This window comes from Enterococcus sp. ARL09-542 (assembly GCF_005234805.1).
GTDB classification, from domain to species: Bacteria; Bacillota; Bacilli; order Lactobacillales; family Enterococcaceae; genus Enterococcus_D; species Enterococcus_D gallinarum.
This window is the reverse complement of sequence record NZ_QPQX01000008.1, coordinates 1-57,671: the sequence shown is the minus strand read 5'-3', so window position 1 is coordinate 57,671 and position 57,671 is coordinate 1. Positions and strand designations below refer to the sequence as shown.

Annotated in this window: 56 protein-coding genes and 2 pseudogenes (1 of these 58 running past the window's edge); 47 read left to right on the top strand and 11 right to left on the bottom strand. The window is 40.2% G+C overall.

Annotation, left to right across the window (positions count from 1 at the left end; translation table 11 throughout):
* A pseudogene (locus DVW06_RS17770) lies at positions 1 to 665 on the top strand (arabinan endo-1,5-alpha-L-arabinosidase); it begins 552 nt to the left of the window's first position.
* Positions 666 to 683: 18 nt separating this feature from the next.
* Positions 684 to 851 (top strand): hypothetical protein, encoded by a 168-nt coding sequence (locus tag DVW06_RS17075; RefSeq protein WP_021150526.1) that lies wholly within the window; start codon positions 684 to 686, stop codon positions 849 to 851.
* Positions 852 to 992: 141 nt separating this feature from the next.
* Here the strand turns inward: DVW06_RS17075 and DVW06_RS10135 are convergent, their stop codons facing one another.
* The 4 genes from DVW06_RS10135 to DVW06_RS10120 are packed head-to-tail and all read right to left on the bottom strand — an operon-like array spanning position 993 to position 4,385.
* Positions 993 to 1,655 carry an ABC transporter permease gene (locus DVW06_RS10135; protein ID WP_003128239.1) on the bottom strand — a complete coding sequence of 221 codons (663 nt, stop codon included), beginning with the start codon at positions 1,653 to 1,655 and terminating at the stop codon, positions 993 to 995.
* Positions 1,656 to 1,659: 4 nt separating this feature from the next.
* Positions 1,660 to 2,580, bottom strand: coding sequence for an osmoprotectant ABC transporter substrate-binding protein (locus DVW06_RS10130; RefSeq protein ID WP_003128240.1), 921 nt, complete (start codon positions 2,578 to 2,580; stop codon positions 1,660 to 1,662).
* Positions 2,581 to 3,216, bottom strand: coding sequence for an ABC transporter permease (locus DVW06_RS10125; protein ID WP_003128241.1), 636 nt, complete (start codon positions 3,214 to 3,216; stop codon positions 2,581 to 2,583). It abuts the gene before it with no gap.
* Between the two features lie 2 nt (positions 3,217 to 3,218).
* Complete coding sequence (locus DVW06_RS10120) at positions 3,219 to 4,385, bottom strand: betaine/proline/choline family ABC transporter ATP-binding protein (RefSeq protein ID WP_005470181.1); 1,167 nt, start codon at positions 4,383 to 4,385, stop codon at positions 3,219 to 3,221.
* 375 nt (positions 4,386 to 4,760) lie between these two features.
* On the opposite strand from DVW06_RS10120, the gene DVW06_RS10115 reads away from it, so the two are divergent.
* The 11 genes from DVW06_RS10115 to queA all read left to right on the top strand — a co-directional run bounded on the left by DVW06_RS10115 (position 4,761) and on the right by queA (position 13,131).
* Positions 4,761 to 5,663 carry an LCP family protein gene (locus DVW06_RS10115; RefSeq protein WP_137264609.1) on the top strand — a complete coding sequence of 301 codons (903 nt, stop codon included), beginning with the start codon at positions 4,761 to 4,763 and terminating at the stop codon, positions 5,661 to 5,663.
* Complete coding sequence (locus tag DVW06_RS17505) at positions 5,660 to 5,917, top strand: hypothetical protein (RefSeq protein WP_225585882.1); 258 nt, start codon at positions 5,660 to 5,662, stop codon at positions 5,915 to 5,917. Before DVW06_RS10115 ends, DVW06_RS17505 begins: the two co-directional genes overlap by 4 nt.
* Positions 5,914 to 6,231 carry a polysaccharide deacetylase family protein gene (locus DVW06_RS17500; protein ID WP_227173574.1) on the top strand — a complete coding sequence of 106 codons (318 nt, stop codon included), beginning with the start codon at positions 5,914 to 5,916 and terminating at the stop codon, positions 6,229 to 6,231. The genes DVW06_RS17505 and DVW06_RS17500 overlap by 4 nt, the downstream gene beginning before the upstream one ends.
* Before the next feature lie 62 nt (positions 6,232 to 6,293).
* A complete protein-coding gene (locus tag DVW06_RS10105; protein ID WP_231455868.1) occupies positions 6,294 to 6,506 on the top strand; it encodes a hypothetical protein in 213 nt (70 codons plus the stop codon).
* A 2-nt stretch (positions 6,507 to 6,508) separates the two neighbouring features.
* Complete coding sequence (locus DVW06_RS10100) at positions 6,509 to 8,113, top strand: acyltransferase family protein (RefSeq protein WP_137264608.1); 1,605 nt, start codon at positions 6,509 to 6,511, stop codon at positions 8,111 to 8,113.
* Between the two features lie 41 nt (positions 8,114 to 8,154).
* The gene (locus DVW06_RS10095; RefSeq protein WP_117474742.1) at positions 8,155 to 8,880 is read left to right on the top strand and encodes a DUF1361 domain-containing protein; all 726 of its coding nucleotides are present in this window, start codon (positions 8,155 to 8,157) and stop codon (positions 8,878 to 8,880) included.
* A complete protein-coding gene (locus DVW06_RS10090) occupies positions 8,840 to 9,493 on the top strand; it encodes a response regulator transcription factor (protein WP_003128251.1) in 654 nt (217 codons plus the stop codon). Before DVW06_RS10095 ends, DVW06_RS10090 begins: the two co-directional genes overlap by 41 nt.
* Before the next feature lies 1 nt (position 9,494).
* Positions 9,495 to 10,877, top strand: a complete 1,383-nt coding sequence (locus tag DVW06_RS10085) for a HAMP domain-containing sensor histidine kinase (RefSeq protein WP_003128252.1) — start codon at positions 9,495 to 9,497, stop codon at positions 10,875 to 10,877.
* Positions 10,878 to 10,879: 2 nt separating this feature from the next.
* Positions 10,880 to 11,485, top strand: coding sequence for a hypothetical protein (locus DVW06_RS10080; protein WP_003128253.1), 606 nt, complete (start codon positions 10,880 to 10,882; stop codon positions 11,483 to 11,485).
* Between the two features lie 176 nt (positions 11,486 to 11,661).
* A complete protein-coding gene (locus DVW06_RS10075; protein ID WP_086268973.1) occupies positions 11,662 to 11,952 on the top strand; it encodes a hypothetical protein in 291 nt (96 codons plus the stop codon).
* Between the two features lie 147 nt (positions 11,953 to 12,099).
* On the top strand, positions 12,100 to 13,131 hold the full coding sequence (gene queA / locus DVW06_RS10070) for a tRNA preQ1(34) S-adenosylmethionine ribosyltransferase-isomerase QueA (RefSeq protein ID WP_005470202.1): 1,032 nt from the start codon (positions 12,100 to 12,102) through the stop codon (positions 13,129 to 13,131).
* Positions 13,132 to 13,660: 529 nt separating this feature from the next.
* Here queA and DVW06_RS10065 read toward each other — a convergent pair.
* Together DVW06_RS10065 and DVW06_RS10060 are read right to left on the bottom strand one after the other, a co-directional pair.
* Entirely contained in the window at positions 13,661 to 14,338 is a 678-nt protein-coding gene (locus DVW06_RS10065; protein WP_137264607.1) for a response regulator, read from the bottom strand.
* Positions 14,335 to 15,873 (bottom strand): Spo0B domain-containing protein, encoded by a 1,539-nt coding sequence (locus DVW06_RS10060; RefSeq protein WP_003128260.1) that lies wholly within the window; start codon positions 15,871 to 15,873, stop codon positions 14,335 to 14,337. The genes DVW06_RS10065 and DVW06_RS10060 overlap by 4 nt, the downstream gene beginning before the upstream one ends.
* Positions 15,874 to 16,129: 256 nt before the next feature.
* On the opposite strand from DVW06_RS10060, the gene DVW06_RS10055 reads away from it, so the two are divergent.
* Positions 16,130 to 17,398 (top strand): 2-hydroxycarboxylate transporter family protein, encoded by a 1,269-nt coding sequence (locus DVW06_RS10055; RefSeq protein ID WP_225585976.1) that lies wholly within the window; start codon positions 16,130 to 16,132, stop codon positions 17,396 to 17,398.
* A gap of 38 nt (positions 17,399 to 17,436) precedes the next feature.
* Positions 17,437 to 18,612: an NAD(P)-dependent malic enzyme gene (locus tag DVW06_RS10050; protein ID WP_029486340.1), complete on the top strand. Its 1,176-nt coding sequence runs from the start codon at positions 17,437 to 17,439 to the stop codon at positions 18,610 to 18,612.
* An 82-nt stretch (positions 18,613 to 18,694) separates the two neighbouring features.
* Here the strand turns inward: DVW06_RS10050 and DVW06_RS10045 are convergent, their stop codons facing one another.
* Complete coding sequence (locus DVW06_RS10045; protein ID WP_003128265.1) at positions 18,695 to 19,402, bottom strand: DUF975 family protein; 708 nt, start codon at positions 19,400 to 19,402, stop codon at positions 18,695 to 18,697.
* A gap of 194 nt (positions 19,403 to 19,596) precedes the next feature.
* Here DVW06_RS10045 and tgt point away from each other — a divergent pair, with 194 nt between their 5' ends.
* Together tgt and yajC are read left to right on the top strand one after the other, a co-directional pair.
* Positions 19,597 to 20,742 carry a tRNA guanosine(34) transglycosylase Tgt gene (tgt, locus tag DVW06_RS10040; protein WP_005470211.1) on the top strand — a complete coding sequence of 382 codons (1,146 nt, stop codon included), beginning with the start codon at positions 19,597 to 19,599 and terminating at the stop codon, positions 20,740 to 20,742.
* An 82-nt stretch (positions 20,743 to 20,824) separates the two neighbouring features.
* Positions 20,825 to 21,163, top strand: a complete 339-nt coding sequence (gene yajC, locus DVW06_RS10035; protein WP_005470213.1) for a preprotein translocase subunit YajC — start codon at positions 20,825 to 20,827, stop codon at positions 21,161 to 21,163.
* A gap of 368 nt (positions 21,164 to 21,531) precedes the next feature.
* On the opposite strand, the gene DVW06_RS10030 is transcribed toward yajC, so the two are convergent.
* Complete coding sequence (locus DVW06_RS10030; protein WP_003128269.1) at positions 21,532 to 21,963, bottom strand: Hsp20/alpha crystallin family protein; 432 nt, start codon at positions 21,961 to 21,963, stop codon at positions 21,532 to 21,534.
* 231 nt (positions 21,964 to 22,194) lie between these two features.
* Between DVW06_RS10030 and DVW06_RS10025 the strand changes: the two genes are divergently transcribed.
* From DVW06_RS10025 to DVW06_RS09960, 15 genes are all read left to right on the top strand, one after another.
* Entirely contained in the window at positions 22,195 to 23,037 is an 843-nt protein-coding gene (locus tag DVW06_RS10025; protein WP_005470216.1) for a YitT family protein, read from the top strand.
* Positions 23,038 to 23,057: 20 nt separating this feature from the next.
* Entirely contained in the window at positions 23,058 to 23,786 is a 729-nt protein-coding gene (locus DVW06_RS10020) for a GntR family transcriptional regulator, LSA1692 subfamily (protein WP_003128274.1), read from the top strand.
* Positions 23,787 to 23,798: 12 nt separating this feature from the next.
* A complete protein-coding gene (locus DVW06_RS10015) occupies positions 23,799 to 25,100 on the top strand; it encodes a Sapep family Mn(2+)-dependent dipeptidase (RefSeq protein ID WP_005470217.1) in 1,302 nt (433 codons plus the stop codon).
* A gap of 156 nt (positions 25,101 to 25,256) precedes the next feature.
* On the top strand, positions 25,257 to 26,204 hold the full coding sequence (locus DVW06_RS10010; RefSeq protein WP_003128278.1) for a N(4)-(beta-N-acetylglucosaminyl)-L-asparaginase: 948 nt from the start codon (positions 25,257 to 25,259) through the stop codon (positions 26,202 to 26,204).
* Between the two features lie 50 nt (positions 26,205 to 26,254).
* On the top strand, positions 26,255 to 27,601 hold the full coding sequence (locus DVW06_RS10005; protein WP_005470219.1) for a PTS sugar transporter subunit IIC: 1,347 nt from the start codon (positions 26,255 to 26,257) through the stop codon (positions 27,599 to 27,601).
* Positions 27,602 to 27,614: 13 nt separating this feature from the next.
* Positions 27,615 to 28,136, top strand: coding sequence for a GrdB-related putative oxidoreductase (locus DVW06_RS10000; protein ID WP_137264606.1), 522 nt, complete (start codon positions 27,615 to 27,617; stop codon positions 28,134 to 28,136).
* Positions 28,137 to 28,151: 15 nt separating this feature from the next.
* Entirely contained in the window at positions 28,152 to 29,216 is a 1,065-nt protein-coding gene (locus tag DVW06_RS09995) for a M42 family metallopeptidase (protein ID WP_005470220.1), read from the top strand.
* A gap of 12 nt (positions 29,217 to 29,228) precedes the next feature.
* On the top strand, positions 29,229 to 30,308 hold the full coding sequence (locus DVW06_RS09990; RefSeq protein ID WP_003128283.1) for a M42 family metallopeptidase: 1,080 nt from the start codon (positions 29,229 to 29,231) through the stop codon (positions 30,306 to 30,308).
* A 330-nt stretch (positions 30,309 to 30,638) separates the two neighbouring features.
* Positions 30,639 to 33,230 carry a bifunctional acetaldehyde-CoA/alcohol dehydrogenase gene (gene adhE, locus DVW06_RS09985; RefSeq protein WP_005470221.1) on the top strand — a complete coding sequence of 864 codons (2,592 nt, stop codon included), beginning with the start codon at positions 30,639 to 30,641 and terminating at the stop codon, positions 33,228 to 33,230.
* A gap of 258 nt (positions 33,231 to 33,488) precedes the next feature.
* Positions 33,489 to 33,977 carry a hypothetical protein gene (locus DVW06_RS09980; protein WP_005470222.1) on the top strand — a complete coding sequence of 163 codons (489 nt, stop codon included), beginning with the start codon at positions 33,489 to 33,491 and terminating at the stop codon, positions 33,975 to 33,977.
* A 45-nt stretch (positions 33,978 to 34,022) separates the two neighbouring features.
* The gene (locus DVW06_RS09975; protein ID WP_003128287.1) at positions 34,023 to 34,571 is read left to right on the top strand and encodes a GNAT family N-acetyltransferase; all 549 of its coding nucleotides are present in this window, start codon (positions 34,023 to 34,025) and stop codon (positions 34,569 to 34,571) included.
* A gap of 614 nt (positions 34,572 to 35,185) precedes the next feature.
* A complete protein-coding gene (locus DVW06_RS09970) occupies positions 35,186 to 37,123 on the top strand; it encodes a MucBP domain-containing protein (protein ID WP_446717780.1) in 1,938 nt (645 codons plus the stop codon).
* Between the two features lie 15 nt (positions 37,124 to 37,138).
* The gene (locus DVW06_RS17835) at positions 37,139 to 37,549 is read left to right on the top strand and encodes a MucBP domain-containing protein (RefSeq protein ID WP_432763344.1); all 411 of its coding nucleotides are present in this window, start codon (positions 37,139 to 37,141) and stop codon (positions 37,547 to 37,549) included.
* A gap of 365 nt (positions 37,550 to 37,914) precedes the next feature.
* Positions 37,915 to 38,781: an AraC family transcriptional regulator gene (locus DVW06_RS09965; RefSeq protein WP_005470224.1), complete on the top strand. Its 867-nt coding sequence runs from the start codon at positions 37,915 to 37,917 to the stop codon at positions 38,779 to 38,781.
* A gap of 357 nt (positions 38,782 to 39,138) precedes the next feature.
* Positions 39,139 to 39,696 (top strand): hypothetical protein, encoded by a 558-nt coding sequence (locus tag DVW06_RS09960; protein ID WP_003128291.1) that lies wholly within the window; start codon positions 39,139 to 39,141, stop codon positions 39,694 to 39,696.
* 85 nt (positions 39,697 to 39,781) lie between these two features.
* Here the strand turns inward: DVW06_RS09960 and DVW06_RS09955 are convergent, their stop codons facing one another.
* Positions 39,782 to 40,255: a GNAT family N-acetyltransferase gene (locus DVW06_RS09955; RefSeq protein ID WP_029486348.1), complete on the bottom strand. Its 474-nt coding sequence runs from the start codon at positions 40,253 to 40,255 to the stop codon at positions 39,782 to 39,784.
* Positions 40,256 to 40,735: 480 nt separating this feature from the next.
* Here DVW06_RS09955 and DVW06_RS09950 point away from each other — a divergent pair, with 480 nt between their 5' ends.
* The 13 genes from DVW06_RS09950 (at position 40,736) to sufB (ending at position 54,385) form a co-directional block, all read left to right on the top strand.
* A complete protein-coding gene (locus DVW06_RS09950; protein WP_137264605.1) occupies positions 40,736 to 42,196 on the top strand; it encodes a HAMP domain-containing sensor histidine kinase in 1,461 nt (486 codons plus the stop codon).
* 6 nt (positions 42,197 to 42,202) lie between these two features.
* Positions 42,203 to 42,901, top strand: a complete 699-nt coding sequence (locus DVW06_RS09945) for a response regulator transcription factor (RefSeq protein WP_003128294.1) — start codon at positions 42,203 to 42,205, stop codon at positions 42,899 to 42,901.
* Between the two features lie 288 nt (positions 42,902 to 43,189).
* The gene (locus DVW06_RS09940) at positions 43,190 to 43,327 is read left to right on the top strand and encodes a teichoic acid D-Ala incorporation-associated protein DltX (RefSeq protein ID WP_029486349.1); all 138 of its coding nucleotides are present in this window, start codon (positions 43,190 to 43,192) and stop codon (positions 43,325 to 43,327) included.
* A gap of 11 nt (positions 43,328 to 43,338) precedes the next feature.
* Positions 43,339 to 44,856 carry a D-alanine--poly(phosphoribitol) ligase subunit DltA gene (gene dltA, locus DVW06_RS09935; RefSeq protein ID WP_003128296.1) on the top strand — a complete coding sequence of 506 codons (1,518 nt, stop codon included), beginning with the start codon at positions 43,339 to 43,341 and terminating at the stop codon, positions 44,854 to 44,856.
* Positions 44,853 to 46,052 carry a D-alanyl-lipoteichoic acid biosynthesis protein DltB gene (gene dltB, locus DVW06_RS09930; RefSeq protein ID WP_003128298.1) on the top strand — a complete coding sequence of 400 codons (1,200 nt, stop codon included), beginning with the start codon at positions 44,853 to 44,855 and terminating at the stop codon, positions 46,050 to 46,052. The genes dltA and dltB overlap by 4 nt, the downstream gene beginning before the upstream one ends.
* Positions 46,053 to 46,066: 14 nt before the next feature.
* Positions 46,067 to 46,309: a D-alanine--poly(phosphoribitol) ligase subunit DltC gene (gene dltC / locus DVW06_RS09925; RefSeq protein WP_003128300.1), complete on the top strand. Its 243-nt coding sequence runs from the start codon at positions 46,067 to 46,069 to the stop codon at positions 46,307 to 46,309.
* Positions 46,306 to 47,580 (top strand): D-alanyl-lipoteichoic acid biosynthesis protein DltD, encoded by a 1,275-nt coding sequence (gene dltD, locus DVW06_RS09920; RefSeq protein ID WP_137264604.1) that lies wholly within the window; start codon positions 46,306 to 46,308, stop codon positions 47,578 to 47,580. The genes dltC and dltD overlap by 4 nt, the downstream gene beginning before the upstream one ends.
* Positions 47,581 to 47,625: 45 nt before the next feature.
* Positions 47,626 to 48,888, top strand: coding sequence for a serine hydrolase domain-containing protein (locus DVW06_RS09915; protein ID WP_029486352.1), 1,263 nt, complete (start codon positions 47,626 to 47,628; stop codon positions 48,886 to 48,888).
* Between the two features lie 263 nt (positions 48,889 to 49,151).
* Positions 49,152 to 49,925, top strand: a complete 774-nt coding sequence (gene sufC / locus DVW06_RS09910; protein WP_003128303.1) for a Fe-S cluster assembly ATPase SufC — start codon at positions 49,152 to 49,154, stop codon at positions 49,923 to 49,925.
* 13 nt (positions 49,926 to 49,938) lie between these two features.
* Positions 49,939 to 51,258, top strand: coding sequence for a Fe-S cluster assembly protein SufD (sufD, locus tag DVW06_RS09905; RefSeq protein WP_003128304.1), 1,320 nt, complete (start codon positions 49,939 to 49,941; stop codon positions 51,256 to 51,258).
* Positions 51,255 to 52,499 carry a cysteine desulfurase gene (locus DVW06_RS09900; RefSeq protein ID WP_137264603.1) on the top strand — a complete coding sequence of 415 codons (1,245 nt, stop codon included), beginning with the start codon at positions 51,255 to 51,257 and terminating at the stop codon, positions 52,497 to 52,499. Before sufD ends, DVW06_RS09900 begins: the two co-directional genes overlap by 4 nt.
* Positions 52,477 to 52,965 (top strand): Fe-S cluster assembly sulfur transfer protein SufU, encoded by a 489-nt coding sequence (gene sufU / locus DVW06_RS09895; RefSeq protein WP_003128306.1) that lies wholly within the window; start codon positions 52,477 to 52,479, stop codon positions 52,963 to 52,965. The genes DVW06_RS09900 and sufU overlap by 23 nt, the downstream gene beginning before the upstream one ends.
* 28 nt (positions 52,966 to 52,993) lie before the next feature.
* Complete coding sequence (sufB, locus tag DVW06_RS09890) at positions 52,994 to 54,385, top strand: Fe-S cluster assembly protein SufB (protein WP_005470231.1); 1,392 nt, start codon at positions 52,994 to 52,996, stop codon at positions 54,383 to 54,385.
* 97 nt (positions 54,386 to 54,482) lie between these two features.
* On the opposite strand, the gene DVW06_RS09885 is transcribed toward sufB, so the two are convergent.
* Both DVW06_RS09885 and DVW06_RS09880 read right to left on the bottom strand, forming a co-directional pair.
* Entirely contained in the window at positions 54,483 to 55,625 is a 1,143-nt protein-coding gene (locus DVW06_RS09885) for a tyrosine-type recombinase/integrase (RefSeq protein WP_002295169.1), read from the bottom strand.
* Between the two features lie 50 nt (positions 55,626 to 55,675).
* Positions 55,676 to 56,473: a helix-turn-helix domain-containing protein gene (locus DVW06_RS09880; RefSeq protein WP_002295173.1), complete on the bottom strand. Its 798-nt coding sequence runs from the start codon at positions 56,471 to 56,473 to the stop codon at positions 55,676 to 55,678.
* Positions 56,474 to 56,669: 196 nt separating this feature from the next.
* On the opposite strand from DVW06_RS09880, the gene DVW06_RS09875 reads away from it, so the two are divergent.
* Together DVW06_RS09875 and DVW06_RS09870 are read left to right on the top strand one after the other, a co-directional pair.
* A complete protein-coding gene (locus tag DVW06_RS09875; protein ID WP_002299877.1) occupies positions 56,670 to 56,972 on the top strand; it encodes a helix-turn-helix domain-containing protein in 303 nt (100 codons plus the stop codon).
* 157 nt (positions 56,973 to 57,129) lie between these two features.
* A pseudogene (locus tag DVW06_RS09870) lies at positions 57,130 to 57,558 on the top strand (DNA replication protein DnaD); the annotation flags it as partial.
* Positions 57,559 to 57,671 lie beyond the last annotated feature (113 nt).

The following is a 57,671-nucleotide window of genomic DNA, read 5'->3' as shown; positions in this document are numbered from 1 at the left end:
CTTTTGTTTATTATCATCCAGAAACGGATATGTATTACTTATTTGTCTCTTTTGATTCTTTGAATGAAACCTATAATATCCGGGTTGCAAGAGCGAAAGAGATTACCGGTCCCTATACGGATTGGAACGGCCTGTCTCTGTCGGAACAAGAGGCGGTACCGGAGAAAATTGGTGTTAAATTACTAGGGAGTTATCAATTCGAAGAACAGTCTGCAGTCTATGCACCTGGCCACAATTCTATATTCAAACGTTCAGATAATGAATTATTTATTATTCATCATGCACGGAGACAACCTTTTAGTGATGATTTCTTTTTAGATGTCAGAAAAATTTATTGGTTAGATAGTGGTTGGCCGGTCATATCAGCAATTAGTTATGCGAAATCAATTCCTGAAATCCCTATGAAAGAGGACCTCATAGGAACGTGGGAGATTATTCAGTTTACAGCAGAGTCCAGTCTCATTTCTTCAGAATTTGTCATGCTTACAGACATTCAGCAAATGGAGAAGAGCTATTTTTGGCAGGGGCATGAATTTACAGCTTATTATGAGACAGATTCTGAAGAACGTGTCTTGTGTTTATCAGGAATGGACCCGAACGGCATGGGGTTCATCGGAAAAAAAGTCCCAAAAGAAAGTAGGGGGAAGACGAAGCGTACAACTTAAAAGCGACCAAACTTCAGAATGATCTTTGGAGTAGCGATCAGAGCAGTGTTCGAGAAAAAACGACCCCATATCAGTATCAAGTATGGAATGATGGCATACCAGTCGCCCCTCAAGCAAAACGATGGGCGCCAATCCATTTGTATGGATCGAGCCTTGAAACAACCACCTCTAGGATATGATGCGTGATTCCCGATCATCTCAGGGAAAATCGAGAAGCGCATTCACCTGCTTTGAGTGAATTAGTTAATAAATATAGAAAAACAAGCATCCTTCTTGTATGTAAGGATGCTTGTTTTCTATATTTATAAAAGCGCTAAGAAATGGCCTTTATTTCGACGAGCGGCTTGCTGGATCTAACCGACGTTCAATAAAGCCTAATCCTAGGTCGGTGATGATTGCCATCAATGCAGTGGGTAAAGCTCCGGCAAGAATGATTGAAGCGCCATTGGTTGCATTTGTCCCACGGATGATGATATCACCTAGGCCACCAGCACCTACGAAGGCGCCAATGGCAGTGATTCCAATTGCAACGACTAATGCATTACGAATACCTGCCATGATCACGGAGACGGATAAAGGCAATTCGATCATATACAGTCGTTGCCAACTTGTCATGCCCATTCCTTTACCAACATCTAGTGTATTACGGTCTACCTGGCGCATGCCGGTATAGGTGTTTTTGATGATCGGTAAGAGCGAGTAGAGAAAAATCGTCAGAATAACGACATTGACACCTAATCCCATTCCAATCATCAAAATCGAGATCATTGCTAGCGAAGGGATCGTTTGGATGATATTGGCGATGCGGATCACCCAATCGGCCATACGCATCTTTTTAGAAATCCAGATTCCTAGTGGAATACCAACGATTGCAGCGAATAAAACGCCATAGATAGAGATCAGGAAGTGACGAACAAACTGTGCAAAGACATAACCGCCATTTTCCTGAAAATAGGCAATAAATTGTTGAAATAGATTCATGTCATTCATTTCGTCACTCTCCTTCAAAATAATTATTTTCTTGTAAGAAACGTTCTGCGACCACTGTCGGTTCCAACAGGTCATTATCAACTTGATAATTTAGTTGCTGCATTTTTTCAGTGGAGATTGTATCAGCAAGTTTGTTCAAGGCGTCCGCTACTTCTGGTGTGTCTTTGATTAATTTGTCATCGACTACTGGAGCTGCATCATAAGGTGGGAAGAAATTCAAATCATCTTCCAACATTACGAGGTCATAACTAGCGATCCGTCCATCCGTTGAATACCCGAGTACGATATCCATTTTTCCGTTGTCAACAGCATCGTAAACGAGACCGATCTGCATAGGCAAAATGTTTTTGAAAGAAAAGCCATATGCTTCTTGAAAGCCATCATACCCGTCACCTTCACGGGTGATCCAAGCTGTATCGACACCAGCAACCAACTGATCGGCAACGCCTTTTAAATCACTGACTTTTTTCAGATTATATTTTTCTGCAGTGTCTTTTCTGACTAGAAAAACATATGTGTTATCAAAGCCGTAGGAAGGAAACCAGGTCTGATGGTAACGTTTCTCAAATTCTTTTTTTACGGTATTAAAGGCAGCAGTTGGATCAGATTCTGGCTCTAAGCCAAGTGTTGTTGTCAAATCTGTTCCGGTATAACGAGCGGCAGAGATAGACGCATCGCCATTCATCATTGCTTGATGATTGATTGTCGTTGTTGCTAAGTTATTAATGACAGTGGTATTTTTGTCCGTATAATGTTCTACCATTCCTGCTACAATAGCGCCAAGAATCTGAGCTTCAGAAGTGATTCCTCCTGTGATAGCTACGGTGTCTTCATTAGATGTAGAAGCAAGTCCTGGAAAGGAGCAGCCTGAGAGTAAAATAATGATCATGGATAACAAAAGACCAAATTTCGCTTTGATTTTCATTTAGGCATCCCCCTTTAATGCAGCTGGTGTTAGTTTATTCTCAAGTAATCCGAGTAACCAGTCTGCTAAAAGTGCAAAAATTGTCACTGGGATTGTGCCGGCAAAAATCAATGCCGGTTGATAGTTATTCAATCCACTAAAGATCAAGTCTCCAAGCCCCCCTGCACCAATGTACGAAGCCAAGGTTGCCCAAGCTAAGACATAGACTGCTGACAAGCGGATACCTGCCATGATCGTTGGGATCGCTAACGGCAGTTCCACACTAATGATCGATTGAAAGTTAGTCATTCCCATTCCTTTAGCGACATCTCGATAATTCCAATCGACTTTCTTCATGCCAATATAGGTGTTTCGCAAAATAGGCAGCAAAGAATAGATAAAGAGTGCAACAATAGCTGGGACCTTACCGACCCCTAAAATCGGGATCATCAATGCCAACAGTGCCAATGAGGGAACAGTTTGCAAGGCACTAGTCACACCGATCACGATAGAAGCGGCTTTGGGAAAGCGTGTCAATAGAACGCCCAAAGGGACTGCAACGACAATGCCTAGAAATAGTGCGGCAAAGGAGATGTATAAATGCTCAATGCTTTTCGTGACCAATTGGCCGCCATATTCATTAAAGAAGCTTTGCATGGCTAGACCTCCTCTGGTTTTGCGGATTCGATCGCTTCAAGAAGGGAGGATTCCTCGCCCCAAATAACGTCATAAACAATGTCGACTAATGAAGCACGCGTCAAAATTCCTACCAAATGATTCTCAGCATCCACGACTGGCACATATTTCAAACCGCGTTTAAGGATTCGTTGCAACGTATCTCGCAGTAAGGCGGTTTCTTTTACATAGAAAACATCTTTATTAAGAATATCCCCGACACTAGTTACTTTGCCTCGATTGCGGTCGATCGATTCTACATCGATATACCCTTTTAAGACATTGCTATTATCCGTCACTAATAATGTATCTACCCGTTTTTCTCTCATCAGGCGAATCGCTTCTTGTAAAGATTTTTCAGGAGTGATGGCGATTGGTGTTTTGAGCATGACTTCTTTAACTGGTGTGGTGTCTGGTTTTGCTTGCAGAAGGCGGTCTTCACCGATCAATTCTTCAACAAAGGTAGTAGCAGGATTTCGCAGAATATTTTGTGGTGTATCGAATTGGATAACGCGTCCTTCGCTCATGATCACGATGCGGCTAGCTAACTTTAATGCTTCATCCATATCATGGGTAACGAAGACGACGGTTTTACCTAAACGTTCCTGCAAATCTTTGATCAAATCTTGCAGTGAATCGCGAGTGATGGGGTCCAAAGCACCGAAAGGTTCATCCATCAAAATGATATCTTGGTCGGCTGCCAGGGCCCGAACAACACCGATCCGCTGTTGCTGTCCACCAGATAATTCGTGAGGGTAACGATCCAGCATTTCACGAGGAAGTTCCACCAGATCGATCATTTTCTCTGCTGTCTTATTTCGTTCTTCTTGACTGACCTTCAAAAGTTTTTGTACTAATGTAATATTTTCTCGAATCGTCATATGAGGCATCAAGCCGATGCTTTGGATCACGTAACCGATTTGGCGTCGTAATTCTACTGGATTGATATCGGTCACACTTTTGCCATCAATCAGAATTTTTCCTTTGGAGGGGTCTGTCATACGGTTGATCATTCGCATACAAGTAGTTTTACCACTACCACTGGTACCAATGAAACAAATAAATTCTCCCTTTTCAAAGGATAGATTGACATCTTCGACAGCCACTTTGCCGCCTTTATAGATTTTGGATACATGCTGAAATTCAATCATGATTTCACCTCTAGTTTTATTTAGGCGCAGCTTATTTACGCCTAGGGTCTGTAATTAGTATGCCCAAAAGTTTGCTGTTATTCAAATATTCTGCCTTTTTTATTCATATTTGCATATTATAAGCAAAATGTTTGAAACAAATCCAATCGAAATGAAAATCCAATAGGGAATATATGCATTATTCTTCATTTTGATTGTTATTTTTAAATGGGGATGAGTAGACTTTCTTCTTCACTAAAAGTGATATACAACATTTTAATATTAAATTAAAAGCGAACATTGCTGCTACAAGCGAGCATGTATCGAGTCACCAAATACTAAATCGATACATTTCAGATACATTTTTCCTTTAATTTAGCAGCAGGAGGTGTTCCGATGCGGAAAATAATTCTTATTTTGCTTTTTGTTTCAGTAGTCCTTGTTGGTGGTATTACTGGCTGGGCAGTCTATTCTGCAAATAAAATAAATACAAAAGTGTACGAAAAATTGAATCCTTCAGATGAGCAGTATGACTTAGATTACGACCAATTGAAACAAGAACCTTTTAATGTTTTGCTACTTGGCGTTGATACTGGAGAGTTTGGGCGAACGGATTCTGGTCGAAGTGACAGTATGATAGTCGCTCATATCAATTTAAAAAAGAAAGAATACACATTAATGGGAGTTGAACGCGATCTTTTAGTTGATATCGCAGACCAAGGAATGCAGGATAAATTAAATGCGGCGTATGCTTATGGAGGTGCAAGCTGTTCCGTTAAAACAGTAGAAAAAATGTTGGATATTCAAATTCCTTATTTTGTTTCTATTGATATGGGAGATTTTCAAAAGATTCTCAAAGAAGTAGGAGCTGTTCAAGTAGAAAATGAATTTGAGTTTAGTTCTGATGGATTCGATTTTCCTAAAGGTAAACTAACGTTATCTCCAGAAGAAGCACTTTCTTGGGCGAGAATGAGGTATGAGGATCCACGAGGGGACTATAGCAGACAAATGCGGCAACAGTTGTTACTGAAAGGTGTTTTGGAAAATATGGCGCAATTGAACCAAGTCACAAAATGGAATGCATTTATCGATATCTTGACAGATAACATCAAAACCAATCTACCCATTACCAATCTTGTTCTTCATGCGAAGAAACTGATGAAAGAGCCAACAATTATTCATGACCAAGTGATCGGAGAGGAATTGATTCAGAATGGAATCTCTTATCAAACAGTTTCGACAGAAGAGATAGCAAGAGTTCATGATGTATTGACAACAAATAAGGAGGAAAAGCAATGAAAAAGATCCGTTTACTCATAACTGGCTTTATCTTTTTGTTAGTACTTTGCGGCTGTGCACGAATCAGTGAGGAATTTGCTAGAGGAAAAACAGAGAACAATCTGTCCCAGTCCTCCGAGTTAACAAGCAACAGTAGTTCTTCAAGAACAGTGACAAGTAACAATAAGGCTACTACAGAGACTAGTTTGGAAAATATACTAGAAAGCACTACAGAGACAGAGGAGATTCCTTCAAATAAAAAAAGGTCGCTTTGACATTTGACGATGGGCCAGATCCCAGCAATACACCTAAATTATTGGAACTATTGAAAAAAGAAAAAGTGCCAGCTACTTTCTTTTTAGTAGGACAGAACGTAGAGATGTATCCCGAGGTGGTGAAAGCCATCGCAAAGGATGGCCAAACTATCGGTAGCCATACCTATGATCATCAAGACCTCAGCACATTGAACGAATCTGGAATGACTAATGAGATCACGAAGACCGATCAATCTATCAAGAAACTCACAGGCAAAAAACCAGCCTATTTTCGCCGCCATATGGTTCTGTCAATGCAAAAGCTGCAGAATTGATCAATCGTCCCATCATCCAATGGTCTGTTGATTCAGAAGATTGGAAATCTAAAGATGCCCAAATGATCATTGATAAAGTAACGAGTTCTGTCTATGATGGTTCGATTATTTTGTTGCATGACATTCATCCGGAAACCATTGCTGCAGTCCCTGAGATTATTCGTGATTTAAAAAAAGAAGATTATCAATTTGTGTCTTTAGCTACTCTTTTGAATAATCCTTCCAGCAATGAGACTTATTACGGAGAAAATGATCATCGGCCAGCCGGAGGTTAAACATGGATAAACACTATTCAGCAGGCATCGATTTTCTTAGGGCATTTGCGGTTATTGCTGTTATTCTCTACCATTTGCCTCAATATTCTTTTCAAGGAGGAAATCAAGGCGTAACGATTTTCTTTGTTATTTCGGGTTACTTGATGGCAAAGAATGCTTCCTATGCGTATCAAAAAAAACAGTTCTCCTGGATTGGCTTTTATAAGAAACGGATCAAACGGATTTATCCGTTTCTTTTATTCTCCTTACTTATCTTTATTCTGATAGCTGGGAGTATTCAAATCCGAATGCTAGGAAACATCAAAAGTGAACTTCCAAGTTTACTCTTTGGATATAACAACTGGTGGCAGATCCACGAAAAAGTCTCTTATTTTGATCGCTTCGCAAATTCGTCCCTATTTAAACATTACTGGTCTTTGGCGGTGGAATTACAATTTTATCTAGTTTTTCCACTCTTCTTTCTAACAGTCATGCGTTTGTCTAGAAAAAGAGGCTATCAGCTTATGTATCTTCTTACCATTATTTCGATTCTCACCAGTCTGTTATCGCCGTTTTCTATCGCTTATTACAATACCTTTGCTCGACTTTATCCGTTTATAGTTGGCATGTTTGGTTTTTTCAATAGAAAGAACATTAATGATGTCATTTCTTCAAAAAAAGTAACGAAGTTTTGGCTCATCATGAGTTGTTTGACTCTGGCTGTCTTTATTCCGCTGCCTTCGTTTACAGGTAGCTCATTGCTTGTCAGTGTATTAACAATGCTATTACTCGTTTTGATAAATGACAAAGAAGTGGAAAAAAGAACCAAAATCGCCAAATTCCGTCTTCAATATATAGGCAAAATTAGTTATGAATTATATTTGGTTCACTATTCGGTGTTTATTCTCCTAGTGAATATAGCACCTAAGATGAATCCTCTAATTGAATTGGTAGTGGTTCTGATCATGACGGTTCTGATGATTGCTGGCTTTCATTCTTTCATGCATTTAAAAAGAAAAGCAGGACGTTACCTTGGAGCAGGTCTTGTTGCTGTTGCAATCGGAATGATCATTTTTGCACCGACTAACCGTCTGACTGCGGATCAAAACGAATTGAAACAAGAGTTAAGCAGTAATCTGAAAAAGATAGAGAATCAACCCAATCAAAAAGGAAATATCTTATTTATAGGGGATTCTGTGATGCTTGGAGCATATCAAGAATTGGAAGATACGTTTAGTGGGCAAGCAACCGTTGATGCGAAAGAATCACGGCAAATATCTAGTTTGGCAACGATTCTTCAAGGGTATCCCAATTTAGCTGATTATTCGACGGTAGTAATCGGACTGGGTACAAATGGTATTATTTCGGATGAGTCAATCGATGAAATCCTTACTCAATTAAAGGATAAACAGATATACTGGATAACTATCAAATGTCCGGAAGGCTGTCAAGAATCTGTGAATCAAAAATTAGCAGAGCTTCCTAGTCGCTACAAGAATGTCAATATCATCGACTGGTTTAGCCACAGCAAAGACCACCCAGAATACTTTTATGATGATGAAACTCATTTGAATGGGGAAGGACGCAGTGTTTATGCCCAATTAATGAAGTCTGTTCTTTCTAAATAGTGGGACAATGGCTAGGAGAGCGCGTTAAGACAGGAGGAACCATGTATTTACTAAATAAAACAATGAATGGGATTCGGTTATATTATTTGATTTTACTGGGAATCTTATATCTTTCATTTTATCAATCAAGTGTCTATTTTCTTTTCTTTACTAATACTATTTTGGCATATATTCCAATAGAATTAACCTTTCTTGCAATGTATTGTAAAAAAAAGTACATTATAGTGGTAGTTGTGTGTCTCTGGCTTGTTTTTTTACCAAATAATTTTTATCTCATGACAGATCTATTTCATCTTTCTTTATTGACACCTTATGATGAAGTAACATTGTTGATAAGTAAGGATTTAATGAATTGGATCAAACTTTTTCTGATTTTGTTGGCAGTGATGCCTTCAACAATTTTGGGCTGCTGGAGCATTGACAAGATTGCAAGAATATTAGTAGAGAAATTAACCATTGGTGTCTACCCAGCGCTTTTGATTGCGTGTCTTTTATTTATGGATTCTATTGGGATTTATATTGGGCGATTTACCCGTCTTAATAGTACAGATATTTTTGTGCGTCACAATCAAGCGCTTCAAAAAATTTTCGCTGATTTTGAAGATATTGACAATCGATCGATCGTACTTTTACTTTTGCTCTATCTTTTTTTGTGCGGTATCATGATCGGCTATCAGCTTATAAAACAGCTTCTTTACAAAAATTGGGAAGAAAGTGTGAAATCAAATGGATGTACTCATAGTAGAAGACAATCAAGCCATAAATAACCTGCTAGTAAAAAGCCTCGCAAAAAAAGGCTATCGAACGATCCCGATTTTTGATGGCAAAAGTGCCGCAGATTACATTGAAAATCATGAGGTGGATCTGATTCTTTTAGATATCATGTTACCAGAAATAAGTGGGGATGAATTAATAGACTATTTTGTCGAATTTGATATCCCAGTTATCTTTTTAACTGCCAAGAATACCTTGCATGATAAAGTGCGAGGATTAAAGTTAGGTGCAGAAGATTACATTACGAAACCTTTTGAACTAGAAGAATTATTTGCTCGAGTTGAAACAGTACTTCGCAGAAGGAAAAAGAGTTCTGTTTCTGAGATAAATTGGCACAACATCCGTATTGAAGACGAGAAGAGAAGTGTATTTTTTAACAATGAGTTGATTGCATTGACGCCTAAAGAATATCAATTGTTCATTTATCTCGTTCAAAATCGCGGAATTATTTTAGAGCGAGAAACGATTTATCAACGAATTTGGGAATCGCCAAGTGAGCCAGATAGCAGAACTCTTGATTTACACATTCAGCGGATCAGAAAGAAACTGCATTTGGAAAACGAGCTGCGAACGATTTATGGTGTAGGGTACTTATTGGAGGAATAAGATGAAATATGCGACAAAAGCATTCTATTGGCTGCTATTCTTTTTTTTACTTTTGTATTTAGGGATCAGCACCATCAGTTTGCGGATCATCGCTCAACATGCAATCAATCAGGAATATGATCAAGCACTAGCTACCCAAAAAAGTGCTGCGATACTATTTGCAGCCAAAATTGAAGATCAAGAACCTACGAAAGAGCAGTTACGGAATCTAAGTGATATAGTCAAGAGCACGGTAAAGAATGATTTTGAAATTTTGGATAAAGAAGGAAAGAGTGTGTATGCCAGTACAACTGACTTTCCAAGCATAACAGAGGTTGTTGATTACGATTCAATTAAGAAGAACACAATCAACATTAGCCCAATCATCACAATCAAACAAGAGAAGTTTTTATTTACAAGCTCGACAATTGGAACGACAGACTATTATTTGGTGTCTAAGCAGAATCTAATCACTTATCAAAGTATTCTGAAGAAAGCAAGTCATTATTTTCGAATGATTTTATTTCTTTTGCAGATCGTTTTGATTCCAATGTCGTGGTTTTTATCAACCCTCATCACTAAACCGATTCAAAAATTGATTGATCGCGCAACAGAGATTGCAAAAGGGCAAACAACAAAGCCTTTCGTTGTTGAAAAACGTGGAGATGAAGTTGAAAAGCTTGCCAACAGCCTAAACGACATGGCCAATAAATTAAATCAAGACATAGAACAAATCAGTCAGGAAAAAGAAAAGCAAGAATTATTTGTCTCAAGTTTATCCCATGAAATTTCTACCCCGCTAACGTCGATCATCGGCTATGCGCAAATGTTGCAGTGGGAGGATCTAAAGGAACCTTCTTCGGAATTTGTCGATTATATTTTAGAAGAAAGTTTCCGCTTGAAAAGCCTATCAGAAGATGTTTTGCGTTTATTGTACTCGAAGAAAAATGAAATGAATCTCGAAGCAATATCGACAGACCAGATTGACTCTTATATTACTCAATTTGTCTCTGGATTAGATGAGCGGATCCTTTTGCAGATGACTCTTCAAAAGGCCACCATACGAATGGACTTTAACCTATTTAAATTAGTCATTGCAAATATATTTTCTAACGCATTAGATGCGATGAAGGATAGGAAAGAGATGTGCATCACTGGCTACAGTAATGAAGGACGATATTATTTTATACTGAAAGATACTGGTCAGGGAATTCCCGAAGAGATTATTGATCAAGTCACTGATGAATTTTTTACGGGGGATGTCACTAGAAATTCTGGGCATTTAGGCTTAGGGCTTTCATTAGTGAAGAATATTATCTCACTTCATGAAGGGCAAGTGACGATCACTAGTGAGAAAGGTGAAGGAACGTTTATTACGATCGACTTTCCTTTAGATGAGGACTGAAGATGAGGAAAAGAATAAAGATAAGTCTGATCCTCCTATGGGTCGGTTTCAACGTATTTCTACTATTTTTACCAAATATGCTGTTTACAGATTCATTGTCAAAGCCAGTCGTATTTGAAGAATCCTTGGAGCTGCCTTCAAATAAAAGTACATTAGAAGAAGTGCTCACGAACGCCGGGAAAGTAACGCAATATAATAATACGGGAGAAGGAAGCCAGTATGTCAATACATATGCGGTGGAAATAGAGAAGCTGCTAAAAGAAATGGGAATCTCTTCAGAATACTTGGTTACGTTATCCCAGAATCTAAAGATTGATTCGGAAACTGTTTATTGGCAAATCAATTATTCTTCGATCGAAGGTTATGGGGAAGCCCTGATTGAGGAATCGACTAATAAAATCGTCCAATTTAAATATTACCCAGAGCAATCATTTCAAGAGATAGATCCTGAGAAAATTTTAGGGGCATATTTTAAGTATCTAAACATTGAAATTTCCTCAATAAAAAAAGATAGTCCACTATTTGAAGTATCTTTTGCTGACGGCCAAAACATCAAAGCGGTTATTGATAATTATCGTATTATTCTTAATTATCCCAGTGTTGAATAGGACAAGTAATGGAACAAGTAGCATTTTTTGAATATAGTTCTCCTTGGAGCGATTAAGAAAGGAATGAAAGGATGGCTTTATGAATTTTCGATAGAAGTGAATCGATAGAGACGAAGTGATTCGTAAAGCATAGGTTAGCAGTTCAACCTAAATGTCTTTCGTGGTTAGTTTGAATAATGGAAAAAGAATACTGGAAACGAATTTGCTTGCTTACTGCAATTCCCGATTGGAATAAAGATTCAGAGATTGTTACAGAAGTTGAACGATTAAGAAAGAAATATGAAGGCTATCGCAAAGAAATTGACTCGAAAAAAGTCATGGTTTTTTATAAAAACAACAGCAGTTATGTTTATGACACATTGAAAAAATGTGCTCAGCAAGAAAAAATCCCACGTGAAAAAATTTTGTTTTATTCACAAAACGATAAAGCAGATAAAAAAGGCAGAAGATTCCGTGTTATCGGTTAAAATTCTCTAATAGATTAGGAGCACCGTGAAAAGGTTCTAGTCTCTCTAGCGCTCTTTTTATTTAAAGCTATGCCTAGTTTCCTAATTGGCGAGTAATCTCTAAACATGATAGAATAGACGGGCATATGAAAGAAAGAGAGTGACGACATGCTTACAACAGAAGATTTTGACTTTGAGTTACCGGAAGAATTGATCGCTCAAACGCCGCTTAGCGATCGCTCCAGTTCCCGCCTATTGGTCGTGGACCGAGAAAGCGGTGCAATGGAAGACAAACATTTTTATGACATTATTGATGAATTAGCTCCTGGCGATGCCCTTGTGATGAATGATACTCGCGTTTTGCCCGCTCGTATCTATGGCGAGAAAATCGAGACCGGCGCTCATCTAGAGATTTTATTGTTAAACAATATCGAAGGGGACAGTTGGGAAACATTAATCAAACCTGCCAAGCGAGCAAAAGTCGGTACGAAGATCACCTTTGGCGACGGTCGCTTAGAAGCGGTCGTTGAAAAAGAACTCGAACATGGTGGCCGAATTATTCGATTCAGCTATGATGGGATTTTCTTAGAGATTTTAGAATCTTTGGGTGAAATGCCATTGCCGCCATACATCAAGGAACGATTGGAAGATCCAGATCGTTACCAAACCGTTTATGCTAAAGAGAATGGATCTGCAGCGGCACCAACGGCCGGTTTGCACTTTACGCCAGAATTATTGAAGAAAATCGCTGATAAAGGGGTCAAATTAGTTTATTTGACCTTACACGTGGGTCTAGGAACTTTCCGCCCAGTTAGCGTCGATAATATTGCGGATCACGAAATGCACAGTGAATTTTATCGATTGACGGAAGAAGCGGCGGCTCAATTAAACGATGTGCGGGCAAATGGTGGGAAAATCGTTGCGGTCGGAACGACTTCGATCCGTACATTAGAGACGATTGGTACCAAATTTGATGGCGATATCAAAGCCGACAGCGGCTGGACGAGTATTTTCATTACCCCCGGCTATCAGTTCAAAGTTGTCCAAGCCTTCTCAACGAATTTCCATTTACCGAAATCGACATTGGTAATGTTGGTCAGTGCCTTTGCCGGACGCGATCTAACATTAGAAGCTTATCAGCATGCCATCGATGAACGTTATCGCTTCTTTAGTTTTGGCGATGCCATGTTCTTAAAATAAAAAACTGAACGACAAGAGCGGCTCGTTAAGTTGGGATACTTCTCAACTTTTTGAACTGCTTTTTTGTCGTCCAGCTTATAACTAAGGGAAGGTATAAGTGGTGGTCGCTGATGGTTGGTTCATGCAAAGCAATTGTTTCTCAAAATTTGTTTTCTTTTACAAACTTACACATGTTTCGTGTGTACTGATACAACGTAATAGACGTATCCTTTTTTCGAAAAGATTCTCGATTTTGTGTTACGCTTTTCTGTTACTTTACACGCTTGATACTAGGTGAAACTTGTACGTTCAACAACTTTTAGTAGATTGAGTTTGCGATATTTACAAGACCACCAACAGAGTTGCTACCTTCCTTACACCTATACTATAGCATATTTAGGAAGCGTTTGCAAATAGGTAGGGTATACAAAGTACAACGATCAATTCACAATTTAAAATCTAAAAAGCTGACTTACTAAAACATCGTTTATTCAATAATCAGCAAATCAGCAATCACTCGTTGACGTTCCTAGAGAGAGTCCACTAATTGTTAGGATCGTTGGTAAACTTTATAAGGGCGTCCGATTTTGGTATAGATAATCTGACTGGTAACATAGTTATTTTTTTCTAAGTAAAGCATGTATTTACGGACTGAGACATGAGAAAATCCGCTGATCTCTACCAAGTCTGGGATCGTGAAAGTGTCTGGAAATGTTTGGATAGCCGCTTTGATGCGATCCATGGTATCAGGAGAGAGTTCTTTATCCAGTTCTGTAAGGGATGACTCGGGACTCTTCTTTGCAACCATTATTTGATCAATGGTTTCTTGGGCAAGACTGTCTTGTTCCAAAGCTTCTTGCCGTTTTAGAAATAGTTCGATGCTTTGCCGGAAACGTTCATAGGTAAAGGGCTTGACGAGATAGTCCAGAACACCTAAATGTAGTCCATGCTGAATAGTTTGTGTCTCATTGGCTGCTGTGATCAAGATCACTTCGATGGCTTGCTGAGAGTTCCGGATCTCTTTGAGCAAGTCTAAGCCGTTGCCATTTTTCAAATGGACATCTAGCAGCACTAAATCAACTTGTTTGTTTTGTAGTAAGTATTCAGCATCTGTCACAGCATCTGCCGAATAGATTTCTTGAAATCTGCCGATTTTTTCTAAATAATTCCGATGGATAAATTCCACCATTGGGTCATCTTCGACAATTAATCCATGTAATGGTTTCATTTTATCACCCCATGATAATGCGTTTGTAATTGGAGAACGACAAAGTTAGGTTGTTCTTCTATCAAAAACTCTGCCTGGTAATCTTTTAACATTTGTTGGAAATAGTTGCTGTGAAAACTATCCTGCAATTGCTGCTGATCCGTTGTGGTCAGCTGAATGGTATAGGTCGTTGTCAGCAGGCCTGTTTCATGATGGATCTCGATCCGCAAATCTTCTATGGTGTTTAGTTGCAACAAAACATGATGAATATACCGGTAAAGATCGATCAACGATTTTGTTTCAACTTCTTGCGAATTGGCGGGAATTTCTGGTGAAATCTCGATCATCAAGTGGATTTTACGCTCAAAGAACTTTTGACGTTCGCCAATCAAAAATCCAGCAACTTGCGGATTCTGAACTAAAAAAGACAAGCGATGAGAGAACTCTTTTTCTGGAGTCAAAATATCATCCAGATAAATTTTCAATTCATCATAGGCTTTTAAATCAGCGAGCCCATAGATCACATGCAGTTTATTCATAAACTCATGGGACTGAGACTGCAGCGCACTGGCGTAAGCAGTAGTATTGGCTAACTGATCCATGACGAATAACGATTCTGTCGCATTGCGCAAAAACACGATCCAACCGATCCGTTTCTGATCCACATTGATCGGTGCAGAGGAAAAAAGAAAATCCTGTCCATTTTGCCGATAGAGCTGTTCAACATTTCGCTCCAAGTCTACAGCATCGGTCTGCAAGATCAAATCCTGCAAATGTTTGCCGACCAAGGAGTCATTGTGTCCACTGTTCTTTTGGTAAAGCTCGTTGGCGGCGATATTTGCCAAATTGATTTGTTGGTTCAAATCCAATACAATGACCGCATCTTTAGTTTCTTCCAACATGGCATTGCGTTCTTCAAAGAGACGTGAGATTTCTTTTGGTTCTAAATTATGAAGTTGCCGTTTCAAATAATAGGCAAGTCCAGTTGCTGCAAAGGCGGCGATTGTGATACTTAATGCTAAGGCAAGTAGATACCCTTCCCGAGAACTCTTTACTAAAGCACTCAAGGACTGCATACGGATCCCTAAAGCTACTACACCGATTTGTTTTTGCGATTCAGTGAGGGAATAGACGGGAACGAATCCCCGCAACGAGCGACCCAATGTTCCTTCACTGACAGAAACATGTTCTTTTCCTTCCAATGCAGTGACTTCATCACCGCCTTCGAAGTGTTTGCCGATTTGGGTCTCATCTGGATGAGTCAAACGAATGGCTTGCATATCCATAACTACCACGAAATCCAACCCGTGTATGTGTGTCACTTCATTTGTGTAAGCTTCCAATTGATCGTTGGAACGTCCTTCTTCCAAAGCGGTAGTCACTTGTGGATCGATCGCCAGCTGTTTACCGACGGACAAGAGCAGGTGTTCTTCGTTGGAGCGAATAAATGTGGAATTTTGAATAAGGACTAAACCATAAAGAATGGAAGTGACAATGAGTAAGACGATTGTAAAGACTAAAGTCAATACCCCCCATAACCGTAACCCTTTTTTCACTACATTTCCCCCTTTATTCGTAAATTATAACATAGCGGCGGAATCCCTAAAGACGCTTTAATTAATTTAAATACTTAAAATAATTAAATAAACTACGAAAAAGAAAACGCTTGCTTTAATCTGTGTGTAACGAGGTACTCGTAGAACTAGTAGATCAATTTAGGAGGAAAGCAAAATGGAAAAGCATATCGAACCCCATGTGGCGAGAGAACAGGTTGAATCTAAAGCAAAAGAAGAGAAGCTAATTGATCGGTGGATGAAAATCAAAATTGGATCAGTTCCGCTGCCAGTATACATTGTTTTATCAACAGTCATCGTAGTCACGGGTCTGTTACAACAATTACCCGTAAATATGCTAGGTGGTTTTGCGGTCATTTTGACTTTAGGGTGGTTATTAGGAACGATTGGTGCCACTATTCCTTTTATCAAGAATTTCGGTGGTCCGGCAATTTTATCTTTATTGGTTCCATCTATTTTGGTTTTCTTCAACTTAGTCAATCCGAATATTCTTGAGTCTGCCGATATTTTGATGAAGCAAGCCAACTTCTTATATTTTTATATTGCTTGTTTAGTTTGCGGCAGTATTTTAGGGATGAATCGCAAAATCTTAGTCCAAGGTTTGATGCGGATGATTATTCCCATGATGATTGGGATGATCTGCGCCATGGGTGTTGGTACGCTAGTTGGTGTATTATTAGGTTTAGAATGGCAACATACGTTGTTTTTCATCGTTACTCCAGTGTTAGCTGGCGGGATCGGTGAAGGAATCTTGCCTTTATCACTAGGCTACAGTGCCATTACTGGTATGGGGAGTGAACAGCTGGTCGCACAACTGATTCCAGCAACGATCATTGGTAATTTCTTCGCGATCATGTGTACCGCATTGCTCTCTCGCTGGGGAGAAAAACGACCAGATCTTTCTGGGGGTGGACAATTGGTCAAAATGAAAAATGATGATGACATGGCAGATGCGTTAAAAGATGATTCCGGCGCTTTTGATATCAAGAAAATGGGCGCTGGTGTGCTGACCGCTTGTACACTGTTCATTGCTGGTAGTTTACTGCAGCATTTGACTGGGTTTCCTGGTCCTGTATTGATGATTGTCTTAGCCGCTTTTTTGAAATACTTGAATGTGGTGCCGGCAGAAACACAACATGGCTCCAAACAATTGTATAAATTTATTTCCGGCAACTTTACTTTCCCATTGATGGCTGGTTTAGGATTGTTGTATATTCCATTGAAAGACGTTGTGGGAACACTGAGTGTCTCTTATTTCTTAGTCGTCATCAGTGTAGTGTTCACGGTAATTGCCACCGGGTTCGTCGTATCACGTTTCATGAACATGTATCCCATCGAAGCCGCAATTATTTCTGCTTGTCAAAGCGGTATGGGAGGCACAGGAGACGTAGCGATCTTAAGTACCGCTGACCGTATGAACTTGATGCCTTTTGCCCAAGTAGCTACCCGTTTAGGCGGCGCCATCACAGTGATTGCCATGACCGCAATCTTGCGAATGATTTTTTAATAAAAAATAGAAAAAACGATCAACTATTGGAGGAACGAATCATGTCAGAAGATGTAAAAGAAATCGCTTTGCGACAAGCCAAAGAACATGGCGGTAAATTGGAAGTAGTATCAAAAGCGGCGATTGAAAATCGAAGAGACTTAAGCATTGCCTACACTCCGGGTGTCGCTGCCGTATCTTCCGCGATTGCAGAAGATAAACAGCTGGCCTATTCATTGACAACAAAGAAAAACACAGTCGCTGTTGTAAGCGATGGTTCTGCTGTGTTAGGTCTTGGTAATATTGGAGCAGAAGCAGCAATGCCGGTCATGGAAGGGAAAGCCGCTTTGTTCAAGCGATTTGCAGATGTAGATGCTATTCCTATCGTTTTAGATACTCAAGAGACAGAAGAGATTATTGCGATCGTCAAAGCAATTGCACCGACCTTTGGTGGAATCAACTTAGAAGATATCAGTGCGCCGCGTTGCTTCGAAATCGAACAGCGGCTGATCGAAGAGTGTGCGATCCCGATTTTCCACGATGACCAGCATGGGACGGCAATAGTTGTCTTAGCGGCTGCTTTCAACAGCCTGAAATTGATTGGCAAATCACTAGCAGAAGCCAAAATCGTTGTCAATGGCGGTGGTTCTGCTGGACTTTCTATTACTCGTAAGTTTTTGGCAGCTGGTGCAAAAAATGTCATTGTCGTAGACAAGGTGGGGATCTTGAATGAAGAAAATGATCAGTTACCACCTCATCACGCAGAGATTGCTAAAGTGACAAACCGTGACCATCTTTCTGGTGATTTGCAGACAGCGTTGAAAGGTGCTGATATCTTCATTGGTGTTTCTGCTCCAGGAGCACTGAAGAAGGAATGGATCGCTGAGATGGGAGATAAGCCTGTGATTTTTGCTATGGCTAATCCAGTACCGGAAATCTTCCCAGACGAAGCCTTAGCAGGAGGTGCCTATATCATTGGTACTGGACGCAGTGATTTTCCTAATCAAATCAACAATGTGTTGGCTTTTCCTGGTATTTTCCGTGGAGCTTTAGATGCTCAAGCCCGCAAAATCACGGTTGAGATGCAGATTGCCGCAGCAAAAGGAATTGCTAGCTTGATTCCAGACGAGGAGCTGTCACCAACAAACATTATTCCGGATGCTTTCCAAGAAGGAGTAGCCAAAATCGTTGCGAATTCAGTCAAAGATGCTGTGGAAGCAAAACGTGTCAATTAACGGAAGAAACATTACGTTGAGAACAATTTTTCATTCAATCAAAAAGGACCTTACTTTGATATGTCAAAGTAAGGTCCTTTTTTTAAGCTAATGTCTGTTTTGGCAAGTTTTCATAAAAGGCTGCTTTGGTAGCACTGATATAAGGTGTCAACCAAAGATACCCGATACCAGCTGTGATAATGGCTAGAATGTGCCAGCCAATAAAACTCAAATCAAGTAAGAACAGTTTTCCTTTATACCCTTTCATCAATCGGCGGCTAGCCGTGATGCAAGCAAGAAAATCTGGCCGTGTACCTGTTTGCTCATAGGTATCATAGTAGATGAAGTATGCTTGTGAGTAGGAATAGGATTTGATGATTCCTGGAATCACAAATAATAATGCCCATAAACTAACGAAAATCGTTGATAAAATATAGATGACAATGATACCAAGTGCGAATACACCGCTAAATCCACGAAAGACATCAGAAAATGGACGAATCTCTTGTTTATTGCCGCGTAACAAATCAAGGAATGTCCAAGAAATCCCGGCACCAAACAATGCTGAGAATAATCCGCTGATCAAGCCACCGCCACTACCGCCAGTTGAGTTCGACGCTTCATTGATGGATTGACTATCAAAGGCACCATTTTGACTTAATGCCATCAAAGGCAACACAACAATCACTACGATCACAACAGCAAAAGCAATAGAGATCAACGTAGGGACCAAGCACATCAATACGCTATCTTTCCAGCGTCCATTCAGAACGGATTTGGCTTCACTTTTTAGTTGTCCTCTAGTTTTCATAAAAAAACCTCCTTTCTATCTGTTTAACATGATAGCAAATGAGCATGGATTGTACAAAAAATAAAGCAAAGAAAGGAAAGTTTTTTTGAAAAAGAGGAAGAGAAGCTGAAACCTTCTTGCAAATTCCTAACGCAACCCTTATCATTAATAGCGTTGCACAGTTAATCGAGTCTATAAAGAAAGTAGGGAAATGAATGTCGCAACCTGCCATTCGTTATCGTCTGATCAAGAAAGAGAAACATACAGGTGCCCGTTTAGGTGAATTGATCACACCGCATGGCACTTTTCCAACGCCAATGTTTATGCCTGTAGGAACTTTAGCTACTGTTAAGACCCTTGCACCGGAAGAACTGAAAGCCATGGGCGCTGGTGTCATTTTAAGTAATACATATCACTTATGGCTGCGACCAGGAGAAGATCTAGTGGCCGAAGCAGGTGGGCTGCATAAGTTTATGAATTGGGATCAGCCGATTCTAACCGATTCTGGTGGCTTCCAAGTTTTCTCACTAGCAGATATGCGAAATATTGTTGAAGAAGGTGTCCATTTCAAGAACCATCTAAACGGTTCAAAAATGTTCCTTTCACCAGAAAAAGCTATCGATATCCAAAACAAACTAGGTTCGGATATCATGATGAGTTTTGATGAATGTCCGCCATTCGATGAAAGCTATGAGTATGTCAAAAAATCAGTAGAGCGGACTTCTCGCTGGGCAGAACGCGGATTGAAAGCTCATGCCAATCCAGATTCTCAAGGCCTATTCGGGATCATTCAAGGGGCCGGTTTTGAAGATTTACGGAAACAAAGTGCGCAAGATTTGATCAGCATGGACTTTCCTGGTTATTCGATTGGCGGTTTGTCAGTAGGCGAGCCAAAAGCTGAAATGAATCGCGTCTTGGAATTTACCACACCATGGATCCCTGACCACAAACCTCGCTATCTGATGGGGGTAGGAGCCGCAGATTCTCTGATCGACGGCGTTATTCGCGGGGTCGATATGTTTGACTGCGTATTACCGACTCGAATCGCCCGTAACGGAACATGTATGACGTCTAAAGGTCGTTTAGTCGTGAAGAATGCCCAGTTTGCCCGAGATTTCCGACCAATTGATGAAAACTGTGATTGTTATACTTGTAAGAATTACTCACGGGCGTATATTCGTCATTTGATCAAATGTGATGAAACATTCGGGATCCGATTAACTTCTTATCACAATGTTTATTTCTTGTTGAATTTGATGAAACAAGTCCGTCAAGCGATCATGGATGACAACTTGCTGGAATTCCGGCAACATTTCTTCGAAGAATATGGCTTCAATAAAGAAAATGCCAAAAATTTCTAATTTATTCTGGTAAAACGGTAGGAATACACGTCAGATTCTGATAAAGTATCTATAGAAAAGTAAAAAAATCGAGGTGAAAAAAATGGCACAATCTTTACCAATGCTCTTTATGCTTGTTGCTTTGGTGGCAATGTGGTTCTTCATGAGCCGTTCACAAAAGAAACAACAGCAAGAACGAAAAAACTTATTGGAAAATATGAAGGCTGGAGATCGCGTAGTAACAATTGGCGGACTTCATGGCGTTCTTTCTGAAGTAAATACAGACAAGAGTACAGTTGTCATCGACTGTGAAGGTATTTTCTTAGAGTTCGATCGGGCAGCGATTCGTACCGTGACACCTGGTACTGGTGCATCTGTTGCAACTGAAATCGAACCAGCTGATGTTGTTGATGAAACAAAAGCAGACGATACAAAAGAATAATTTTTTTCGATCCGTCTGACAAAGACAGCTAGGACTAGAGCGTGGGACAAAAGTAAAAAAAACTTTTGTCCCACGCTCTAAACACGTCTAGATGGTGGGAGCAGAAGCAACTCCTTCGGAAACAAGTCGAAATACCCCAAAATTTGAGAAGCAATTTCCGCGTATTCCTTCTTATTTCTAGGAGTTTAGCACCTCTGTCCCAGCCTCTTTTTTTATAGAGTGGCGTTTGTCCAGATTTTCGCTTGTTCTTTAGCAAGAGCAAAAAAATCAGCAAGCAAAGCATGGAGAACAGGTCTTTTTCTACATTAATAGCCCCCTTAACAAGCATTTCTGTTAAGGGGGCTGTTTGTTTGGTAAAAGTGATGCTGCTACTCGATCGGAATGGTTTTCTTAGGTTCTTTGCCGTGATCATCTTTTGGCAAAGTCAATTTAAGAATACCTTCAGAATAAGAAGCTTTGATGTCGTCTTCTTTGACATTTTCTAGCAAATATTGGCGACGAACACTTGTTAAACTACGCTCGCTGCGTACTAGTTTTCCTTTTTTATCTTCAGTCGTAGTATCCGATTGATGTTGACCAGCAATCGTCAAAATACCATTCTCATAAGTGACTTGAATATTTTCTTTAGGAATACCAGGCAGCTCTGCTTCAACGAGATATTCCGAATCATTTTCGTGAATATCTGTTTTGATCATGTTCGCTTTAAAACCATCAAAAAAACTGCGACCAAAATCTTCGAAGAAATTAAAAGGTGTCATACTATAGGCATCTGAGCGACGAGGTTCAATCTCATGTGACATAATAATCAATCCTTTCTTTATTTTTCTTTCCAATTATTATTTTAGTCAAAATTAGTCAGTTTTCAAGTATTTTACTCTCTTTTTCTAGCCCGCATGTCAGGATAAATTTTACCCCTCGATCCTGAGAAAGACTATGGATCAGCAAAGGCGGTTTCTTTAAAGAAAATAAGTTTTTTGATGACAGTATATACTTAATGATATATACTATAATCGAAGCGGAAGGAGATGCTTATGCCAAAAAGAATAAAACGATTAGCTGTTGCACTCATTTATGCACTGTTATCATCCATCGCATTGAATATGTTCTGGCTGCCAGGAAATATATTTGCCAGTGGAATTACTGGACTTTCACAATTATTGTCGCAGCTCTTGGAAGTATACTTTGGTAACGAGTGGTCAATCCCTGTGTTGGTCTTATTTTTTAACGCGCCATTGTTAGCGATTGCATGGTGCAAAATCGATCGTGATTTCGCGCTTATGACGGTTTGTACTGTCTTCCTCTCATCTGTTATGATGAAGGTGGTCCCAGTTGTCACATTGACTACAGATCCAGTCATCTGCGCTGTTTTTGGCGGTGTGCTCCATGGGTTTTCCGTTGGTCTGACTTTAAACGATGATTTTTCCACAGGAGGATTAGATATTTTAGGGATCTTAGTGAAGAGAATGACCGGCAAAAGTATTGGCAGTTTCTTTATCTTTTTCAATGTCAGTCTCCAACTCGTTGCTGGAATGATTTTTGGCTGGCCGTACGCTTTTTATAGTGCAATCTCTTTCTTTATCAGTGGTCGAATGGTAGACTACGTGAATCTCAAGCAAAGGCGTGTGCAATTACTAGTAGTAACCGAAAAAGCAGAAGGTGTCATTGCAACATTACAATGTGCACTTCAGCGAGGGATCACAGTGATCAATGATGTTGAGGGGGGCTTTGATCATCAACAGAAGAAATTGTTGCTTTTAGTCATCTCCCAAAAAGAATTAAAGACAGTTGAAGGAATGATTCAATCCGTCGACAACCAGGCCTTTGTTAGTGTGGCTTCTGGTGTGAGTGCGAATCGTCCATTTTATGAATGGTAGAGTAGAAAGTAGGGAATCAAGTGAAAAAACAAGCCGTTTTTCAGGAAGTAGCAGATAAAATCGCCCAACGTGTCAATGATGGCACTTATGTAACGAGTCAGAAGCTGCCTTCTGATTATGATTTAGCGGAAGAATTTCAATGCAGTCGGCTAACTGTCCGCAAAGCCATCGATCTTCTGATCACCCAAAATATCCTAGTCAAAGAAAAAGGCAAAGGAACGTATGTGATGAAGCAGCCAAAGATCCAGAGTGGATCTGGCGGATTGCAAAGCTTCACCGAAACGGCCAAAGCCCAAGGGAAAAAGACCCGAACCGAAGTATTACAAGTAGAGACAGTGAAAGAATTACCGACTAAGATCCGACAGATGTTCGGCAACTATGGGAAAGAACCAATGGTGTATCTGACTCGTTTGCGTTATTTTGATGATGAACCGATGACGGTGGAGAACCTCTATGTATTGAAGCGTTATTTAGAAAAAGAGTCCGGCGAAATCACCAAAGATCAGTTAGAGTCTTCTTTATATGAAGTGATCGAAGCCAACATTGAGATTGGTTATTCCCATCAAGAAGTGGAAGCGGTCAAAAGTCCGCCAGACATTGCCAAGCTATTGCATGTATCCGAAGAGGAACCAATGCTTCTCGTCCATTCGATGACTTATTCCCCTTCTGCGAAACCGATCTTGTTCGATACATCTTTTTATCGTGCAGATAAATATACCTTTAAAAATACATTGGTACGTCAAAAATAAGGGGTGGCAAAAATGGACCAAATCAGCACAGCCATTGAGGAAAACTGGCTGGATTTTCTAAACTTACTCAAACAAGTCATGCAAGTTCCTAGTGTCAAATCTGAACCTATGCCACAGGCGCCCTATGGTACGGAAACTCGGCGAGTTTTGTCTTTGGTAATGGAAAAAAGTGCCGCTTTTGGATTTGGAACAAAGGTGATCGATGATGCGATCGGCTATGCACAGTGGGGACCAGAAGGGTCAGACTACATCGGTATCCTGGGACATCTCGATGTGGTGCCTGCGGGTTCAGACTGGGATTTTCCGCCGTTTGATTTAAGCGAAAAAGACGGCCGCCTTTATGGTCGGGGAATTCTAGACAACAAAGGACCAATCATTAGTTGCCTTTATGGGATGAAATTATTGAAAGAATTAGGACACCAACCGAAAAAAAATCTGCGGATCATTTTCGGTACGGATGAAGAAAGTGGTATGTCGGATGTTCCTCATTATTTGGCCGCAGAACAACCACCTGTGTTCGGATTTACGCCAGATTGTAAGTATCCGGTAGTCTATGGCGAACGAGGGGTCGTCAATGTAGCGCTCCATTTTCCGCTGCCAGACGATGAACTACAGCAACTCACTTCGTTTCAGGGGGATCAATTCCGAGACCATGTTCCTGACGACTTGAGTGTAAGCATTGCCGATCAGAAGTTTGAAGTCACAGGGAAACGTTCTCCAAGCAATGCTCCTGAATTGGGAGAAAATGCAATTTCGATCCTGGCAGCCCAACTGGCTGAGAAACAAACTATTCCTCCAACCATACAATCTTATTTTCGTTGGATCTGTCAAAGCTTTCATCAGCAGCATTTTGGAGAAGGGATTGACTTGGCGCTGGCTGATGAAGATTCTGGTAAATTGATTTTGACGCCTGTCGTGATACAAAAGTCTCTCACAGGATTAGTGATGGAAGTTGCCTTTCGCTACCCAGTGACTGTTACAGAAACAGACGTATTGTCCCGTTTGAAAAGGCAACTGCCTATCGGTGTCGAATTAGAAGTCATTCGCAGTATTCCCGGGTTTTGCCGAGACAAAGAATCAACCGAAATAGCTAAACTGTCGACGATTTATCACACAGTCACAGGCAATGACCCTAAACCAGTAACCACAACAGGGGCAACCTATGCACGCAAAATGCCGAATATCTTGGCATTTGGTCCGTCTTTTCCTGGTCAAAAAGGGATTGCACACAATAAGAATGAGTACATGGACAGTGCTGACTTACGGATGAATTTAGAGATCTACATGCGCAGCATCAAAGCATTAACAGAATAAGAATGCCCTGGATGAATCCTCAACAATAAAAAAAATCCGAAACGAGTTTCTTATAAATCAATGAGAGTTGAAAGAAACTCGTTTTTTAGTATAGACATACTAGTATATACCGTATAGAATATACTTGTAAGCGCTACAAATGATGGAGGGAAAGATATGTGGGGAATGATTGCAACTTGGCGAATGGCACACGATGGTGTACTGGCAGCCAAAGAACTTTTAGAAGGACAAGCGTCATGCAAAGATGCAGTAGAAACTGCCATCAAAGCAGTGGAAGATTATCCATTTTATAAATCAGTTGGTTATGGCGGATTGCCAAATGAACGCGGAATCGTCGAAATGGATGCCGCTTTTATGGATGGTGAAACATTTAAGATTGGTGCCGTTGCAGGGATTACCGATGTTGCCAATCCCATCTCAGTTGCACGCCAATTGAGTGATGAGAAATTCAATAGCTTTCGAGTAGGGCAAGGAGCCACCGAATACGCGATGTTGGCTGGATTTGAACGTAAGAATATGTTGACCGATCGGGCAAAAAAAATCTGGGAAAAACGATTAGCAGAAATCGCTGCTTCCAACCTCGATCCTTACGATGGCCATGACACGGTTGGCGTTGTTGCTCTCGATACGCAACAGCAAATGGCAGTCGGAACCTCTAGCTCTGGTTTGTTCATGAAAAAACAGGGTCGAGTGGGAGATTCGCCATTATCCGGCTCAGGATTTTATGTAGACAGTACGATTGGCGGAGCTGCCGCTACAGGTTTGGGTGAAGATTTGATGAAAGGCTGTCTTTCTTATGAAATCGTCCGCTTGATGGGAGAAGGTCTTTCACCACAAGCCGCTTGTGACCGGGCTGTTTATGGGTTTGAAGAACGATTACGCAAACGTTATGGCAAAGCAGGTGCCTTTTCGTTGATAGCATTGGATAAAAATGGGGCATGGGGGGTGGCAACAAATGTAGAATTCACATTTAGCGTTGCGACAGCTGACCAAGAAGCGGCTATTTATATGGCCAATCCTGGTCCAGATCAAACCACGGTGATCACACCGATCACGCAAGAGTGGCTTGATGCATATGAAGCACGCATCAAAGCACCGGTATGATTTCAAAAAAAGAGGATTGCAAAGAGCAAGATCTCGAAAGGAAGAGTGGAATGTTCGATAAATTAGAAAATGTGTTGATGCCGCTTGCGGTAAAGTTAGGGCAGAACAAAATTTTGATCGCAGTGCGTGATGGCTTTTTGATCACGACACCATTAGTGATTGTAGGATCGATTTTCTTACTGTTCGCAAATTTTCCAATACCAGGGTGGTCAGAGTTTTGGGCAGGAATGTTTGGTACAGGTTGGGAGTCGTGGGTCACTCGGGTTTCTGGTTCTGTCTTTAATACAGTTGGCTTCTTTTCATGTCTAGGAACGGCGTATGCTTATGGACGGGAAAAGAAAACCGATCCCATCCAAGCGGCAGCGGTAGCCGTGATTGCGTTTTTGATTTTAACACCAAATAAGCTGATCGTTGAAGGAGTGGCAGATCCAATTAGCGGGCTTTCTTTTGATCACTTAGGAACAAATGGGATTTTTGTCGGTTTGCTCGTCGCACTTATTTCTGTAGAAATTTATGCTTATACAACAAAACGAGGCTGGACCATCAAGATGCCTGATGGGGTTCCACCTGCTGTAACGAAATCCTTTGCTGCGCTGATTCCAAGTGCACTAGTCATGCTCTTATTTTTTGTCATCAATATATTATTTGGTATGACCCCTTTTGGTACCGTCCATGATTTTATCTTTAATGTCTTGCAAATGCCATTAAAAGGAGCCGGTAATACATTAACCGCACAGATTTTCTATAGTTTAGCCTGTACGATTTTTTGGTTCTTTGGGATTAATGGTCCGGCGGTAGCCAATTCTGTATTTGCGCCGATCTTAAGAATTCTAACCATGGAAAACCTAGATGCCTTTCAAGCTGGTAAAGATTTGCCAAACATCTTCACGGATCCATTTTCGAACTTCTTTACCAACTTTGGCGGCGGTGGTTCTACACTTTCCCTTGTAATCATCATGGTCCTCTTCTGTAAATCAAAACGGATCAAAGAACTAGGGAAACTTTCGCTCGTTCCTGGAATTTTCGGGATCAATGAGCCAATCATCTTTGGTTTGCCAGTCGTATTGAATCCAATCATTATTATTCCTTTTATCGCTGTTCCAATGGTTAATCTGCTTTTATCAACATTGGTAACCAACCTAGGAATCATTCCTTATACAACCGGCGTTTCATTGCCATGGACGACCCCGATCGGCTTCTCAGGGTATTTGAGTACAGGAAGTCTGGTTGCCTCTGTCTGGCAATTGATTCTATTAGCCATTGGTTGTTTGATCTACTATCCATTCATTATGGCATTAGACAAGCAATACCTGAAGGATGAACGGGAAGCAGAACAAGCCAAAAGTGAAGAACTGGAATTGTCGTTTGATGATATTTCCATCGATCACTTGTTATAGAAGGGGGATCACAATGAAAATAATCTTTTTGCTGGATCAAATTCAAGCCGGACTTGGTGGGAAAGAACATGGGGATCAGCCATTAGGGGGGCAAAAGACAGCGATTGGTTCTGTCAAAATGTTCGAAAAGCTATTAAAGGAAAAGAATATGGAGGTTCTTGCCACGATTTATTGTGGTGATGACTATTACCGAAAGCATGCGAAGGAATCTTCTTTAAAGATTGCCGCAATGGTACAGAAATTAGGCGCAGATGTGTTGCTTTGCGGTCCATGTTTTAATTATGAAACATACGGGGAAATGGCTGCTGAAGTTGCGAGAGTTGTCGAAGAGAAGGTTCAGATCCCTGCTGTTGCGGCGATGTCCATTGAATGCCAAGAGGCAATCACAAGATTTAAAGATCAAGTAGATATTGTAAAAATGCCAAAAAAGGGTGGTACTGGATTAACAGAAGCAATGAACGAAATGTTGACTCTTTGTCAGTTGAAAGCAGAGAAAAAAGATACAACGGATTACGTGAAGGAACATTGTTACTAAGGAGTGGTAAAGCAGATGGGACAAATGGATCAGCTCGAAAAAGTGGTCAAAACTCCCGGAATTTCCGGAAGAGAAAAAACAATCTCTAAATTATTGAAAGAGTATTATGCACCTTACTGCGATGAAATCATCTATGACAATCTAGGTTCGATCTATGGGGTCATCAAATCTGAAAAGGAGAATCCAACCACTGTTTTAGTGACTGCCCATATGGATGAACTTGGGTTTATTGTCAAAAAAATCGAAGAAACCGGCTTGATTCGCGGACTGATAATGGGGAAAATCGAGCCGAATAGCTTATTGGGACAGGAAGTCCACCTGTACAATCGACAAGGGAAAGCCTTCCCAGGCGTCATTTTAGGACGAAACAAAGCAAACCAGGTTCAGGGAAAAGAGGACGTTTTATTAGATTTTGGTTTTTCTTCAAAAGAGGAAGCATTGTCAGAAGAAGTTTCTTTGGGAGATATGGTGACATTTGCGCCCAAATTTACTGTCAGCAAAAATGGAAAAGAATGGATCGCTCCAAATTGGAATGGACGGATTTCTGTCAATCAAACGATTGATTTGTTACGTCAAATTTATGAAAATCAACTCAGCTTCCCTTTTGATCTATATGTTGGATGTACGGTTCAGGAGCAAGTCGGTGCCAGAGGTGCTCAAACAGCAGCGAATCTGGTTGCACCAGACCTAACGATCATCCTAGATACAAATCGAGCCTGGGATTATCAGGAAGATGCTGGCGATGTACAAGGAGAACTCTCAAAAGGAGTTCTATTGACATATTATGATCCTTCCGTTTTGCCAAATCGGTTGCCGATGGAAGAATTGAGAAAAATCTGTGAAGAGGCAGCATTGCCATATCAATATTATTTCTCATTAGAAGACTCAGACGGTGCTTGGTTCAACAAATTACGGACGGGATGTCCAGTCTTATTTATGAACATGCCTGTAAGAAATATGAACACAGCAGCTCAAGTTGTTTCGCAAGAAGATTATGAAACAGTCGGTCAAGCCATCTATCTTTTTCTGAAAGACTTAGACGAAGCAGCGATTGTTTCATTCAAAGAAGAAAACCGCTAGGAGACGATCCCTATGAGAGCTGTAGACTTAGAAATCCTAAAAGAATTAAGTGAAGCCGATGGTATCGGCGGCCGGGAAAAAGAAATATCCAGAATCGTGAAGAAATATGCAGAAGGAGCAGTTGATTTCTGTTTTTATGACAACCTTGGTTCATTGATCTTAGTAAAAAAGAGTTCTAAAGCGAATGCGCCCAAAGTGATGTTGTCAGCCCACATGGACGAAGTCGGTTTCGTAGTTCGAAAAATCACCAAGGAAGGTTATTTGAAACTCTTACCGGTAGGCGGCTGGTGGGGACACGTCATGCCCGCACAGGAAATGCGTGTCACAACGATGGAAGGCAAGAAATACACAGGGGTCATTGGAAGTCGCGCGCCCCACGGGATGCCGCCAGAAGAAAAGAATAAAGTGATCCCAGCTAATGAATTTTATTTAGATATGGGGGTTCCGTCAGCTGAATATATTCGCCAGTTAGGAATAATGGTAGGCGACATGGTTACACCTAAGACGGTCTTTCGTGAAATGAATGATCCGAATTACTTGCTAGGGAAAGCGTGGGATGATCGAGTTTGTGTGGGTGTCTGTATTGAGGTCATGAACGCTTTAGCCAAAGAAGAGCTAGCTGTTGATGTCTACTTTGCGGCAACGACTCAAGAAGAAGTCGGTATACGAGGTGCCCGTACAGCTGCCCACAGCATTAAGCCCGATTTGGCGATTGCGTTAGATGTCACTACCGCTGTAGACACTCCCTTTGATCAAGGGGGATTGCAACTGGGAAAAGGTCCTGTACTCTCTGTTTTGGATTCGCTAACGATCGGTAATAGTGAACTGCTTGCAAAAATGGAAGAGATTGCAGTAAGACAAAAACTACCTTATCGGCATGACTTCATGACTGTTGGAGGGACAGATGCTTGCAACATCCATAAAGCAATGACAGGAGTTGTTGCAATGACAGTATCGATTCCGACAAGGTATATGCATTCCTCAAGATTAATCATCCACAAAGAAGATTATTTGCAAACAATCATTCTATTGAGTGAATTTTTGAAAAAAATCACCTCTGAAGAAACACGCTCCTTCAAAATTGGACAATAGAGTGTTATTGTTCATCTATGTAAATGCAAAACCAAAATCAGTATCCATCATACTAAGAACCGATATATTTGAGAATCAATCAAATATATCGGTTCTTTTTCTTGGAAAAAGCTTGATAAAAGCAACGATTGTTCAATAAAGCACATGGATACTCGAGTCACTTAAACATCAGATTAAAATAACTCGATATGTTGAAAACGCTTGATTTAACTTATTTTTAAAAAACTGTGAAAAAAATCACAGAAATTGTTTACAAACGAAAAGAGTTATTGTATGATGTGTATGTGAAGTAATTAACAAATAAATTGTTAACGAACTAGGAGGATTACAATGGCTAAGACATTGGAAAAAGAAGTGACGATCGATGTACAAGCAATGATCGATGATCTTGCAAAAAAAGCAAACGTGGCCTTAAAAGAAATGGAAAACTTTGATCAAGAGAAAGTAGACCATATCGTACACGAAATGGCTATGGCAGCCTTAGACAAACATATGCCGCTTGCAAAAATGGCAGTTGAAGAAACGGGTCGCGGAATCTATGAAGATAAAGCAATCAAAAATATGTATGCTTCAGAATATATTTGGAATAGCATCAAACATGACAAAACAGTTGGCGTGATCAATGAAGACAAACAAAAAGGGTTGATCGAAATTGCTGAACCAGTCGGGGTTGTCTGTGGGGTAACTCCAACAACGAACCCAACGTCAACAACGATCTTTAAAGCAATGATCGCATTGAAGACTCGGAACCCAATCGTGTTTGCTTTCCATCCATCTGCTCAAAAATGTTCAGCAGAAGCAGCGCGGATCGTTCGTGATGCAGCAATCGCAGCCGGTGCACCAGAAAACTGTGTGCAATGGATCGAACATCCATCAATCGAAGCAACAGGCTTATTGATGAATCACCCAGGAATCGCCATCGTATTGGCAACTGGTGGTGCAGGCATGGTCAAAGCTGCATACTCAACAGGAAAACCAGCCCTAGGTGTAGGTCCAGGTAACGTCCCTTCTTACATCGAAAAAACAGCAAAAATCAAACGCGCGGTCAACGATTTGATCGTTTCTAAAACATTTGATAACGGAATGATCTGTGCTTCTGAACAAGCAGTGATCGTTGATAAAGAAGTCTATGCAGCTGTTAAAGCAGAGTTTGAAGCTCATCAAGTATACGTGGTAAAACCAAAAGAATTGCAAAAACTTGAAGATGCAGTGATGAATGAAGGCAAATATGCTGTAAATCCAGCAATTGTTGGACATTCAGCAATGGAGATCGCAAAATTAGCAGGCATCAAGGTGCCTGAAGGTACGAAACTATTGATTGCAGAACTAGATGGCGTGGGTGCAGATTACCCATTATCTCGCGAAAAACTTTCTCCAGTTCTAGCAATGATCAAAGCAAACAACACAGAAGATGCTTTCCAAAAATGTGAAGCTATGCTTGATTTAGGTGGATTAGGACATACAGCGGTTATCCACACAGAAAATGAAGATTTGCAATTGGCATTTGGCTTACGCATGAAAGCTTGCCGTATCTTGGTGAATACTCCATCTGCTGAAGGTGGTATCGGTAATATCTACAATGAAATGATCCCTTCATTGACACTTGGTTGTGGTTCATACGGAAAGAACTCTGTTTCTCGTAATGTTTCTGCTGTGAACTTGATCAACGTTAAAACTGTAGCGAAACGGAGAAATAATATGCAATGGTTTAAATTACCGCCAAAAATCTTCTTTGAAAAGAACTCTCTATTATACTTAGAGAAAATGGAAAATGTTGAACGTGTCATGATCGTTTGTGACCCAGGAATGGTTCAATTCGGCTACTGCGATACCGTTCGCGAAGTTCTTGCTCGCCGCAAAAACGATGTGAAGATCGAAGTCTTCTCAGATGTAGAACCAAACCCATCAACAAATACCGTTTATGCTGGAACGAAGATGATGGTTGATTTCAAACCAGATACAGTAATCGCTCTTGGTGGTGGATCAGCAATGGATGCTGCGAAAGGCATGTGGATGTTCTATGAACACCCAGATACATCTTTCTTTGGCGCAAAACAAAAATTCTTGGATATCCGTAAACGGACATACAAGATCGACAAACCAGAAAAAACTCAATTTGTATGTATCCCAACAACTTCCGGTACAGGTTCTGAAGTAACCCCATTTGCGGTTATCACAGATAGCGATACGCATGTGAAATACCCATTAGCAGACTACGCATTAACACCAGATGTAGCGATCGTTGACCCTCAATTCGTCATGTCAGTTCCTGCTTCTGTAACAGCAGATACAGGTATGGATGTATTGACCCATGCGATTGAATCTTATGTGTCGGTAATGGCATCTGATTACACTCGTGGGTTGAGCTTACAAGCAATCAAGTTAGTCTTTGACTACTTAGAAAAATCAGTGAAAACACCGGATATGGAATCTCGCGAAAAAATGCATAACGCATCAACAATGGCAGGTATGGCCTTCGCCAATGCATTCCTAGGTATTTGTCACTCAGTTGCTCACAAAATTGGGGGAGAATATGGTATTCCTCACGGACGTACCAATGCGATTCTTTTACCGCATATTATCCGTTACAATGCCAAAGATCCTCAAAAACATGCGATGTTCCCTAAATATGATTTCTTCCGTGCTGACACAGATTACGCAGACATTGCGAAATTCTTAGGTCTTAAAGGAGAAACAACTGCGGAACTAGTTGAAGCATTAGCAACTGCGGTTTACGAATTAGGTAAATCCGTTGGTATCGATATGAACTTGAAAGCACAAGGCGTGACTCAAGAAGTATTGGATGCAACTGTAGATCGTATGGCTGAATTGGCTTACGAAGACCAATGTACAACTGCGAACCCTAAAGAACCATTGATTTCTGAATTGAAACAAATCATTGTGGATGCTTATAACGGCTAAGCAATGAATGCACCAATCCCCTCGGTATCTTAGCTGCCGAGGGGATATTTTTTGTAGTTGAGAGATACAATGAATTGAGTTAACTGTAGGGTGGTGCAGAAACTAGTAAATTTGACTATAAAAGAAGTGGTATGTGATATGTAATATACAGTAGAGAAAACAATTACTATTCAGCCCGTCTGTTTTTCAACATTATTCTCGAAGCTTTTCTTGACGAAGCAAAAGAAAAACGCAACAATAGAGTAGGAGGTGGTACCGATGGACACAGAGGCCTTAGTGTTAGATTTACTCGTTCAGCAAAAACAAATGGAAGCGTTACAAAACTATTTAATGAAAACATCAATGGTTGAAGATGAAGCAAGCCAAACGTTTCTTTTTGACTTAAAGGATTATGTCGATAGTTTATCTTTAGTGACTATTTACGAAACGGCACCAACGATAGAAGAACGTCAAGTGGAAGAGATGTCGGCTATTCTGGGAGATCAGGCTCAAACACTTCGAGAGTTAATCCGGCAACTAGAAGAACTTGAAGATGCTGGGAAGAAGGATTTCTATGGTCAACAAGACGGTGAGTTGCGCCGAACGATTGCTGGGTTAAAAGGTATCCTCGAGTTAAATGGATTACTTTTACAAGATAATCTTACGTTTCAGAGAAAGTGGAAGGACACCGATGGTACAGTGGTAGTCAAAGAAACAGCGTCCGAAAAAAATGGCTTTTTTCAACGTTTGTTTGGTAAAAACAAGTAGCTTCAGTTTTATTTTTCAGCAGTTTGATGTTTGAAAAGGAGAAAGATGAAAAATCATATACAATTGAAATCAATCACCGAAGAAAACCTTTCTGCTCTTTGGTCGATCAGTTATGGTCCTAAAGCTGACTTAGAGTGGAAAAAGTGGGATGGACCTTATTTTCAGGACCCTATCCTAACCTGGGAAGAATTCAAAAATGGATTTGGCAAAAATTGTTTAAATAATCCATTACGGAAGGCTATTTATTATCAAGGAAGGCTTGTAGGAATCGCCACTGCATATTGGGAAGATGGCAATCTGCATCAATGGCTTGAATTTGGTGTAGCAATCTATGATGCCACTATATGGAATCATGGGGTCGGTAGTCATGCGATGCGTTTGTGGATCACATTCTTATTTGAACAAGAACCACTCATCCAACGGATCGGATATACGACTTGGTCAGGCAATCACCGGATGATGAAGGTTGGGGAAAAACTGGGCATGACGAAAGAAGCACAAATCCGTAGAGTTCGTTATTGGGAAGGCCACTATTATGACTCAGTAAAATACGGTGTGCTGCGAGAAGAATGGAACCAAAGAATGGGCAGGTAAGAAAAAAACTGCACTGTACCAATAAACGGGATTTTTTGTTCCGTCTGTTGGCATCGATAACAGATCTAACTGCTAAAACGTAAAAAATATCTATTTGTGGATCCAGCTGGGGATATTCCTTGCTGGTCTTTTTTTGTCGCCAACTGTTATTGATTGTCTTGCTCCACAATATCGAAAGACGAGGAAGCTAAGAAGCAGCTTTATTTCAGCTGATCAATTTACAATTTTAGATGCAATCCTTTTTTGAAAGTCATGGGAGAGTAAGCGTAGATACACTGATTTTTGTTTGAAGCAAAGTCAAAGCAGGTACAGCTATTTTTTTTGCTACCATTATTCCTAGAAATACTTTGGTCTACAGATACAGTAGTTATTAATTTTTAGCAAATGAAATGGCGTGATTGGGGTGTGAAAAGTGCGTAACGTTCGTGCTATATTTCACTAGTTAAGTTATAACTTTACTATTTTCCATTTTAGGATTATTATTATTAAAATGAGAATATGGTTAAAAAAAGAAAAGGTAATGATTAGCAAAAAAGGAGATCAAAAATAAACGAAAAATATTTAGCTATGTATCTTTATTTGTCTTATTAAATTCACCACTGGCTACCCCCGTAGTGACAGTACTAGCAGCGGAGGGAAACGACTCTGTACAGTCTGACACCACCCAAGAAACTAGCAACGATTCAGTTGAGACTGTTACTGAATCTTCTACCTCTGAAAGTGTTACTTCTGATTCAAAGGAATCAAGTTCTGAGAGTGAAGCATCAACAACATCAACAGCATCAACAGTAGGTACAGAAGAATCATCGATTCCAGATACAAGTTCTGCCAAATCAAAGGAAAAATCAGCTAGAAGTTTGTTGCCATCAAATGCTCAACAGTTCGCAAATTCGTTGCCTGATAATCAAGCCAATACTGAGGATGTTTCTAGTTGGTTACCAGATCCTACATTACAGTCAATAGTGGCGAAGGCATTAGGAATCGAAGTATCAGAAATCACTAAAGAAAAAATCAGTAAAATGCAGACAATCTATATTTATTCGACTGATTCAGCTCTTGCTGATTTGTCCGGTTTGGAGTATGCCACAAGCCTGTCTTCCTTTTACATGAATGGAACCAATCAGATTTCTGATTTTTCGGTATTAACTAAGATAGATAGTTTAGTCTATGCTTATTTAATGGGAGCGAATGTTACAGATGACAATGTTCCTGATTTTGGGGACAATTTTACTCGATTGAACCTTTCTTCTGCTAATGTCACAGATGCTGTCTATCCGAAGATACTTGAAATGAAGAATTTAGAATCACTTACTTTTGAGTCGAATATGAATATTACTACGATTGCGCCATTGGCTACATTGCCGAATTTAAAGGAATTACGGATTCAATTTTGTGCGGTCAGCGATTTCACCGTTATCAACAATTTTCCTGTCTTAGAAAATCTGGCGGCTTATGGGCAGAATACAGGAAGAAGTGATGGAGTGACTACGATATCCGCTAAGGAGCTGAATTATGATGCTGCAACGCAGTCATTTTTTGTCCCGTTTTCGATCATGCCCAATCGACTAACAAATTTTGATGGCTATGTTCCACCTTTTTCAACATCCAATAGTCAAAGCCAAACGTATTTTGACTTAAACGGGGTTCAACTCCCTTCTTCTCAGCTATCTATTACAGATCAAGACGTCACTGTGTCTGATATAACCCCAGAAGAATTTGAAGGTATTCATACGATGAAATACAATTCACGTCTGAATAATCCAGCCGGGACATATGCACAACCAGATGGGTTTAGCTTCTACGCGATTTCTTCAGGTACCTATTTGCATCAATTTGCGATCAATCATCAAGAAGCAGCCGCAGATGTCACAGTAGAATATGTGGACACAGATGGAAATGAGATCCACGCACCACAAGTCATTACAGGGAATGTTGGAGATGACTACGACGCTACGACAGATGTATACAAACTAACGATCAATGGTTATACATTAGACACGAAACAGTTGCCAGATAATGGTATTGGGGTAATGAGTGATCAAGCACAAACAGTGACCTATGTGTACGCGAAAGACCCTGTAAAAGCCGCAGATGTGACGGTGAAATATGTGGACACAGATGGAAATGAGATCCACGCACCACAAGTCATTACAGGGAATGTTGGAGATGACTACGATGCTACGACAGATGTATACAAACTAACGATCAATGGTTATACATTAGACACGAAACAATTACCAACTAATAGCACTGGGGTAATGAGTGATCAAGCCCAAACCGTGACCTATGTATATACCAAAGATCCTGTGAAAGCGGCAGATGTGACGGTAGAATATGTGGACACAGATGGAAATGAGATCCACGCATCACAAGCCATTTCAGGAAATGTTGGAGATGACTACGACGCTACGACGGATGGATACAAACTAACGATCAATGGTTATACATTAGACACGAAACAGTTGCCAAAGAATGGCACTGGAGTAATGAGTGATCAAGCGCAAACCGTGACATATGTGTATACGAAGAATTCGGATAAAGGCAAAGATTAAGAAAGAGCGGCAGCTGTGACAGTTGTCTATGTTGACAAAGACGGCAAAGAAATTCATGCAGCGAAAACCATTCAAGGAAATATCGGTGATCACTATGATGCTACTACGAAAGAATATCAGTTGTCGATCAATGGTTATCATCTAGATGAGAGCCAATTACCAGAAAATCGGATCGGAAAGCTAGGGAAAGAGCCGCAAACCATCACATATGTATATACAAAAGATGCTTCTCCAGCAAAAACATCCACTTCAGAGCAAAAAAACAAGACATCAACATCTAAGAAAGAAAATACAAATTATCAAAAAGATTCAGAATCAAAAGCAAAATTACCACAAACCAATGACGTATCAAAAAGTTATTTAAACCTTATAGGAATTGGATTAGTCAGCTTTATTGAATTCTATTTAATAAAAAGACGAAAATAAAAGGTAGCAGTTCTTTTTGATTACGAGATGTCGATTCTTAAGTGGAGACAAGGATTGTTCATTAAGAACGATCGATGAGTAAACGACTAAATACCAAAACAAGGAGCCTATCTTCTTGTTTTGGTATTTTTGTGTGCGGTAGTCTTTAGGAATCAGTACATCGACAGCTCAAAAAAATAGATCTATTTACAAATACACTTTTTAAAACATAGAGAACGTTCATGCATTTAAAGGAATTTCTTGTTCTATGCTATACTTGGGGCATCAAAAAATACTTTTGACTAAAACCGATAAAACATGCAACGATAATACCGGGTGACGTTCTTTGAACTTTGTTATTGTGTAGGAGATGGGAGAGAAGACGAATGAATCCTTTAGAGAATATGAATCAGGCAATGGCCTATCTAGAAGAAAACTTGTTAGAAGAAATTGATTTTACACACATGGCTAAATTAGCTGGTTGTTCGGAATATCATTTTCGGCGGGTATTTTCCTATTTGGCGGGTATGTCTTTAAGCGAATATTTGCGATGCAGGAAATTGGTTTTGGCAGGAGACTTGTTGAAACAAGGAGCGAAAGTAATCGACACTGCAACGTTACTTGGCTATGATTCGTCGGATGCTTTTAGTAAAGCCTTTCGTGGGATGCATGGCATTTCTCCCTCACAAGCAAAACAGCTGGATGTTATTCTAAAAGCATTTCCACCAATGACTTTCCAGCTGACAATCAAAGGAGGTAACAAAATGGACTATCGGATCGTGCACAATGAACCTTTTCAAATCGTCGGTTTCAAAAAAAGAATCACGCTGCAGTATCAGGGAGAGAATCCGCAAATGACATCACTGTATGAAAAGCTGACGCCAGAGCGCATTATGGAACTCAAAAATCTGGCAAATATCCAGCCGCGAGGAATTATCAGTGTGTCGGCAAATTTTGTCGAACGAGAAGTGGAAGGAACAGCGCTTGATCAGTATGTCGGTGTAGCAACTACCCAAAAAGCATCAGAACCTTATGATGTGTTACAAGTGGAAGAATCTGATTGGGCAGTCTTTACAGTAGTAGGACCATTTCCAGAAGCAGTTCAAGAAACTTGGGCGCGTATTTACAGCGAATGGCTGGCAATGTCTGATTATCAATTAACTGGAGGACCCGAACTTTTGTGGCATGAAAGTCCTGATTTGTCTAAACCCGACTGCAAAAGCGAGCTATGGATTCCAGTCAGTAAAAGCTGATGATTGACGAATCAAACGTCACGAAAGAACGTGCAAAGTGAGGAATCAAAACAAGCCAAAAGAAGCACAGAAAGTTACTTCTGTGCTTCTTTTGTATATTCATTGAATAGGAGTTTGAGAAGAATCCATGATGTGGAATTTGTGAGAATAAGACGAGTGATGGTGCAAGAAACTTTGGGCGAAGCCCATTGCTCAAAATAAGTAAGCTAAAAAAATATATTCAAAATAAAAAATGTTATTGTATGTTTGAGAAGTAAGAAGTAGACTATTCTTAATAGTAGACTACTCTTAATGATAGAATGGCGCCTTTTATAGACAAACGTTTTTGAACAAGTATGCCAGGGAGGAGCTGGGTAAATGGACAAGCAAACGAGTAATCAATCATGGTTTTATAGTACATTTTCAAATGACATCCAAAAAATGTTACTCGATGGAAAGCGGGTAGCAGCACTGATTGAAATTGACGCCAAGGAATATCCTCAAGGGTTTGTCAAATGTTCAGCTGGAACGCCTAATTGCAAATGTATCATTGGAGAAGATACGATTGACATAATCAAGTTGGGGGAAAACCATTGTTTGTTTATGAAAAAGCAGGAACAGGAACTATTTCACATAAGAAGAGCAGACTTGGAATATCTTTATTTAGAGATAAGAAGATTAGGAGCTGCGACTAATGGGTACCATTTCTTATTTTTAGATTTGAAAAGCAAGATAAATCCGAACCCGCTAAAATTTGCTATCAATTCTTTGAAACCATTTTTGCTGCTGTGGAATCATCCAGCTTTTGCAGCAATTGAAAAAAGGATAGACGATCGCTTAACTCCTTTACTAAATTGCAATGATTCAGATAGGATCCCTGACGAAATCAAAAGTAATAGAATCGATATTCCTTTAGTGACTGATCGAATAGAATAGAGACAGATTCAAATTAGTCCAAGTGTCAGGTGAAACCCGACTATCGCATTTTCATTGAAACAAGCAAAAAGACTGCGAAGAACCTTTAGAAAGGTTCTGTCGCAGTCGTTTTCTTGTATACCATAATCAGTTCACCATTTTCTGGATCTATGTGGTGGGTATGCCTAAAGCCAAAAGCGGTATAAAACGAAAAGATCGTTTTGTTCTCTTTGTGGGCACTTAAATAGATTTTTTCCACTGTCCAATGGCAGAAAAGATAGTCTAGGAGCAACGGCATAAATTTCTTGCCTAAGCCTAATTTTTGCCAATGCTGATCGATCATCAAGCGATCCAACCAAATACTTTGTTCTTGTTCGTTATAGGCACCGACCATTGCAAAGCCGACAATGGTTTCTTCTTTGTACAAAGCAAGCGGGACCCAATGCAAAGAAGTATCATATGCAGCTTCCAGCAAGGAGGTGGTGTTGTCTTCAATAAAAGTATGTTGGGATTCTGATACTTTTAAGGCAGCAATTGTACGCCAAGTAGACTGGGACACTTCTTCAATTCTGACTGTCATAGTGTATGTCCTTTCTTCCATTTTTTTTAGTATAACGAAAGCTGTCTCAAAGAACAAATACAGTTGCCGCAATTAGCAGCTAGTCTTGCGTTAGGGGGAGAAGCCGGGCTGTACTTTTCGTATTTAATTTACTTTTTAGCAATAGTTTACTTTTTGTTTACTATTTCCTGTTACTATAGTATTGGCTCAGTTTTTATTATTCTGATAATCAAATTTTATTTTCTTTATTTAAAAAGGTAAGAAATCGGATCATTGCGTGTGCAAGGAAGAAAGAATTCACTCTTTCACAACTGACTGAAGGCATCGGTTGAAGTACCTACAAGTATGGGCTAAAATCGAAAAAAATAGACAGCACCTCCTTTCAATAAGAGGCGGATCACGTCGTGAAAACAGGCGATCCCAATTTTTTCAAAGAGAACACTTTAAATGATGGCTGCATAACTATGTTGAATCATCGCTATCAAAGAGAAGAGGAAAAGAATGACTATCAAGCAGCGTTTATTTATATCGCATATATTGATGATTATTGTCCCAGTTTTATTGAGCTTATTAGCTTCAGTGATTGCTTTTTTAATGGTCTGGCGTTATTTCTGGGGGCTAGATGAAGGAGCCATGATCAAGAATACCGAATTTCGTGCCCAGTATGCGACGGTTGAAAGTCTGGTGATCAAATGGGATACGGAGAAGACGACAGATGCAGAAGTAGTCGCCGACATGCAACATTTCAAAAAGACCAATCATAGCAAAAATATTGCATTGCTGGTTTATCGCGGCGACAAGCTAATTTCGTCTGTAGGGGAAGTAACAGATCAAAAAATGAAAGAAACTGCTCTTAAAGAAGAGGGAGAACATAGTTACTTAAAAGATCAAACCTTTCTTACGACATTTGATACCAGCAACTACAAGATTATCTTGATCAATTCAAATTATTACAATGATTTGTATTATCAAGATCCATTATGGGATCGCGATTACAAAGCGATGTTGTCTCGGATCATCGTGTTAGTCGTGATTTTGATTTTGTCGATTATTTTTATTACTAGCCGTGTTCTGACGCGATATCTCACAAGAAGTATTACCGATCCTTTGGAATTATTGACTGTAGGTTTCTATAAAATCAGAGAAGGAGATCTGCAATATCAAATCCAGTATACGAAGCAAGATGAATTTTTACCGGTCTCAAAAGACTTCAACGGTATGGCACGTCAGCTGAAAGAAATGATGGATAATCAAAACAAACTGGAAACCAATCGTCGAGAATTGATCGCGGGTATTTCCCATGATCTGCGAACCCCACTGACTTCGATCAAAGCCTATGTCGAAGGATTAGAGAAGGGGATCGCTAATACACCTGCCATGCGGACCAAATATTTTACGATTGTAAAACAGAAGATCGATGATTTGGACCAAGTGATTGCACAGCTTTTCTTGTTTTCTAAGTTGGATACCGGTGAATTTCCTTTCAATCTAGTGACAACTACTAGTAAAAAACTGATCGATGAATACATCGGCTTTATCCAGCAGGAATACGAATTGAATGGATTGACGATTCTATTGGAACCGACGGATCAAAACGTTTCGCTAGAAGTGGATCCAGTTCAGTTTCGTACAGTCTTAACAAATCTATTTGAAAATGCCCGCAAGTATGTGGATCGCAACGATAAACAAGTGGTCGTCTCTTATGAAGTAGTTGAGGAACAGTTTATCTTGTCGATCATTGATAACGGCAGCGGTGTTTCGGAAGAGAATTTGGAAGACTTGTTTGAACTTTTCTATCGCGATGACCGCTCAAGAACCAACCCGAGCAAAGGCAATGGCTTAGGCTTAGCGATTTCGAAGAAAATCATTGAAGGATTCAATGGAACGATTCAAGCGTACAACCATCCAGCAGGGGGATTAGCGATCGTTATCACCCTCCCAGTTAAATCAAAAAGGAAGTGATCGAAGTTGAGTGTACGAGTATTAATTATTGAAGACGATGAAGATATTTCAATGATCGAAAAAGATTTTTTAGAAATGGAAGGGTATGAAGTCCATATCGTTAACGACGGTTGTGTGGGCTATCATGAAGCATTGACGGAGAAATACCAATTGATCCTATTGGATGTGATGCTGCCAGGAATGGATGGACATGAGATTTGTCGAAACATTCGCGATAAAGTCGATATTCCAATCATTATGGTCACGGCCAAGTCAGAAGAATTAGAAAAGCTGCGAGGTTTAGGTATAGGTGCGGATGATTATATTTCGAAACCTTTTTCGCCAACCGAACTTGTCGCTCGGGTCAAAGCGAACATTGCACAATACAATCGGATCAAGCGCGGACAACAGACAGAAACTGTATCTAGTGAAATCGAATTAGGCGGTATCCGAATCAATTCACAAACGCATCGGGTTTACGTGGATGGAATCGAAGTTGACTGCAAACATCGAGAGTATGAGTTATTGCTCTTTTTGATGGAAAATCCAGAGATCGTCTTCAGCAAAGAACAACTCTATGAAAAAATCTGGGGGATGGAAGCACTAGGCAACATCCGAACCGTCGCCGTCCATATCAATCGTTTAAGAGAAAAAGTCGAGGAAGATCCCACCAATCCACAATATATTCAAACCGTCTGGGGAGCAGGGTATCGCTTTAAGGCGTAACATTGCAGCAAAGTGGTTAGTTGCTGCCTAAAAATATAGCAGCAAGAATCTTTTTTCAGCATAGGTGCTGTTTAAAGAGATTCTTGCTTTTTTTATGAAGAGATGACAATTTTGTTCGTGAAAGCCATTTTGTATTACAAAAATGTAAGCAGATTAAAAAAAAACTAATAAATGAAATAAAAAGTTTATCGCCAGTTTATAAATTGTTTAACATTTCAAGGTCAATTATTTACTCCTTCATTCTAGAATCAATATAGCAAGAAAAGGAGGGATTTGGTGAAACAACGAATCAAAAATGAACATGTGCGTCAAGCACTCTTCTTTGCAGGCAAAACCCTTTTTTATTTCTGTATCATTTTGATGCTGATTTATCTTTATCATTATAAAAACGTGCAAGGTGGCACCTTTATCTATAATGAATTTTAGGAGGAATGTTCATGAACGTGGTAAATATTGTGCAAGCCATTGAAGAATGGGCACAAAAGGATCCAGAGAGGATTGCCTACCGAGAAGATGACCTAACATATACTTATGGACAATTAGCAGCTCGATCCGACCAATTAGCTGCCTATCTCGAGGAAACTCTGGAAACTCGCGGACCGATCGTGGTTTATGGCGAGTTAGAATTTGACATGCTAACAGCCTTTTTGGCAGCTTCCAAAACAGGTCGGGCATATATTCCGATTGAAAGTACCACGCCAAAAGAGCGTATTGAATTGATCCTCTCTGTGGTTACGCCAGATTTGATCATTAGCGTAGCTGACTGGCAAGGTCCGGAAACAATGATTCCAATGCTAGAAATAAATCAATTGGAAGAAATCTATCAAAGTGGGCGCAATTTAGGCACTACAAAAGTACTAGGGAAGGATGATATTTACTACATCATCTTCACATCAGGAACGACCGGCATCCCTAAAGGAGTTCAGATTAGTCATGGAAATTTATTGAGTTTCGTGCAATGGACATTGAAGGATTTTTCTTTACGCGAAGGGATGCATTATTTGGCACAGGCACCGTATTCCTTTGATCTCTCTGTCATGGGGTTATATCCAGCATTGACTTCTGGCGGCTGTTTGGTGCCTTTAAAAAAGGCGGTCATTAATGACTTCAAAACATTGTTTGGAACCTTGCCGCAATTGGCTATCAATGTTTGGATCTCGACACCTTCATTTATGAAACTATGTTTGATGGAAGAGACCTTTGACGGGATGCACGTTCCTCAGTTGGAACGTTTCTTATTCTGTGGGGAAGAACTACCAAAAAAAACCGCTCACGCACTGCTGGAACGTTTTCCAAATGCAAAAATCTACAATACCTATGGACCTACTGAAGCGACTGTTGCCGTATCCGGAGTGCAAATCACTGAAGAATTACTGGAGCAATATGATCGAGTGCCAATTGGGTATGTGAAAGAAGATTCGACGGTTTTTTTTATGGAAGAAGATCAACTAGTTCCTAAAGGGCAAGTAGGTGAGATCATCATTAGTGGTCCTAGCGTGTCAAAAGGGTATCTGAACAATCCCGAGAAAACAAAAGAGGCATTTTTTGTCCATGAAGGGCAACCAGCGTATCGAACCGGCGATAGTGGCAGAATGACGGAAGATGGTTTGTTGCATTATGAAGGGCGTCTTGATTTTCAAGTGAAGTTCCATGGGTATCGAATGGAATTAGAAGAGATCGACCATCATTTAAGCAATAGTTCGTGGGTCAAACAAGCCGTCGTAGTCCCTAAATATCAAGAAAAGAAAGTGGAACAGCTGATTGCTTATGTCGTTCCCGAAACGCACCCCTTCGAGAAAGAGTTCCAACTGACAAAAGCCATCAAATCTTCACTGAGTGAAACAGTGATGGAGTATATGATTCCGCAGCGATTTATCTATGTTGAGCAGTTGCCTCATACGGCAAATGGCAAAATCGACCGCAAATGGCTGACAAATGAGGTGAATCCTTCATGAACCTGCAGCATATGATTCCTTATGCAAATCCCACCTATTTCATTTGGCTAATGGTAGGATTGCTTCCGATGATGCTTGTGCTGCTGTTCAAACAAAAGCGTTGGCAATGGTATCAAACGTTACTCACACTAGTGGTATTGTACGTAAGTTTTGGTGGTGAATATTGGCAACAGGGGCTAGCGCTGATCGGATACGTCGTGTATCAGACATTACTCGTCTATGGCTATTATCAGCATCGCCAACGAGCAAATACTTCAGGCGTCTTTTATGGTGCAGTGGTAGCAGCGATTTTACCATTGGCATTGAGCAAAGTCACCCCTTTCTTTGTTGGACATGCCTCATTGATTTATTTCTTGGGTATCTCTTATCTGACCTTTAAATCAGTGCAAATGATCATGGAGATACGGGATGGACTGATCAAAGAATACCATCCTTGGCGTTATATCCAGTTTCTACTATACTTTCCAACGATTTCTTCGGGTCCGATCGATCGATATCGCCGCTTTGAGAAGGATCTGCTGAATCCGCCGACAAAAGAAGTGTATCTCGATTATTTAAACAAAGGAGTCGCCAAAATCATGCTAGGGCTCCTGTATAAGTTCATTCTTGGTTATTATCTCGGTCAAGTATTACTGCCGATCGTAACCAAAGAAGCCCTGCAAAATGGCTTGTTCTCTTGGGGAATGCTGAGTTATATGTATGTTTATAGTATGTATCTGTTCTTTGATTTTGCTGGCTATAGTTTGTTTGCGATTGGTGTCAGCAACTTCATGGGTTATGATACACCAGCTAACTTCAATAAACCTTTTCTGGCGCCTAATATCAAAGAATTCTGGAATCGTTGGCACATGAGTCTGTCTTTTTGGTTCCGAGACTATGTGTACATGCGTTTAATGTTCACACTGATCAAGAAGAAAGTTTTCAAAAGCCGTATCGTCGCATCCAATGTCGGCTATTTTGCCCTCTTTTTGTTAATGGGCATTTGGCATGGACTTACCTGGTATTACATTTTATACGGGGTATATCATGCGACATTGATTTGCGGAAATGATGCGTGGATCCGTTGGAAGAAAAAACAAGGAAATCTGCCATCGAACAACCTAACCAAAGCGGTGTCCACTGTATTGACCTTCCAAGCAGTTTGCTTTAGTTTTCTGATTTTCTCAGGAATCTTGGACAAATTATTCGTTAAATAAAAGGAGAAAAGAATATGACAACCAAAGAAGCAGTATTAGACATTTTAGAATCAGTTACAGGAAGTGATGAAGTAAAAGAAAACGAAACAATCGATCTTTTTGGTGAAGGATTATTAGATTCATTAGGATCTGTTCAATTGCTGGTTGAACTAGAAGGGCAGTTAGGAATTGAATTTCCCGTATCGGAATTTGACCGGGCAGAGTGGAATACACCAGCAAAAATCATTGAGAAAGTCGACACGCTGCAAAGCCGATGATGAAAAAACGACTACTCACGGCTTTTGGACCGCTTCTTTGTGTGGGGATTCTTGTCGGGGTACTCTTCCTTGGCCCTTGGAAGATCAATAGCTACGATCCGAAAGTCATCGCTCAAGCGGCGACGGCAATGAATGATGTGGTGTTTCGCGGGGATCGTATCAAAAATGAGGCAATAGCAACAGGAAAATATGTCCCATTTTTTGGCTCATCCGAATTAAACCGTGTGAGTGCCACCCATCCTTCCGTATTGTCGCAGAAATATCAACGTTCTTATACGCCATTTTTGATTGGTGCACCTGGCACCCAGTCGCTGACCCAGTACGCCATCATTCAATCAATGGCGAAAGAATTAGCAGGGAAAAAAGCAGTCTTCATCGTTTCCCCTCAATGGTTCGTTCCTAAAGGGTTGAAAGGAGACTATTTCAACCATCATTATTCCGAACAGCATGTGTACGATTGGCTCTCTTCGTTAAAGAAAGTCTCTGACACCGATCAATACTATGCCGAACGTCTCTTAGACTATTCGAAAGTGAAAGAAAATAGCTTGACGGAACAAGTCTTGAATGAAGTGAAATCCGGTAAGATACCGACTGATTGGCAGAAAAAACAGATTGATCTGCAACGATCTATTTTGAAACGGGAAGATGAGCTTTTTAGTGGTCTTGGGTTGGGGCACAACTTGACTGACAAAATCACTGCTGCTGCAAAGAAATTACCTTCTACCTATAATCTCGCTCAAATAGAACAAGTAGCCGATAATGAAGGAAAAGCAGAAACGACTAATAATTCTTTAGGGATCAAGAATTCTTTTTACCAACATAATCTGCAAAGCCGCATAGATAAAATGAAAGGCTCTCAAAAGAAATGGGATTATCGTTTTGGACCAGAATATAGCGACTTTCAACTAGTACTGACAGAATTTGCTCGCAACAATGTGGATGTCTTATTTGTGATTCCGCCCATCAATCAGAAGTGGATGGATTATACCGGCTTGCCGCAAGAGGTGTTGTCCGGTTTTGACAAAAAGATCCGCTACCAGTTAAGAAGCCAGGGCTTCATGAATATCGCTGATTTATCAACGAAGGGCAATCAACCCTATTTCATGGAAGATACGATTCACTTAGGCTGGCGTGGCTGGTTGGCAGCAGATGAATACATTCAGCCATTCTTGGATTCCAAGGTCAAAGAAAAACCGTTGTATGAAATCAACCATTATTTTCTCTCCAAAAATTGGCAGCAAGAGGCACCAAAAGATATTCAGGGGAAATGAAAAAGGAGGACTGTTGGAGAATAGGAATGCTGGAGGCTTCATTCAATGAGTAGACATACGAAAAGACATGCAAAAAGACGCTCAAAAAGACGCTCAAAAAGAAACGTTCAAAAACTATTGCTTGGGATTGATATCCTGGTAATCATTTGTGGTCTCATTGGCATCTACTACTTGTTTTTGCCAACGGAACCAACGGCTGCTTCTGATCATTACAGTGAGCAAGTCGCACATTCCAGTACTGCCAGCAGCTCCTCCTCCAAAAAGGAGCAACCCGCAAACAAGAAACAGGACTTGTTGGATGCGGGGAACTATGACAATCTCATTAGTGACCAAGAAGTCGTCACAGCCGAAGGAGCCAGCTACGATCAGAAAATTCTTTCCAGTGGTTTTATTGGAAGTGCATTGGTTGTAAAAAACGGGAAAGTCCTGCTGCACAAAGGGTACGGATATGCTGACAAAGCAGCTGATGTCAAAAACACCCCGGCAACATTATTCAATATTGGCTCGATGCAAAAAGGATTGACGGCGGTCTTGATCATGCGGGCAATTAAGGAAGGGAAACTATCCTTGACGGATACATTAGCGCGCTTTTATCCGTATATTCCAGGCGCTGCCAAGATTACGATTCAGCAAATGCTGCAGATGGCTTCCGGACTCAAACTTTCAGAAAATCCGCAAGGGCTGGAAGACGTGCAACAGATCCTCGACTGGGATGCCACCCATGCTGTCTTATCCGGAACCCAAGGAACATTCAAATATAGTCCCATCAACTACAATTTACTGGCAGGTATTTTGACAAAAGTATCAGGAAAAAGTTATGATGCGTTGTTAACGGATTTTTTTATCAATAAGAATGGGTTGAAACAATCTTTCTTGTATAAAGCCTTTTTACAGCAGGATCATCCTACGGTCAATTACAAAACGGATGGCGAAGCAGATCCTTACGGGAACCCTAACAATATTTCCTCAGCCAACTTGGCAGCTGAGGTAGGAACTGGAAATCTCTATATGTCAGTTGGCGACTTGTATCGCTATTATGATTTATTATTGAATGGGAAACTGCTGGATAAAGCTTCACTGAAGCAAATGTGGCAACCAGCCGCTGGCGGGTCCTATGCCGCAGGTTTTTATGACAAAGGGACTTATTTTCGGGCTCATGGTGGTAAAGGAGGATTCGAATCGTTTGGGTTGTTTTCTAAAGACAACAAAACCAGCGTGATCCTACTATCCAATCGTGGACGTAAAAGCGACACAGAATTAATGAATCAACTCTATCATCCGCTTGCAAATGTTGATGCTTCTTTTTGATTGCATCATTTTGCTCGTGCAAGCTTAGAGTTTTCAAGTAGGATACCCTCTGTTCCTAAAGACAAAAGCACATGCTTTCGTCGGGGCTGAGGGTGTCTTTTTTTAGTTTCTTTCAAAGGGGATCCTCACAGCAGTTTGTAATGATTCCAATGTATCTCTAGGGGCTAGATTAGAAGAATTTTAAAAAAGTAGGCAATTGCGTTTGAACTTCATTCTCAATTAGTCTAAAATAGTGAGAAAGAAAAGATACTGGAGGGAACAGAATGTCAGTTTTAGAAATCAAAAACCTGCATGTCCAAATTGAAGATAAAAAGATCTTAAAAGGTGTTGATCTTGTTTTAAAAACCGGTGAGATCCATGCCATCATGGGACCTAATGGGACAGGAAAATCTACCTTATCTGCAGCAATTATGGGAAACCCGAATTATGAAGTCACTGAAGGAGAAATCTTGTTCGATGGGGAAAATGTGCTGGAAATGGAAGTGGATGAGCGAGCACGTTTAGGTTTGTTCTTGGCGATGCAATACCCTAGTGAAATTCCAGGAATCACAAATGCTGAATTCATGCGAGCTGCTATCAACGCTAAACGGGATGAAGAGGACAAAATCTCTGTCATGGATTTTCTAAAGAAATTAGATCAAAAAATGGATCTATTGAACATGCCAGAAGAAATGGCAGAACGCTATTTGAATGAAGGTTTCTCTGGCGGGGAAAAGAAACGGAACGAAATCTTGCAATTATTGATGCTAGAACCAACATTTGCGATTTTAGATGAAATCGACTCTGGATTAGACATTGATGCCTTGAAAGTCGTCGCTAAAGGGGTCAATGAAATGCGCGGGGAAGGCTTTGGCGCGCTCATCATTACACACTATCAACGGTTGTTGAATTATATCACTCCTGACGTGGTACATATCATGATGGAAGGTCGCGTGGTAATGACGGGATCTGCTGATTTAGCGAAACGCCTGGAAGCTGAAGGCTATGCTGGAATCAGTAAAGAATTAGGGATCGACTACAAAGAAGAAGAAGCATAAGGAGGCAAGGCAAATGGCAAAATTACAGGATTATCTTGACCAAGTCAACGTGTTTTCAGCGTTGAAAGAAGAACCTGAATGGATGTTGGAACTCCGCCAAGCAGCCCTTGCAAAAGTGGATGAACTCCCGTTTCCAAAAATTGAACGGGTCCGTTATGAACGCTGGCCTTTGTTTAATATCAATGAAGCAGCACTTGTCGGTGAACAAGAATTCTCTGGCGTGATTGATCCAGCGGCAGCAGGATTGGGGGCAGTTCCATCCTTTGATGCAATGGATAGCCATCCAACGGTTGTTCAGTTTGATGAAACAACGGTCTTTGAACAATTACCGCAACATCTAGTGGATCAAGGTGTCATTTTTACGGACTTGTTTACCGCAATGAGAGAAGTACCAGAACTCGTCAATCAATACTATATGACTAAAGCAGTCCCAATGGATGAAGACAAAATGACTGCGGCCCATGCGGCATTTATGAATAGTGGTTTATTTTTATATGTACCCAAGAATGTCATCATTGAAGAACCACTAGAAGCAATCTTCTATCATAATGGCAATAGCCAAGCGCATTTCTTCAAGCATGTCTTGATCGTAGCAGATGAGCACAGTGAATTCAGCTACTTGGAACGTTTCCAAACCAAAGGGGATCAAGCCAAAAAGTTATCTGGAAATATTGTTGTAGAAGTGATCGCCAAAGCAGGGGCTAAAGTCAAATTCTCAGCTATTGATCAATTGGGGGTCAATATCACTACCTATATGAATCGACGAGGCTATGTCTTACGAGACGCTATGGTTGATTGGGCGATTGGTGTCATGAATGACGGCGATGTGATTGCTGACTTTGATTCAGACCTCGTTGGCGAAGGCGCCCATTCTGAAGTAAAAGCTGTTGCTATCAGTGCCGGTCGGCAAACACAAGGGATCGATACGCGAGTGACAAATAAAGCACCACATTCGATCGGCCACATTTTGCAACATGGTGTCATTAGAGAACGCGGCGTCTTGACCTTCAACGGTATCGGACATATTTTAAAAGGAGCCAAAGGTGCCGATGCCCAACAAGAAAGTCGGGTCTTAATGTTGTCTGACCAAGCTCGTGGCGATGCCAATCCGATTCTATTGATTGACGAACATGAAGTTACGGCAGGACATGCTGCCAGTGTGGGTCGTGTCGATCCAGAAGAAATGTACTACTTGATGAGTCGCGGCTTGCGCAAGGAAGAAGCAGAACGCTTAGTGATTCGCGGATTTCTGGGATCTGTCTTAACAGCCATTCCTGTGAAAGAAGTGCAACAAGAACTGGTGGCTGTTATTGAAGGGAAGTTACTTGCATGATCGATGCCCAAAAAGTGAAACAAGCGTTTCCTATCTTGGATCAAGTCGTCAATGATGAGCCATTAGTCTATCTTGATAATGCTGCCACCACCCAAAAGCCGGAAGCCGTTTTGAAGACGATCGCTGCCTATTATCATCAAGACAATGCCAACGTTCACCGTGGCGTTCATACATTGGCGGAACGGGCGACCCATTCTTATGAAGCCGCGCGGGAAAAAGTTCGCCATTTTATTCAGGCCAAAGAAACCGCCGAAGTGTTTTTCACTCGTGGTACGACGACAAGCCTGAATTGGGTAGCCCGCAGTTTTGGGGATCAATTTGTCAATGAAGGTGATGAGATCGTGATCTCTTACATGGAGCACCATTCCAATATCATCCCATGGCAACAACTGGCAAAACGCAAGAAAGCGATTCTGAAATATATCCAATTGACGCCAGAAGGTATCCTTGACATGGATGATGCACGTCAACAGATCACGGATAAAACAGCGGTGGTTGCCATTGCTCATGTCTCAAATGTTCTTGGTGTGATCAATCCAATTGCTGAGTTAACGCAACTAGCCCATCAACACCAAGCCGTGATATTAGTAGATGGCGCCCAAGCAGTTCCCCATATGTCAGTTGATGTCCAATCATTAGATTGTGACTTCTATGCTTTTTCTGGTCATAAAATGTGCGGCCCGACCGGCATTGGTGTCTTATATGGCAAACGTTATTGGTTAGATCAGATGGAGCCAGTGGAATTTGGCGGCGAAATGATTGATTTCGTTCATCTTCAAGAAAGCACGTGGAAAGAATTGCCATGGAAGTTTGAAGCAGGTACTCCAAACATAGCTGGCGCCATCGGGCTAGGGGCAGCGGTAGATTACTTGAGTGAACTTGGGTTAGCGGCCATCCATCAACACGAGGCTGAACTGGTCGCTTATGTTTTGCCAAAATTGCAAGCCATTGATGGACTGACGATTTATGGTCCACAAGAAGCAGCCAAACGAACAGGTGTCATCGCTTTTAACATCGACGGGATTCATCCCCATGATGTAGCGACTGCATTAGACATGGAAGGTGTCGCTGTCCGTGCCGGTCATCATTGTGCACAACCCCTCTTAAACTATTTGCACGTACCGGCAACTGCACGTGCCAGCTTTTACCTGTATAATACAAGAGAGGACGCCGATCGATTGGTTGACGCCATCAAGTTAACAAAGGAGTTTTTCCAACATGGCATTAACGAAATTAGATAATTTATACCGACAAGTCATATTAGATCATTCCAGTCACCCCCATCATCGCGGAACACTAGGAGATTCTACCTATAAAGTTGAATTGAATAATCCCACTTGTGGCGATGTGATTCATTTAGAACTCGCCGTTGAAGGGGAGACCATCAAAGACGTGGCATTTACCGGTGAAGGCTGTTCTATCAGCACTGCCAGTGCTTCAATGATGGGAGATGCAGTGATCGGCAAAACATTGACCGAAGCTGGAGAATTGTCAGGTTTATTTTCTGAATTGGTCCAAGGTCATACTGTTTCTGACAGTGACCGTCTAGGTGATGCTTCAATGCTAGGAGGAGTGGCTAAGTTTCCCGCGCGGATCAAATGTGCCACCCTTGCATGGAAAGCATTGGAAAAAGCGATCGCCGACGATACCCAACAATCAGATGTGGAACACAGACACTCGGAAACCGATGAGCATCAAGTAGAGTAGATTGCAGCAAAACAAAGGAGTGAGAACCATGGGTGTACCCGAATTAGAAGAATATAAATTTGGCTTCCACGATGACGTGCAGCCCGTATTTAGTACCGGTGAAGGCTTGACCGAAGACATCGTCCGTGAAATCTCACGGGTCAAACAAGAACCAGAATGGATGTTGGAATTCCGATTGAAGTCATTAGAAGCCTTCAACAAAATGCCCATGCAAAACTGGGGACCGGATCTGTCCGACATCGATTTCGATGCCATCAAATATTATCAAAAACCTAGCGACAGCCCAGCTCGAGACTGGGATGATGTACCAGAAAAAATCAAAGAAACCTTTGAACGAATCGGAATTCCCGAAGCAGAACGTGCCTATTTAGCCGGGGCTTCGGCACAGTATGAATCAGAAGTCGTTTACCATAACATGAAAGAAGAGTTTGAAAAGTTAGGCATCATCTTTACCGATACCGATTCAGCCTTGAAAGAATACCCAGAGATCTTCAAGCAATACTTTTCAAAATTAGTACCGCCAACCGATAACAAATTGGCTGCACTGAACTCAGCTGTTTGGTCCGGTGGAACCTTTATCTATGTACCAAAAGGCGTCCGCGTTGACGTACCGCTGCAAACCTATTTCCGGATCAATGCCGAAAACACCGGTCAGTTCGAACGAACATTGATTATCGTTGATGAAGGTGCCAGCGTCCACTATGTGGAAGGCTGTACCGCACCAACCTATTCCAGTAATAGTTTGCATGCAGCTATCGTCGAAATTTTCACCTTGAAAGATGCCTACTGCCGTTATACAACCATCCAAAACTGGTCCGACAATGTCTATAACCTCGTAACCAAACGAGCAAAAGCATTGGAAGGTGCCACAGTCGAATGGATCGACGGCAACTTAGGTGCCAAAACAACCATGAAATATCCAAGTGTCTATCTCGATGGCAAAGGCGCCCGCGGTACGATGCTCTCCATTGCATTTGCCGGTGCGAACCAAATCCAAGATACAGGTGCTAAAATGATCCACAACGCACCAAACACTTCCAGCTCCATCGTCTCGAAATCTATTTCAAAAGACGGCGGCGCCGTAAACTATCGTGGACAAGTCACCTTCGGCAAGAAGAGCGCAGGCTCTATCTCTCACATCGAATGTGACACTATCATCATGGATGATCTATCGAAATCCGATACCATTCCATTCAATGAAATCCACAACAGCCAAGTATCATTAGAACACGAAGCAAAAGTCTCAAAAATCTCAGAAGAACAACTCTACTACCTCATGAGCCGCGGCCTATCCGAAAGCGAAGCCACCGAAATGATCGTCATGGGCTTCGTCGAACCATTCACCAAAGAACTACCAATGGAATACGCCGTCGAGCTAAACCGATTGATAAGTTATGAGATGGAAGGGTCTGTTGGATAATAACTATTTCATTGCTCGAAACGTTGATATTAAAGCGTTTCGAGCATTTTTTTATTTGCATTTTAATAGTTGGCTACGTTTTTGGCTACGTTTGGAATTATTCGCCCATAAATTTTGCAAATCGGTCACCTGTTTTCTTAATAGATTGTGGTGTGACATGAGCATAGATATTCATGGTAGTTTTAATATCTTTGTGACCTAATCGTTCTTGTACTTCTTTTATCGAAGCACCACTTTCAAACAATAAGCTACAGTGGGTATGCCTAAATCCATGTGGAGTAATTTGAGGCTCCATCGGTGTCTTTTTGTAAATCCAGTCTAACCAATCGTTTACTACTTGGGGGTAGTACAGCTTGTTTGTGTTTGTAGTGAAAAGAAACTGCTTTGGTGAATTCGTGTTATAGCCATATAAGATCATTATTTTCATTTGTTCTTGTTGCCAAATACGCAGTTGTTTAAGTGTAAAATCATCAAGCTGAATCGTTCTTGATGAATTTTTAGTTTTAGGTACTTGTAGAACTACTTGATTAAACTCGTCTTGAGCGATAGTTTTACCAATTGTTATTGTTTTATTGAAATAGTCTATATCTTCCCATTGAAGCGCCAATGCCTCGCTTTTACGCATTCCTGTATAAGCTAATAAACGGAAAAAAGTGTACAGTTTAACTGAATTATTTTCTTTAGTATTCTTTAAAAATAGTTGTAATTGATCTTTCGTATAAAACTTCAAGGGTTGTTCTTCTTCAATTTTTCTTGGAAGCAATGTTTTAGACATAGGATTATCTTTACAGACTTCCATTGCTACTCCAAATTTAAATATTTGAGCAGTTGTTTTTCTCAAGAAACCATATTGTTTTAATGTTTTGTGCCATTCATTAACCTGTTTTTGACAATAACTAACACTTATTTTATCCAATCGTAATTCCCCAAAAGCAGGTAATATATGGTTCTTGCAAAAACGTTGAGCAACGGCAACGGAAGATGGTTTTACTCTCGTTCTGTAGTTATCAATCCATAATTCATATAACTCTTGAAAAGTTGTAACATTGATTTTAAACTCTTGTTTTTCTTTAAAGTCTACAAGTAGTCTATTAAGTGCTATTTGTGCCTCAGCTTTTGATTTGAATCTTCTACGCTTTGTACGTATATCTTTTCCAGTCTTGGGATCTTTTCCTAAATAAGTTTCAAATCCCCAATATTTTTCGCCATTTTGTAATTTATAACTAAAAAATGTGGCCATTTGATTCTCTCCTTACTTCATGATTGCAGGTAGAGAAGTTATTTGAAGAATCAATTGCTTTTAAATTTATCGTGATTATTAGTTAGAAATTTTGCGACTATACTATTTTTCTCATATGGGAAATTGTATTTTTTGCTAAGATCAGAAATAAATTTTTCTGTTTCAAATTGGTTTTTAGTAATTTTATAAAAGAAATCCTCGACAGATGAATACTGTGAAATATCTTGATAGGCTAAGTCCATTTCGTTTAATAGCTGTTTTGAAGAATCAATCAGTATTTCTTTTTCACCGTATTTGAAATCCCCATTTCTTATCTTATCTTGAAGTCTACTGTTGGCTCTTTTGAAAAATAGCTCTTTAGAGATAGAGTGTTTTTGACTAGCATACTCTTCGATAAGAGGATTGATATCATTAGCAAGTATCTCATTTAGATAAATTTCAAAATCTTTTGAGTAATATTTTGAAAATATATTTTTTATTATAGGATTCAATAACTCATAGTCTTTATCTAGCGAAAACGTATCACTATATCTTTCTTGAATATCATTAAAGACTTTGTGAGGTATCTCTGGGAAGTCCTTAATATATAGCTCATACCCTGAATCTATAAGGTATGAAGCTATGTATTCTTCCAAAGTTCCCCATTTAATCCAGTCTGCACTAGTGTTTCCAATATTTGCAATTGTTAAAAGCCTATTTTTATTGGGTAAAGACACACCTCTAAGCCAATTATTAACGGAACTTATTGGTGTGTCTCCAATTAAATCACCGAATCGTTCTAATGTCAGACCTTTGGATTCGATAATTTTTCTAATACGTTCACTAGTTAACGATAGATTAGGTTTCATAACTAAGCCTCCTTTTTCTGATTTATTGTAACATATATTGCTATCATTTACTAAAATTTATTAAAAATGTTGACAATAGAATTTCTATAAGATATTATAAACTAGTAATTTTTAGTAATTATTTTTTTGTTGCTCATTACTAAAAATTACTATTTAGGTAGAGAAGTTATAGAACAATCAAAAAGGAGAGGTTTTTGTGGAAGCAATAAAATTAATGATCTCAGAAGAGCAGGAGGAAATGTTTCTGAAGCAGTTTTATCAAATTGCTACAAAGGCAATTGAAAAGGCTCAAGAAAATGCGGGTATGACAAGGGAATACCTCAATCAAAAAGAAATGGCAGAATACTTAAATGTGAGCGAAAACTTTTTAAAAAATGCTGTGAGAAACGAAGGTTTACCCGTTGTGGAATTGGGTGCAAGAAAGTTTTATTCGAAAAAGGCAGTTAATGAGTTTATGTTTGCTCGAATGAAGAGAGGTGGAAGTTTTGAAAGAAGATGAATAACAAATCTAGTTTGGAAAGGAATAGCAGTTTGTATAAAAAAAGAGTGCTCCCGATAGTTTGCAGACGAAGGGAAACACTCGATAATGAATAAAGTTCTAAGAAAACTTTATTTGACTATATTTTAACATTCAAATAGGAAGAAGTGTGATTTTTATGGCAGAAAAAAGAATGCTGGCTAAATCATTCTTAAATAATGCAAGTTTTATGAAGATGTCAGATTCAGCAAAATTATTATACGTATATCTGAACACAAACGCAGACGATGACGGAATTGTCGAAGCGTATCCATACATGAAAATGCTCGGAACACCCGATGATGATGTAAAGATACTTTTCACAAAAGGTTTTGTATTTTTTTTAAATGAAGATTTGTTAACATTTCTCCCCCATTGGTTACAAAACCAAAATATACGAATAGATAGGTATAAACCATCTATTTACCGCTTCAAGTTATTGAACTTAAAACCAGAATTTTTCTCAAAATTAAAGCCAGTAAAACTTGATGTGATTTTGAAATCTGGCCAAGTAGAACCGCTAAGAGGCGATTTAATGGAAAAATGGTATCCAGCTGGTATACCAAGCGGTTCTGTTGCAAAGTTTTAAATAAAGAATAAAATTCCTTACGGTATCTATGATTTAAGCTGGGATTCCCAATAATACCTTGATTTCAGTACAGACCGAAAACCCGAAGAGAG

Bases quoted from the DNA above. Each gene is read 5' to 3' on its own strand.
- DVW06_RS17075 (WP_021150526.1), top strand. From the start codon at position 684: ATGATCTTTGGAGTAGCGATCAGAGCAGTGTTCGAGAAAAAACGACCC.
- DVW06_RS10135 (WP_003128239.1), bottom strand. From the start codon at position 1,655: ATGAATGACATGAATCTATTTCAACAATTTATTGCCTATTTTCAGGAA.
- DVW06_RS10130 (WP_003128240.1), bottom strand. From the start codon at position 2,580: ATGAAAATCAAAGCGAAATTTGGTCTTTTGTTATCCATGATCATTATT.
- DVW06_RS10125 (WP_003128241.1), bottom strand. From the start codon at position 3,216: ATGCAAAGCTTCTTTAATGAATATGGCGGCCAATTGGTCACGAAAAGC.
- DVW06_RS10120 (WP_005470181.1), bottom strand. From the start codon at position 4,385: ATGATTGAATTTCAGCATGTATCCAAAATCTATAAAGGCGGCAAAGTG.
- DVW06_RS10115 (WP_137264609.1), top strand. From the start codon at position 4,761: ATGCGGAAAATAATTCTTATTTTGCTTTTTGTTTCAGTAGTCCTTGTT.
- DVW06_RS17505 (WP_225585882.1), top strand. From the start codon at position 5,660: ATGAAAAAGATCCGTTTACTCATAACTGGCTTTATCTTTTTGTTAGTA.
- DVW06_RS10105 (WP_231455868.1), top strand. From the start codon at position 6,294: ATGATCATTGATAAAGTAACGAGTTCTGTCTATGATGGTTCGATTATT.
- DVW06_RS10100 (WP_137264608.1), top strand. From the start codon at position 6,509: ATGGATAAACACTATTCAGCAGGCATCGATTTTCTTAGGGCATTTGCG.
- DVW06_RS10095 (WP_117474742.1), top strand. From the start codon at position 8,155: ATGTATTTACTAAATAAAACAATGAATGGGATTCGGTTATATTATTTG.
- DVW06_RS10090 (WP_003128251.1), top strand. From the start codon at position 8,840: ATGGATGTACTCATAGTAGAAGACAATCAAGCCATAAATAACCTGCTA.
- DVW06_RS10085 (WP_003128252.1), top strand. From the start codon at position 9,495: ATGAAATATGCGACAAAAGCATTCTATTGGCTGCTATTCTTTTTTTTA.
- DVW06_RS10080 (WP_003128253.1), top strand. From the start codon at position 10,880: ATGAGGAAAAGAATAAAGATAAGTCTGATCCTCCTATGGGTCGGTTTC.
- DVW06_RS10075 (WP_086268973.1), top strand. From the start codon at position 11,662: ATGGAAAAAGAATACTGGAAACGAATTTGCTTGCTTACTGCAATTCCC.
- queA (WP_005470202.1), top strand. From the start codon at position 12,100: ATGCTTACAACAGAAGATTTTGACTTTGAGTTACCGGAAGAATTGATC.
- DVW06_RS10065 (WP_137264607.1), bottom strand. From the start codon at position 14,338: ATGAAACCATTACATGGATTAATTGTCGAAGATGACCCAATGGTGGAA.
- DVW06_RS10055 (WP_225585976.1), top strand. From the start codon at position 16,130: ATGAAAATCAAAATTGGATCAGTTCCGCTGCCAGTATACATTGTTTTA.
- DVW06_RS10045 (WP_003128265.1), bottom strand. From the start codon at position 19,402: ATGAAAACTAGAGGACAACTAAAAAGTGAAGCCAAATCCGTTCTGAAT.
- tgt (WP_005470211.1), top strand. From the start codon at position 19,597: ATGTCGCAACCTGCCATTCGTTATCGTCTGATCAAGAAAGAGAAACAT.
- yajC (WP_005470213.1), top strand. From the start codon at position 20,825: ATGGCACAATCTTTACCAATGCTCTTTATGCTTGTTGCTTTGGTGGCA.
- DVW06_RS10030 (WP_003128269.1), bottom strand. From the start codon at position 21,963: ATGTCACATGAGATTGAACCTCGTCGCTCAGATGCCTATAGTATGACA.
- DVW06_RS10025 (WP_005470216.1), top strand. From the start codon at position 22,195: ATGCCAAAAAGAATAAAACGATTAGCTGTTGCACTCATTTATGCACTG.
- DVW06_RS10015 (WP_005470217.1), top strand. From the start codon at position 23,799: ATGGACCAAATCAGCACAGCCATTGAGGAAAACTGGCTGGATTTTCTA.
- DVW06_RS10010 (WP_003128278.1), top strand. From the start codon at position 25,257: ATGTGGGGAATGATTGCAACTTGGCGAATGGCACACGATGGTGTACTG.
- DVW06_RS10005 (WP_005470219.1), top strand. From the start codon at position 26,255: ATGTTCGATAAATTAGAAAATGTGTTGATGCCGCTTGCGGTAAAGTTA.
- DVW06_RS10000 (WP_137264606.1), top strand. From the start codon at position 27,615: ATGAAAATAATCTTTTTGCTGGATCAAATTCAAGCCGGACTTGGTGGG.
- DVW06_RS09995 (WP_005470220.1), top strand. From the start codon at position 28,152: ATGGGACAAATGGATCAGCTCGAAAAAGTGGTCAAAACTCCCGGAATT.
- DVW06_RS09990 (WP_003128283.1), top strand. From the start codon at position 29,229: ATGAGAGCTGTAGACTTAGAAATCCTAAAAGAATTAAGTGAAGCCGAT.
- adhE (WP_005470221.1), top strand. From the start codon at position 30,639: ATGGCTAAGACATTGGAAAAAGAAGTGACGATCGATGTACAAGCAATG.
- DVW06_RS09980 (WP_005470222.1), top strand. From the start codon at position 33,489: ATGGACACAGAGGCCTTAGTGTTAGATTTACTCGTTCAGCAAAAACAA.
- DVW06_RS09975 (WP_003128287.1), top strand. From the start codon at position 34,023: ATGAAAAATCATATACAATTGAAATCAATCACCGAAGAAAACCTTTCT.
- DVW06_RS09965 (WP_005470224.1), top strand. From the start codon at position 37,915: ATGAATCCTTTAGAGAATATGAATCAGGCAATGGCCTATCTAGAAGAA.
- DVW06_RS09960 (WP_003128291.1), top strand. From the start codon at position 39,139: ATGGACAAGCAAACGAGTAATCAATCATGGTTTTATAGTACATTTTCA.
- DVW06_RS09955 (WP_029486348.1), bottom strand. From the start codon at position 40,255: ATGACAGTCAGAATTGAAGAAGTGTCCCAGTCTACTTGGCGTACAATT.
- DVW06_RS09950 (WP_137264605.1), top strand. From the start codon at position 40,736: ATGACTATCAAGCAGCGTTTATTTATATCGCATATATTGATGATTATT.
- dltA (WP_003128296.1), top strand. From the start codon at position 43,339: ATGAACGTGGTAAATATTGTGCAAGCCATTGAAGAATGGGCACAAAAG.
- dltB (WP_003128298.1), top strand. From the start codon at position 44,853: ATGAACCTGCAGCATATGATTCCTTATGCAAATCCCACCTATTTCATT.
- dltC (WP_003128300.1), top strand. From the start codon at position 46,067: ATGACAACCAAAGAAGCAGTATTAGACATTTTAGAATCAGTTACAGGA.
- dltD (WP_137264604.1), top strand. From the start codon at position 46,306: ATGATGAAAAAACGACTACTCACGGCTTTTGGACCGCTTCTTTGTGTG.
- DVW06_RS09915 (WP_029486352.1), top strand. From the start codon at position 47,626: ATGAGTAGACATACGAAAAGACATGCAAAAAGACGCTCAAAAAGACGC.
- sufC (WP_003128303.1), top strand. From the start codon at position 49,152: ATGTCAGTTTTAGAAATCAAAAACCTGCATGTCCAAATTGAAGATAAA.
- sufD (WP_003128304.1), top strand. From the start codon at position 49,939: ATGGCAAAATTACAGGATTATCTTGACCAAGTCAACGTGTTTTCAGCG.
- DVW06_RS09900 (WP_137264603.1), top strand. From the start codon at position 51,255: ATGATCGATGCCCAAAAAGTGAAACAAGCGTTTCCTATCTTGGATCAA.
- sufU (WP_003128306.1), top strand. From the start codon at position 52,477: ATGGCATTAACGAAATTAGATAATTTATACCGACAAGTCATATTAGAT.
- sufB (WP_005470231.1), top strand. From the start codon at position 52,994: ATGGGTGTACCCGAATTAGAAGAATATAAATTTGGCTTCCACGATGAC.
- DVW06_RS09885 (WP_002295169.1), bottom strand. From the start codon at position 55,625: ATGGCCACATTTTTTAGTTATAAATTACAAAATGGCGAAAAATATTGG.
- DVW06_RS09880 (WP_002295173.1), bottom strand. From the start codon at position 56,473: ATGAAACCTAATCTATCGTTAACTAGTGAACGTATTAGAAAAATTATC.